Genomic DNA, 56,998 nt, shown 5'->3' with positions numbered 1-56,998 from the left:
GCACGAGGGCTACTGGAAGCCGTATAAAAACGGGGCCGGCCAGTACGACTTCTTCTCGGCCCGGGGCTACATCACTTACGCCGCCACCAAGCACATCAACGTGCAGCTGGGGCACGACCGTAACTTCATCGGCAACGGTTACCGCTCGCTGATTTTGTCGGACTACAGCACGCCGTATTTTTTCCTGAAGTTTAATACCCGTATCTGGAAGCTGAACTATCAGAACCTGTTTGCCGAGCTTACGGGCCGGCGCACCTACAACTCGGCCGGTAGCCCCGTTGATGGCGTGTACCCCAAGAAATACATGGCCCTGCACCACCTCAGCCTCGATGTGACGCCGAACCTGAACATTGGCGTATTTGAGTCGGAGATTGCCGGTGGCCCCGGCCGGGGGCTGGAGCTGCAATACCTGAACCCGATTATTTTCTACCGCGCCGTGGAGCAGCAGGTGGGCTCGGCCGACAACGCCACGCTGGGCCTCGATTTTAAGTGGAACATTTTCCACACGGCCCAGCTCTACGGGCAGGTGGTGCTCGATGAGTTCAAAATCAGCGAGGTGCGGGCCCGCAATGGCTGGTGGGGCAACAAGCAGGCACTGCAAGCCGGCTTCAAGTACATTGACGTGGCAGGCATCCGCAACCTCGACCTGCAGGGCGAAATCAACTACATCCGCCCCTTCACCTACCAGCACGAAGACTACTACACGGCCTACACCCACTATATGCAGCCGCTGGCCCACCCCATGGGCGCCAACCTCACCGAGGTGCTCGGCGTGCTCAGCTACCAGCCCCTGCCTCGCCTGATGCTGGTGGGCAAGGCCATCTACACCGAGCAGGGCCTCGACCTGACCAACGCCGACGCTAACGGCCAGAACTACGGCGGCAACGTGCTTAAGTCCTACAACACCCGCGTGAGCGAGTACGGCAACCGCACCGGCCAGGGCAACAAAAGCCGCCTGCTGCACACCGATTTCACGGCCACTTACCAGCCGCGCCTGAATCTGTTTGTGGATGCCAAGCTCATTGCCCGGCACCAGACCTACTCCCTCACCCCGGCAGCCAACGTGAACGAGGTTTACGCTTCGCTGGCCGTGCGCTGGAACATTGCCCAACGCCTGCACGAGTTTTAAGCCCTGACCTAGGCCGTAATGCGCAAAATGTTACCGGTCTGCGTCACGGTGTAAGCGCGGAGCGGGGCCGCCGCCGGGCCGTTGAGAACAGCACCACTGGTGTTGAACTGCGAGCCGTGGTTGGGGCACAGGAAGTTGTCGGCACTGGGCTGAAATTGCACCGAAGTGCCTTGGTGCGTGCACGCCGCGGCCAAGGCTATGTAGGTGCCGGCAGTGGTTTTGGCCACAATAACCTGGCCGGCAGCCCCGTACACGTAGCCAAAAGCCGGGTTGGTGAGCCGGGCATTGGCTGGGTCGGCCAGGTCCAGGGTAAAGTCGATGGGCTGGGCCGGGCCCGACGAAGAACCCGGGCCGGAAGCGGGTTGCGGGTTCTCGTTTTTGCTGGCGCAGCTGCCCAGGCAACCGGTGAGCAGCATGGTGGCTCCAAACCCAAACAGGTGCAAAAATTCGTCGCGTTTCATATTGAGTAAGTCAGACGTTTGAAAACAGGTGCCGGGTATTAACGAAGCACTCGACGCTTTGGACCTACCCGTTGCCTCGCCGCGCAAAAACATGAGCGTATTTTTGAGATTCGTATGAAAACTTACCTCCGCATATTGCAGTACGCGCGGCCGTTGATGGCCTTTTTGCCGCAGTACTTGCTGTACACGGTGCTGACCATCTTTTTCAGCATTGGCAACTTCACGCTGATTATTCCGCTGCTGAGCGTGCTGTTCGACAAAACGGACAAGGTGCCCATGCGGGCGCCCGACCACCTGCCGGGCTTCAAGCCCACCATTCAGTGGGTAACGGACACGTTTAACTACTTCTTTGCCGATGTGCTCACGGCGCACGGCAAAATGGGCGCGCTGGCCTTCGTGTGCGGCGTGGTAGTGGTGTCGGTGCTGCTGAGCAATGTGTTTCGCTACATGAGCCTACGCCTGCTGGCCAAGGTGCGGGCGCGCGTCATTCAGAACCTGCGGCGCGACTTGTACCACCGCATCATCAGCCTGCAGTTGGGCTTTTTCGCGGGCGAGCGTAAGGGGGATTTGATGTCGCGCTTCACGGCCGATGTGCAGGAAGTGGAAACCTCGGTGGTAAACACCTTCACGGCCGTTATCAAGGAGCCGCTTACCATCATTGCGTATTTCCTGGTGCTGTTCCACATGTCGGTGCCACTCACGCTGTTCACGCTGATTCTGCTGCCATTATCAGGCGGTGCCATTTCCTTTATTGCCAAGCGGCTGCGCACCCAGGCCAAGCTCAGCCAGAAAACACTGGGCTCGATGCTTTCGGTGATTGATGAAACGCTGGGCGGCATCCGCGTTATCAAGGCGTTTAATGCGCAGGAGTACATCAAGGGCAAGTTTGAGGAGCAAAACAACCAGTACGCCCGAACCTCGCGCACCATCGACAACACCCGGGATTTAGCTTCTCCGTTTTCCGAGTTTGCAGGGGTTTCGGTGGTGGCCGGGCTGCTGTATTTCGGCGGCACGCTCATTCTGGGCGGGAAGTCGGCGCTCGATGGCGAGACGTTCATCGGCTACGTGATTCTGTTTTCGCAGGTCCTCACGCCGGCCAAAGCCCTGTCGAGTTCCTTTGGCAACATCCAGCGCGGGTTGGTGGCCGGCGAGCGGGTACTCAGCATCATCGACACCGAGCCCGCCATCCGCGACCGGCCCGACGCCACCGTGCTACCGCCCTTTGAGCGTGAGATTGAGTTCAACAACCTGAGCTTCAGCTACAGCGAAACGCCGGTGCTCTACGACATCAACCTGACCATAAAAAAAGGCCAGACCGTGGCACTGGTGGGCGGCAGCGGTGGTGGCAAAAGCACGTTGGCCGACTTACTGCCCCGTTTTTACGACCCCAGCGCCGGCCAGATTCTCATCGACGGCCACGACCTGCGCGCCTGCTCCCTGCACTCGGTACGCGACCAAATGGGCATTGTGACCCAGGAAAGCATCCTGTTCAACGACACCATTTTCAACAACATCCGCTTCAACACCGCCGCCACCGAAGCCGAGGTGATGGAAGCGGCCCGCATCGCCAACGCCCACGAGTTCATCGTGGCCAGCCCCGACGGCTACCAGACGGTAATTGGCGACCGCGGCAGCCGGCTGTCGGGCGGACAGCGGCAGCGCCTGAGCATCGCCCGCGCCATCCTGCGCAACCCGCCCATTCTCATTCTCGACGAAGCCACTTCGGCCCTCGACACCGAAAGCGAAAAGCTGGTGCAGGAAGCCCTGCAGCGCCTGATGCAGAACCGCACCTCGCTCGTTATCGCCCACCGCCTGAGCACCGTGCAGCACGCCGACGAAATTGTGGTGCTCCAGCACGGCCGCATCGTGGAGCGCGGCACGCACGACGACCTGCTGCGCCGCGAAGGTGGTGTGTACCAACGCCTGAGCTCGATGCAGACCAATGCCGCATTGGTGTAGCCTTTCCTTACCCTTCTTCCTTTCCTTGATGTTTGGCAAAAACAACACCCGCTGGTTTCTAATTCTCGCGCTCCTTATGCTGGGGCTGCGCGTCGGCTACAAATACTACCGCAGCCAGCAAAAACTGGATTATGAAACCCAGATGGCAAATGCGACGGCGCGCCAGCAGTCGCTCATCGAGCGCATTCAAGCGGACCAGGATGCCCAGCGGGCACGCGGGGCGGTGGTAGTGGTAGCCGATTCCGCCGTTATCGCGGCCGACACTACCCTTTCGGCCAAGTAGCCTATTGGAGTAGTTGCGTTACGAAAGAAGTATTTTGCGGCTGTTTTTCCGCAGCCTTCGTTTCCAACAGCTAATACCAGCCTCACTTTCACACTCATTCCGCTATGCTCGCTCTCAAACGCATTGTCACCGTCGCCGTCATGATTTACCTGCTGCTGGCGCTGCTGTTCATCCTTGTTCCCGCGGTGCGCACCTCGGTTATGGGCATGGGGTCAGGCTTGTCGGCCATTGAACAGGAACGGCAGTTTTTCTACACCATGTTCGTGATTGGCGCCGTGCTTATGGCCCTGCACCTGCTCACCGAAAACCTCGATAGCGTGATGCTGCGCCGCACGGTAAATCAGCACGAAGGCAAAATCAACGAGTTGAAAGCCAAGCTTTACGACCAGCAGCAGCGCACCACCATTTCGGCTCCGCCCACGGGCCCGCGCACCATCGACGGCCGCATTCTCGACGCTCCCGTGGTGCGCGAGCAGCCGACCCAAAGCCAGGTAGCCGGCACCATAAGCACCACCGAAAACCGCACGGCTGACCACCTGCCCCAGCCGACTTTCCCGCAGAACGACCCCAGCTTGTCGAACACCGCGCCCGCCGACCGGCCACCGCTCGCCTAACTTCGAATCTATCATCATGAACAGAGCGAAGGGCCTTATTACTTCTTAACAATTAGCAGTAAATCAGTTGGCTTAACCGTGATAAGGTCCTTCGCAAGCTCAGGATGACAAACAAAAAACTATACCCGACGCGAAGTGATTTGCGAGAACGGAGTAGAGGCACGACCAATCGCGTCTTCGGGACCGCGCCATTCCAGCATCGTTCAACGCCGAGACGCGATGGGTCGCGTCTCTACATCCGCCGCCCGATTTTCGCAGTTCTCTTCGACACAAGTATAAGTGCCTGACGCCACCCTCCCCGACCTCATCCGCGCCGAGCTGACCGAAGCACGCGCCGTGCTCGACCGCTTTCTGGCCGACCCAGCCCAAATAGCCAGTATCGCCGCCGCTGCCGAGCTCATCGCGGCCAGCTTACAGGCTGGCGGCAAGGTTCTCACCTGCGGCAACGGCGGCAGCCTCTGCGACGCCCAGCATTTTGCCGAAGAGCTCAGCGGCCGGTACCGGGAAAACCGCCGCGCCCTGGCCGCCATTGCTCTCACCGAAGCCTCGCACATGACCTGCGTAGCCAACGACTTTGGCTTCGAGTTCGTCTTCAGCCGCTTTGTGGAGGCACTGGGCCGGCCCGGCGATGTACTGCTGGCCATCAGCACCAGCGGCAACTCGCCCAACATCCTGCGTGCTGCCGAAGCTGCCCGCGAGTTGGGCATGACTGTGGTTGGCCTTAGCGGTAAGGATGGCGGCCAGCTTGCGGCCCTCAGCGATGTGGAGATTCGTGCGCCGCACTTCGGCTACGCCGATAGGATTCAGGAAATCCACATCAAAGCCATTCACATCATGATTCAGCTGATTGAGAAGCTGGTGCTGTAACTTTCCGTTGGCGTAGGGTGCGGGGCTTGCCCCCGCCCGGCCGTCCGCACAAACTCAACAACTCTGTTTCAACGACCGGGCGGGGGCAAGCCCCGCACCCTACCTCTCTACCATGCTCACCAAAACCTTCGGCTCGGCCGTGCAGGGCGTCAATGCCTACACCATCATCATCGAAGTGGTGGTTTCGGCGGGCACTGGGTTTAATGTGGTAGGCTTGCCGGACAACGCTATTAAGGAAAGCCAGCAGCGGATTGAGGCGGCGCTGAAGTTTCGGGGGTACCGCATGCCGCGCACCAAAACGGTGGTGAACATGGCCCCGGCCGACATCCGCAAGGAAGGCGCGGCCTATGACTTGCCCATCGCGCTGGGCATTCTGCACGCCTCGCAGCAGCTGACGACCGAGCGCCTTCCCGAGTACGTGATTATGGGCGAAATGGCCCTCGATGGCGAGTTGCGGCCCATTAAAGGGGTACTGCCCATTGCGATTCAGGCCCGTAAGGAAGGATTTAAGGGCATCGTGCTGCCCAAAGAGAATGCCGAGGAAGCGGCCATCGTGAACAACCTCGACGTGATTGCCGTGGGCAGTATGCAGGAGGCCATCGACTTCTTCGAGGGCCGGCTGGAAATCACACCGACTACCGTTGATACCCGCGACCTGTTTCAGCAGGCCGTGAACAAGTACACGGCCGATTTTGCCGACGTGCAGGGCCAGGAAAACATCAAGCGGGCGCTGGAAATTGCGGCCGCCGGCGGCCATAACGTCATCATGATTGGGCCACCCGGCGCGGGCAAAACCATGCTGGCCAAGCGCCTGCCCAGCATTCTGCCGCCCCTGAGCATGCAGGAGGCCCTGGAAACCACCAAAATCCACTCCGTGGCCGGCAAGCTGGCCGGGGGCGGCTTGCTGAGCATGCGGCCTTTCCGGGCACCGCACCACACCATTTCGGACGTGGCGCTGGTGGGCGGGGGCAGCAACCCGCAGCCCGGCGAAATCTCGCTCTCGCACAACGGCGTGCTGTTTCTGGACGAGTTGCCCGAGTTCAAGCGCACTGTGTTGGAAGTGATGCGCCAGCCGCTGGAGGAACGCCGCGTAACCATTTCGCGGGCCAAAATCAGCATCGAGTTTCCGGCTAACTTCATGCTCATTGCCAGCATGAACCCCTGCCCGTGTGGCTATTACAACCACCCCGAAAAGGAATGCGTGTGCGGCCCCGGCGTGGTGCAGAAATACCTCAACAAGGTTTCGGGTCCACTGCTCGACCGCATCGACCTGCACGTGGAGGTGACGCCCGTGACGTTTGACCAGATGACGGAGAGCCGGAAATCAGAAACCAGCGCCGACATTCAGGCACGGGTTGATAAGGCCCGTCAGGTGCAGGAAATACGGTTTACGGAGTACGTTGACATTCACTCCAACGCCATGATGCCGCCCCAGATGGTGAAGGACATCTGCCAAATCAGCGAAGAGGGCCGCCAACTCCTGAAAACGGCCATGGAGCGCCTCGGCCTAAGCGCCCGCGCCTACGACCGCATCCTGAAGGTGGCCCGCACCATCGCCGACCTGGCCGGCACCGACGATATTCAGATTAACCACTTGGCCGAAGCCATTCAGTACCGCAGCCTCGACCGCGAAGGCTGGGCCGGGTAAACAATCCATGTATAAAGCTCTCGTCAAACCCCTGCTGTTCAACCTTGACGCCGAGCGCGCCCACCACCTCGTTTTCGATAACCTGCGCCGGGCGGCGCGCGTGCCGGGAACCCCGGCGCTGTTGCGGGCGCTCTACGATTTCCAGGACCCCAGCCTAGCCCGGGAGGTATTCGGGCTGAAATTCCCCAACCCGGTGGGCCTGGCGGCGGGCTTCGACAAGAATGCGGCCCTGACCGATGAGCTGGCTACGCTGGGCTTTGGCTTCGTAGAAATCGGAACGGTGACGCCCCGGCCGCAGCCCGGCAACCCCACGCCGCGTCTGTTCCGGCTGCCGCAGGACGAGGCCCTGGTGAACCGCATGGGCTTCAACAACGACGGAGCAGCTGTGGTAGCGGCCCGGCTGGCCCGGCGGGCGAACCGGCAGCTCATCATCGGCGGCAACATCGGCAAGAACAAGGACACGCCCAACGAGCAAGCCGCCGAGGACTACGTGGCCAGCTTCGATGCGCTGGCCGAAGTGGTCGATTACTTCGTGGTGAACGTGAGCTCGCCCAACACGCCCAACCTGCGCCAGCTGCAGGAGAAAAAGCCGCTGATTGAACTGTTGCAGCAGGTGCAGCAACGCAACCAGACCCGCACCTTGCCGCGCCCGCTGCTGCTCAAAATTGCGCCCGACCTCACCGATTCGCAGCTCGACGACATTCTGGAAATTGCCCGCGAAACGCACCTGAGCGGATTGGTGGCCACCAATACCACCATCAGCCGCGATAACCTGCAGAGCGAGCCCGGCTACGTGGCCAGCCTGGGCGCGGGTGGCCTGAGCGGCAAACCGCTACGGGCGCGGGCCACCGAAGTCATTCGCTACCTGCACCGGAAATCCGACGGCGGCCTGCCGATTATTGGCTCCGGCGGCATCCACTCGGCCGCCGATGCGCAGGAGAAGCTGGCTGCTGGTGCTTCGCTTATTCAGCTCTACACCGGCTTTATTTACGAAGGGCCAGCACTGGTGAGCCGGATAAACCGGAGCCTGGTGCAACAGCTACCCGTTGCCCACGCACCCGCCGGTGCCACCACATAATAAGGGGCACACCGATAAGGGTAGGCCAGAGAAAGTTGACTGGGAACGGAATAAAGTGCAGACTGGTGGCCGAAAATGCCGACACGGCCCCAATGTAGGAAGCCAGGAAACCTGAAATGTGATTGAGCAGCCACTGGTTTTTGGTCCAGTGCCCGGCCTTGGCGTAGCCGCGGAGCTGGCGGAAAGCGGTGAACGTGCCCAGCGCACCGAACACGCCGACCGGGATAGTACGGGTGAAAAACGCGTAGGCCACCGTGCTCAGAAACACTGCCACACCCACGCCTGCCACCGCCCAGTCGAAGGCTTCGACCCGGGCATCCCAGGCCAGCTGTTTCAGGAACAGGGAGCGGTAGCCGAAACCGGCCATGTAGAGGCTGAACACGGCCGTGAGCAGCAGAAACGTGCTGTGAATGTGCTGCGAGCCCACGATGGCCGTGCAGCCAGCTACCACCATGGCCCAGAAAAACACCAGCCCCCAGCGGCGGTGAGCCCTGCCGCCTTTATGCACGGCCAGCGCCACAGGTGCCACGAAAAAGCCCGTGAAGCCGGCAGCAATGTGCAGATAGCGGTTGAGGGCGAAAAAGGTTTCCATGGCGGCTGGTGCGGCTATTATTAAACCGCTGCCGAAAGATGAGAACCGGGGCAGCCTGCGCCAACTTAACCTTGCCGAAACGCTGCTCGAAGCGGCCGAAGCGTCGGGGGTGACCGAAGAAGCGTGGCCCTTGCGTTGGCGCTACAGCCTAGCTCCAATTTTGAATTCAATCACGTCAGCCGCGCCGCGATGAATTTTCAGGTCTACTGCCCCGAAAAGCAGGTTGGTGAAGTGGTATTTCAGGCCCAGGCGCTCGTAGTAGGGTGTGCTCGATTTGTAGGGTGCGTACAGGTAGAAACCCAGGTGCGAATCGAAGACCAACCGCCCAAACAACAGCTCGTGGCCCACAAAAATGCCGGCTTTCTTCACGTCGGGCTGCGCGAGGCCGGCGCGGGTAGTGTCGTTCAGGGTAGCTTTCAGGCTGCGGTCGTTGAAGCCTTCGAGGCCCAGCAGCAGGTTCGATTTGCGGTTCATGCGCCGGCCCACGGCCACGGTCAGCGAGTTCACGAGGTACTTCTGCTTGTCGCCCTCGGTGCGCTGCTTGAAGCCCACGCTGGTGCTCACGTTGAAAAACGTGTGGCCAATCTCGGCCGGCAGGGGTGCGTTGGCGTTGGTGCGCGGGGCGGGGCGCTGCTGGTGGTAGTTCAGGCCGAGCACCACCGAGGGCAGGTTCACGCCGAAGTTAGGCTTGGTGGTGGCCCCGTTGGAGTAATGGTTGAGGCCGGCTCCCACCAGCAGGCCCAGGTGCGGCGTGAGGGCGTAGTCGTACTCGAACCGGAACTGCAGCGTGGCGTTGAGGGCCGAGCTGGCGATGGTGTTTTTGTGGTTGGTTTCCTGGTTGTAGGGGTTGGTGAGGAAGGCCAACCCCGCTCCGAGCCGGAAGCTCAAATCGTGCTTCGCGTTGCGCGAAATCGACTTACTGATGTAGGGGCTGGCCGAAAACGCGTAGCCCAGCGCGGGGTTGTGAAAATCGTAGTAGGTGAGTGCCAGGCCAATTTTCGGGAACTTGTACCAGCCGTGCCAGGGCGCGGCACCGGTAGTCTGCTGCTGCAGGTTTACTTCGAAGCCCGTGGGGTGCGAGGCCACCAGGTGCCGGATGGCGTAGGTGTGCGCCATGATAATGCTGCCCTGGGCATAGGCACCCACCACGAAGGGCGCGCGCGGCGCCAGCTGGGCCGAAGTACTATCGGCGACCTGGCCTTGGGCTTCGGCTCCTGAAAGAAAAAATATTACGCTCCCTAATATCCACCTATTTGAATAAGTTCTCATAATAACCCTCTGAGCAACTGTGCGTGCCGGCCCGACCTCAAAAATACGACCGCCCAGCGGCTATGCTGCAAGCGAAAACCTTAATCTGTTTTTCGCAACCCAAATGCCTAACTGGCCGGTATAAGCCCCGACTCTGAGTTTATCCCCAGAATTCCTTCAGAATTCACTTTATCCTTTTTTTCTTATCTGTGATGAAAAAAACAATCCTTTCGCTGGCGCTGCTTGCGGGCCTTACCACTGCTGCTAATGCGCAAACCACCCGTTTCGGCGTGAAAGCCGGCGCGAACTATACTACTTTTTCCGGCGATAACGTAGACAATGCCAAGTACAAGTTTGGTGCAGTAGGCGGCCTTGCTGCCAATATCGGTCTGTCGGAATCCCTTTCCATTCAGCCCGAACTCCTGTATTCGCAGAAGGGCGCTGAGATAAAGGGTACCGACTTCAAATTCAAGCTGAATTACATCGAGGTGCCCATCATGTTCCGCTACACGCTGTCCGATGGCAAAGGACCGTTCCTGCAAGCCGGCCCACAGGTTGGCTACTTGGCCAAAGTGAAGCTCTCGGACGGTGACGGCAACGAAATCAAACTCGACAACGATGCCTACCAGAAGCTTGAGCTCGGCTACGTAGCTGCAGTTGGCTATCAGCTGGAGTCCGGCCTTAGCATTGAAGGCCGTTTTAACGGCGGTATCAACAGCGTAGGAAAAGACGACGGTGCAAACGACCAGAACCGCAACCGCGTGTTTTCGGTACAACTGGGGTACATGTTCGGCGGCAAGTAAATAACGATTGTTTTTGCAAAAGCCCGGTTTCTATCGAGACCGGGCTTTTTCGCATACAATTATATATTATAATACAACTTTACATATACTATGTTCTATTGAATTAATATTTCCTGTTAGCTTTGCGCGGCATTTAACCCCTCCACTTCTTATTTTCATGAAAAAAGTCATTCTATCCCTCGCAATCCTCGCCGGCGTAACCGGCGCTGCTCAAGCACAAAGCACCCGTTTCGGTGTGAAGGCCGGCGCTAACCTGGCGAACATTTCGGGCAAAGGCACGGAAGACGCTAAGAACCTGGTGGGCCTCTCAGCAGGCGTAATGGCCGATTTTGGCTTCAGCGACCTTATCTCCTTCCACCCCGAGCTGCTATACTCACAAAAAGGCGCTAAGTTCGAAGAAAGCGGTGCCACTGGCCAAGTCCGTACCAGCTACCTCGACATCCCCCTGTTGCTCCGCGTAAACGCTGACGGCCTGTTCTTCGAAGCCGGCCCGCAGGTAGGTTTCCTACTTGGCCAAAAGTCGGAAGCAAGCTTTGGTGGTCAGACGTTTAGCTCAACCAGCACTGAAGGCACGCGCAAAATCGACGCTGGCTACATCGCCGGTGTAGGCTACCAGTTGTCTTCGGGCCTGGAGGTTGGTGTGCGCTACAACGGCGGCATCTCCGACCTGAACGACCCATCGGGTTCTGACAAGCAGCGCAACTCGGTATTCCAATTCCAGGTAGGTTACCTGTTCGGCGGCAAATAAGCTTTTCTGCTGCTTCTTTAAAAGCCTGGCTTCTTGTAGAGAAGCCAGGCTTTTTTATGTCCGTGTGCCAGAGCGGACAACTTAATAACCAAGGCCACAACATACGCCCCGTCGCTGCGCATCCACTATTTAGCGTTGATTATCAGTACCTTCACCAATTATTCATCGTGAAAAAGACTTTCCTTACGCTGACTCTGGTGGCTGCGGCTGCCGGAGCAGCTCAGGCCCAAACGCCGGCTATCAACGTGGGCATTTCGCTGGCCTATGGCCGCAGCCGCTTGCTCGACAACAACTCAAAAGCGACGCAGCTACGGTGTTGGGCTCGGGCAAGTACAAGACCAGCAACATCTGGGTGGTGCTGGCTTAATCGTTCGGCAGCAAATAAGCTTAGCTAACAAGCACAAAAGCCCGGTTTCCAGTGCGGGAATCGGGCTTTTTCGTGTCGGCTGTAGCTTTGCCGGGTACCTTATTGCTGAGTCGGATGAAAAAGATGTTTTATACGCTGGCCCTGGCGGCCGGTCTGAGCAGCGCCGCGCGGGCGCAGAGCGACGTATCGCTGGGCCTGAAAGCAGGGGCTTCCTACGCCTCGTTTGTGGGGGCACAGTCGGGCAACGTTACGGGCTTATTCGGCTTCCAGGCCGGAGCTTTTGCCAATATTGGCCTCAGCCGCATGGTCGCCATTCAGCCCGAAGTGCTGTATTCGCAAAAAGGCGCGAAAGCCAAAGATGTGGTGGGCGACTATTCCACCCGCCTGCAGTACATCGATGTGCCGCTGGCCCTGCACGTAAATGCCGACGGCCTGTTTTTCGAAGCCGGCCCGCAGGTGGGCTTCCTGCTGGCCGCCGATAACAGGGCCGGGGCGGTATCAACCGATGTAAAAAGCGCGACGAACAGCGTCGACTTCGGCTACTTGGCGGGCTTGGGCTACCAGCGCAAAACCGGGCCGGGCATTGGCCTGCGCTACAACGGCGGGTTCAGCAACGTGCCCAAGGCCGTTACGAGCGGCAATACCACGGTGCAGGGCAACATCCGCAACAGCGTGTTTCAGCTGTACCTCACGTATTCGTTTGGCGGGTAGCTGAATTCCGCTCAAAGCAGAAAAGCCCGGCTTCCGCGATTGAAGCCGGGCTTTTTTGCTTTGAGCTGGCCGCAAGGAGGCGGGAAGGCAATAGTTACCGTTTGTTGGTAGTTTCGAATCTTATTACCACCACATCTATTTCTTCCCATGCATAAAATTTTTCTCCTGTTCGGCGCGCTGGCTGGGCTGGCTGGTTCGGCGCAAGGCCAAACCATTCGCTACGGCCTGAAAGCGGGCGTGAGCCTCGCACGCCTGACCAACTACGATGTTACGGGCGTGCGCAACCAGGTAGGGGCTACGGCCGGGCTAATGGCCGATGCGGCGCTAAGTGAGAAGCTCTCGCTGCATCCGGAGCTCCTGTTTTCGCAAAAGGGGATGCGCGTAGAGGGGTCCGGCCCGGGCGGGTACACCAGCAGCCTCCAGTCTCGCTCGAACTACCTCGACCTGCCGGTGCTGCTGCGCCTGAAATTCGGCAGCTTCTTCGCCGAAGCCGGCCCGCAGGTGGGCTACCTGCTCACCTTGAAAAGCACCTCCACCGTCAGCTCCAGTACCATGCCGTCCCTCACCTATACCTCGCGCAATACCAACGGCTTGCGGCGGCTCGACCTGGGCTACGTGGTGGGCGTGGGCTACCAACTGCTGGAGCGCTGGGAACTGGGTGCGCGCTACAACGGTGGCATACTGAGCTTATTTAGCGAAAGCAACGACTCTGGTCTGCCCCGCAACTCGGTCTTTCAGTTTCAGGCTGGCTACTTGTTCGGCAGCAAATAGCATTGTCTTCTGAACCGTAAAAAGGCCCGGCTTCTGCGCAGAAGCCGGGCCTTTTTAATCGAAGCAAGGACCTCCTACTTAGCCGCCGCGTAGTTGCGGTAGAAGTGCGGAATGGTTTCGATGCCTTTCAGGAAGTTGAAGACGCCGAAATGCTCGTTGGGCGAGTGGATGGCGTCGGAATCGAGGCCGAAGCCGAGCAGCACGGTATCTAAACCGAGCTCCGACTTGAACATGGCCACAATCGGAATAGAGCCGCCGCCGCGCGTGGGCACCGGGCGCTTGCCGAAAGTGGCTTCCATGGCATCGGCCGCCGCTTTGTAGGCCACCGAGTTGGTTGGCGTAACTACGGGTTCGCCTCCGTGGTGGGGGCGCACTTCGACGGTAACGCCGGCCGGGGCGATGCTGGCGAAGTGCTTCTGGAACAGCGCCGTGATTTCGGCTGAGGTCTGGTGGGGCACCAGGCGCATGGAAATTTTGGCGTGGGCCTGCGAGGCAATGACGGTTTTGGCGCCCTCGCCGGTGTAGCCGCCCCAAATGCCGTTCACGTCGAGCGTGGGGCGGATGCTGGTGCGTTCCATGCTGCTGTAGCCTTTTTCGCCGTAGCTGTCGGGCAAGCCAATGCTCTTCTTGAACTCCTCTTCCGAGAACGGGGCTTTGGCCATTTCGGCGCGCTCCTCGGCGCTCAGCTCGTCCACGTTGTCGTAGAAACCGGGGATGGTGATGTGGCCGTTTTCGTCGTGCAGGCTGGCAATCATCTCGCACAGGGCGTTGATGGGGTTTTGCACCGCGCCGCCGTATAGGCCGGAATGCAGGTCGCGGTTGGGGCCGGTCACGGTTACTTCGTGGTAGCTCAGGCCGCGCAGGCCCACTTCGATGCTGGGCACGTCGTTGGCCAGCATGCCGGTGTCGGAAATGAGGATGACGTCGGCTTTCAGCTTCTCCTTGTTGGCCTTCACGAAGATTTCGAGGTTGTTGGAGCCAATCTCCTCCTCGCCTTCGAACATAAACTTGATGTTGCAGGGCACACCGCTCTGGCCGTCGCGCATCATCATTTCAAACGCCTTGACGTGCATGTACACCTGGCCTTTGTCGTCGCAGGCGCCGCGGGCGTAGATTTTTTCGTCCTTAATCACCGGCTCGAAGGGCGGCGAGGTCCACAGCTCGTAGGGGTCGGCGGGCTGCACGTCGTAGTGGCCGTACACGAGCACGGTTTTGGCCTCGGGACCCGCGATGTACTCGCCGTACACGATGGGGTTGCCGGCGGTGGGGCAGATTTCGACGTTTTGCGCACCAGCTTCTTCAAGGCGGGCCTTGAGGTAGTCGGCGGCCTTCAGCACGTCGGCGTGAAACTTGGGGTCGGCCGACACGGACGGGATGCGGAGCCAGTCCATGAGCTCGTTCAGGAAGCGGGTTTGGTTGTCGGCGAGGTAATTGGCCATGCGGAGCGGGGGGTTAGCGGGGTTGGGAATGCGGGGGTAAAAGTAGCAGCCCGCCGCCTCAAAACTCTTTTTGGTAGAAATGCTCTTTGTCGAGGATGGCGGCGAAGCGCTGCAGGTCGCGGCGCAGGTCGGCCAGCGAGGTAACGGTGCGCTGGTCGTAGCCACTCAGCACCCCCTTGCCCTGCACAGGCGAGGCCAGCATCACCATAAAGTCACCGGGAGCAGCATTGTTGGCACAGCCGCCGAATTTCCGGTTCTCCTCGTACGCGGCGAAATCCACGTAGTTCAGGTGCAGAATAACGTCCTCCCCGACCTGAATGCGCGGTGCTCCGGAATACGTAATGCCGAGGCTTTCGCCTATGGGCCCGGTTACCAGCCGCACCGTTACGGTGTCAGCGGGCCGGCCCTGCCAGGTTTCGGTTACCCGTATCTGGTAGCGGGAGTGGTAGCACACGCCGCGGCTCGAATCGGTGACCAGACTGAGCACCGTACCACGCACCACCAGGTCGGCAAACAAGGAAGACTCCTCATAGGGGGCCGCCCCGTCGATGCGAAGGGACCGTTCCATCGCCCGCAAATCGATTCCAACGCGCCGCAAGGCCGCTTCTTTGGTCACGTCGATGCGGTTTTTGTAATAGTATCCATCGGCGGGCCGTTTGAAACCAGCCTTGTTCACCACCGCCACGAAAGCAGCCTTGTGCCGGGCAGCCGCTTCGTCGGAGGCAAAGGCAGCACGTGGAGCAAGTTGGGCGCTAGCAGGCCCAACGGCAAGCAAAGTGCCCAGCAGTAGGACGGGCAGTGGTCGGTTCTTCATCGAATGGGTTACTGTTTTGCGCCAGGCACTTGATTTCAACGCTGCACTTCGACGCCGCACACGATGGGGCCAGCACCTGAGCAGACTTCGGTGTGCTGCGCGCTGACTATTTCGAGCCGGGTTCGGGGTAGTCGGTAGGGAAGTGGAACCAGCCAATACGGGCAGGACGCTGAGCCAATCCGTGAGGCCATTCCCAAAAGGTTCGCACGGATTGGGAGTGCAGAAGTAAATGTAGGGGCCCGAACAACGGAGACCAGCCATTGCCTAGCGTTAAGCGGAAATGAGCAAACATTTAAAATATCTAATATTTATTCGCGTCGTTACTATGCAATGCAAGGTACCGTGCATATGTTTGTACCGAACACCGCAAACGGCTGGTTCCTGCCCTTCTTTTCCACCTCCTTTTTTCTGAAAATATGCATTCCCCCCATCCCATCCGTTCTGCAAAACGCCACCGGCTGCCCCGCCTCGTGTGGCTGTTTCTGCTACTGGCCTGCACCTGCCTGCAACGCGCTGAAGCGCAAGCGCCGGCCGATAGCGTGGACCTGTTCATTGCCGCGAAAATGCGGCAGCTTCGCATTCCGGGCCTGCAACTGGCCGTCGTCCGACACGGCCAGGTAGTGAAGCTGGGGCACTACGGGCTGGCCAATATCCAGGACTCCATTCCCGTGAGCCGCAAATCGCGCTTCACCATCAACTCCATTACGAAAGCCTTTGTGGGTGTGGCAGTGGTGCAACTGGCAGAAGCTGGCAAGCTGGACGTGGCCGCGCCCATCTCGCGGTACCTGCCCGGGCTGCCGGCCGCGTGGCAGCCCGTTACGGTTCGGCAGCTGCTCACGCATACCTCGGGCCTACCCGAGATAATGGGCGACGATGACATAGTGACGGAGGCCAACGAAAACGCCGCCTGGGCCAACGTGCAGAAGAAACCAATGGAGTTTGCCCTGGCGAAAAGTTCAGCTACAACCAGACCAACTACCTGGTGGTCGGCAAACTCATCGACCAGCTCAGCGGGCAGCCATTCGCCTCGTTCATTCAGGAACGGCAGCTGAACGTGGTAGGCATGCCGCGCACGGCGCTGGGCGACTCGCACGACGTGCTGCCCAATGCTACCCGGGGCTACACCTATTCCAAGGTCGTGAACGGGGAATGGCAGCGGACCAGCCAGCCGTACAACCTGTTCGAAGCGTACGGGCCCTCCGTGCGCACGGCGTCGGGCATGACCTCGACAGCGGAAGAAATGGCCCACTGGCTGATTGCCTTGCAGCAGGGCAAGCTTTTGAATACAACCAGCCTGCCGCTGCTCTGGACGCCGGGCCTGCTCAACAATGGCCAGGCGCGGGGGTTCAACCGCTTGCAAAACGGCTACGCGCTGGGTTGGCCCACGGTGTTGCGTCCCGAACACCGGGCCGTGGCCCCCACGGGCGGCGGCCGTTCGGCCCTGTTTGTGTACCCCGAGGATGACCTGGCCATTGTGGTGCTCACCAACCTGATGGGAGCTAACCCCGACATGTTCATCGATGAAATTGCCGGGTTCTACATCCCCGACATGCGGCCGGCTACAGGCTTTGGCCTGCCGCCCACCATCCGGGCCTTGCACACCGAGCTTGGCACTCGCGGCTTTGGCCAGGCCGAAGCGCTGGTGAAGCAGAAGCAAAAAAAGAACCCGACCTACCAGCTGCCCGAAAATGAGGTAAACGCCTGGGGCTACGCCCTGCTCAAGCAAGGCCAGGCCCAAAATGCCCTGTCGGTATTCAAGCTGAATGTGTACCTGTACCCCCAAAGCGGCAATGCCTACGATAGCCTGGCCGAGCTGTACGCATCCATGAGCAACCGGGAACTGGCGCGCAAGAACTACCAACGCGCGCTGGCCCTGAACCCGCAGAATGCGGGAGCCGCTGACTACCTGAAGAAGTCGCTCTAAACTTTTATAGCCAGCGTGGGCACCAGGCCACACCAGATGCCCGTGCTGGCTACGAGCAGGCAGCTGAAAATCCAATTGCCGTGCCCTGTGTGGTGGCGGCTATCTTCGGGCCATGAAAACCCTACTCGCGGCGCTGTTGCTGGTTGGCGGGCTGGCGCAGCTTGCTCCGGCCGCTGCCCAGACCAGGCCACGCTCAGCTAAGCGACCCGCCGCTGCCAAAGCACCCGAAAAAGTGTATTCGGCCGACGAGGTTACGCCCTGCTCCTTCGACGTGCTCACCGCCACCGAGCTCATCCAGAGCCGAGCCGTGTACCCCGCCGATTTCCTCAAAACGGACCCGCACGGCGAAGTGCACGTCGAATTTGTGGTTGATGCCAGTGGCAAGGCCCGCGAGGCGGGCGTGCGCCAGCAGCTCGGCTACGCCCCCGCCCCGGCCGCCGCTACGGCAGCTGTGCTGGCGGCCATTCAAGGCCTCCCACGCTTGCAGCCGGCCCTGCGCGAAGGCAAGCCGGTGGCAGTGCGTATGGGCCTCACCATTCGCTACCCCAACCCGCCCCCGTCCAAGATGTACACCGCCGGCCTCGGCCGCGTGTACGCCTACGCCGAGCAAATGCCTCAACTCCTGACCGGCGGCGGCGGCACGGCCATTGTCATGGCCATTCAGCAGCACCTAGAATACCCGGCGGCGGCGCGGGCGGCCGGCATAGCAGGCCGGGTATACGTGCGGTTTGTGGTAGGCGCCGATGGCAAGGTGCGCGATGCCCAGGTGATGCAAGGCATCGGCCACGGCTGCGACGAAGCAGCCCTGGCGGCCGTGCGGCAGCTTCCTGAGTTCCGTCCCGGCCGGCAGAACGGCTGTCCGGTGGCCGTGGCCTACACCGCGCCGCTGGTGTTTGGGATGTAATTGGCCAAACGCACTTTTTAAAATGAGATACGGCTTGCTTTCCTTGGCTTTGCTCTTTGTCAAACCAGGCACGGCCAGGGCGCAGTTTGTGAATGGAGTTTATAAAACGAGGCATCACGTAGCTTTCGAAGGCGAGATATTCCGTTTCACCGGCAATCAGTTCGTGTACTTGTGGTGGACCGATGTCGGCAGCTTAAGCGGCCGAGGCACTTACCAACTGGTGGCCGATACGTTGAGGCTATATTTTAAAACACCGGCCCCGCCGCGCTACGGGATGCTGATTGACAGCGGGAAAATATACCGGTATCGAATTGCTAAAATCCGGAAAAACAGCTTTTCACTGCAAAGCCTGCAGCCTTACTCGCTTCATTACTGGAGAAAATACCACCAGCAAAAAGATAAAACCCGGCTTGAGGTAGAGAAGTAGGTACGCACTTATTGATGTCATCCGGCCTGGCACTGTCTATATACCCGCAGAGGCACTGAGGGATTGCTCATCACGCCATTTGAAGGCAATCAAGAACGGCTATACCGTCGCGCAACCACGCGTGAGTTGAAAAAGGAGCCTTGGTAAGCCACATATACAGCCTCTACAGCCGCGAATCCAGCACTAGCTCGCGCACCATTACGTTGCCCAGCTGCCAGGCTTCGGCCCACTCCTTCTCGGGGCTTTCGAAGGTGAGCAGGTAGAGCGTATCGGTCCTGGCATTGGCCAGCGCCAGTTGATAAACAATGCGGGGTTCGGCGTCGGGCGTGGTTTCGCGGTAGCGCACGGCCCACTTATGCCACGGGCCGACTACCGCGGCTGTATCGGCTAGCCGCTGCCGGCCCGGGCCGAAACCGGTGCGCAACATCAGCAATTCGGCGTATTCGGGGGCGGCGTGCCGGGTGTGCGCCCGGGCCTTGCGCACTACTTGCAGCGACAGGCCCGTGGCAAACTCGCCGCTTTCGCCCACGGGCTCCAGGGTGAGGTAATAAGTGGGAGCAGCTTTGGTGCCTTCGGCCCGGTAGTGCCAGCCGGCAGGCAGCAGCACGGCGGCTTTGGCCTCGGGCAGTGGCTGCCAGGCAAAACCTGCCACTGGGGTACCAAGCCGAACATCGTAGCGCTGAGCGGCAGCGGGCAGGGCCAATAAAAACAGGAAGAGCGTGCGCAGTATCATTCGACAAGGATAAGCAGCCTACCGGGATTGCTGCAGCTAGCTGTTGGCCAAACTGTTGTAGAGGACTAATCACCGGCTGCGCTCAGTTCAAATAAAACAACCAGCTCGAAAACAACCTTCCCGGCCGATTCCGCTTTTCACTCAATCAATTCCCACCACTATTTTAGCTGTCTTCGGGGCCACCATAGCGGGACAACCGTTTTTCAACCTCGTTTACTTTTCCTGTATGAGTCTTACCGTTACTGCAATTCTGGAGCGCAGCAACGTTACCATTTCCGGAGCCAGCGGCCCGGGCACACCCGCCATGGTTTTCCTACACGGCCTGGGAGCGGACCAGGCTAGCTGGCGCCTGCTGGTGCCGCACTTCGAGCCCGACTACCAGTTAGTACAGCTCGATTTGGTGGGAGCCGGCGGCTCGCAGCTGAGCGAGTACAGCCGCGAGCGCCACGGCGAGCTAACCGGCCACGCCGACGACCTGCTCGACGTGCTGCGTACCCTGGCCCTTTACGATGTGGTATTTGTGGGCCACTCGGTGGGCGCCATGATTGGCGTGATTGCCGCCGTGCGCGAACCCCAGCGCTTCAAAAAAATGGTACTGATTTCGCCCTCCCCTCGTTTCATCAACGAGCAAGGCTACGCCGGCGGCTTCGAGCAGAAGGACATTAACGAGCTGCTGGCAGCTATGGAGGCCGACTACCACGGCTGGGCGCAGGGCATTTCGCCGGTGATGATGGGCGCCGACGAGTCGCCCGAGCTGGTGATGGAGCTCACCAATAGCTTCGTGCGCACCAATCCCGAAATCGCCCGGCACTTCGCGCGCGTTACGTTCCTCTCCGATACCCGCGCCGAGTTGGCCTTCCTCACCACGCCCACACTGGTGGTGCAGTCGTCGCACGACGTGATTGCCCCGCTGGCGGTGGGCCACTACATCAACGAGCAGCTGGCTGATAGCCGCATCACAGTAATCCAAACCGGTGGGCACTGCCCTCACCTCAGTGCTCCGCAACAAACCCTGGCCGTCATCGATGGCTTCCTGAAGCAGGATTTGCTGCCGGGCTAAGCGCAGTCTGTCCTTCCGGCGAAGGAGCAAGCAGGACAATCAGGCCAAGTTCCATTCTCCAATTCCTCTGGGCTGGCTCTTACTCTGTGCCCCGTTTTTCGGTCACCCGTTTCCTGCGGGCCTGGCCGGAGAGCGGGGCGCAGCTGCGTTTGGGCCACTGCAGTAGTCGGGCTTTGGAAGAGTTTTTGATTCTCAGATTGGCATGGCTAACTTATGAAATCCAGTGTGCAATTGATGCGTTGCCTTATTGACACTATTAGTTATCAAACAGCGCGTTAGCAATCTAATTCAAGAGCTAAAATGTAGTAGATGTATTTCCCAATCGGGGAATAATTTGCCACTTCCAGACACTGCTCAATGGGCCGGGGCAGTTGCTGGCGCGGCCGACCCCTTCTTTCTCCTTCTATCCGCTACTTCAAATGGGCAACGCGCCATCTTCTTCTGTTCTATCGCGCAGCCACGTGCACATATCAGGCCGGGGCCGGCAGGCCCTGGTGCTGCTCCATGGCTTGGGTTGCAACCAAACCATCTGGCAACCGCTACTGCCCGCATTCGAAGCCCATTACCGCGTGGTGCGTCTCGACCTAGTGGGCACCGGCGGCTCGCAATTGGGCGAGTACAGCCGCGAGCGCCACGGCAGCCTCGCTGGCCACGCCGACGACCTGCTCGACGTATTGCGCGTGCTCGACCTCACCGGCGTGGTGTTCGTGGGGCATTCCATTGGGGCGATGATTGGCGTGTTGGCTGCCGTGCGCGAGCCCGCCCGGTTTGCCAACCTGGTGCTTTTGGCCCCGTCGCCCCGCTTCCTGAACGGACGCGACTACGCCGGTGGGTTCGAGACCGCCGACGTCGAAGAGCTACTTGTCAGTCTCGAGAACAAATAGGACGAATGGGCGCAGGCATTTGCCCCGGTGGCAGTGGGCGACGCGGGCCGGCCCGACCTGATTATGGCCCTATCAAGCAGCTTTGCCAGCACCAATCCCGGGGTGCTGCGCCATCTGGCCCGGGTAGCTTTCTTCAACGACAGCCGCATGGCGCTGCCCCTGCTAAGCACGCCTGTCCTCATTGTGCAGCCGGCCCGCGATGTGATGGTGCCGCTGGGCGTGGGCTACTACCTGAACGAGCAGTTTCCCCACAGCCAGCTGGTTATCATCGACACCAGCGGCCACTTCCCGCACCTTACTGCGCCCGAGGCTACGCTGGCCGCCATTGGCAAATTCCTGGGCCAGCCGCTGGCCTTGCCGGCGGGCACGGTGGTGAGCTGGGCCGTGCCCGGATGCACCTCGGTGCCAGGCAGCCGAATAGCAGTGCTTCCAAGGCCCCAGCCGCAGTTCAGAGCCGCAGGCTGAAGGCCAGGGGTTCAATCAGCCACTTTCCCACCGCGCCCCGGTACGTTATGCGCACGCCGCCTTCGAGTGGTGTGCGCAGGCGCAGCACGTTGAAGAGCGCCAGCACATCGACGCCGGCGTTGCGATAGGTGTAGCTGGTAGCCGCGCCCCGAAAACCGTTGCCGCGGGCCAGGTCGCCAAATACAGTGGCCCGCAGGCGCTGCACGTAGAGCACCCGCCCCAGCTCCCAATGCGTGAAAGCCAGCGGCAGGTTGTAGTCGAGCCCGAGCACAGCCAGTTGGTCGAAACTGGTGTAGCCCTCTCCGCGCGCAATGTTGATGGTAGGAGCAAACTGGTACTGCAACTGGTTTTGCCACTGGTAGCCGGCCCGCACCCGCACCGCGTCGTGGGCCCGCAAGCCGGGCAGAAACAGGCTCGCCTGCCCGCCCCACTGCCGCGCCTCCAGGCCACTGCCGAAGGGGGTGATACGCGAGGTACCCAGCACTGCGAAGCCAGCGCGCGGGGCCACGTCTCGGGCACTGCGTTTAAGCTGGGAAGCGTAGCTGAAAGAAGTTTGCAGCGCGTTGAGCGGCCGATTGGGCGATACTTCAGTGGCTTTGCGTACGGGCAGGTCGTAACCAAACACCTGCTCGTGTAGCAAATAGGCGCCCACGTTCAACCCTTGGAAGTATTTGGAATGGGTGAGATTGAGCGGCAGCCGCACCCCCGCTGTGAGGCGGGCATACTGCCATTGGTCGCGCAGCAGCTGGCCCTGGTAAGCCACGGCCACGTCGCGCCCCCCGTAAGTAAAATCGGCGTCGAACACCGGGTAGCGGCCCTGGTAGCTCACGGCCGCCGTACCGCTGAAGGTGCGCTCGGTGGGGTCGTAACCCAGGCCAGCAAACAGCTGCGTGGTGTTCAGCACATCCTGCGAGCGCAGGCCCACGGCCACGCCAGTACCCGTCGGGCTCTGCACCACCCCATAGCTGAACAGGTTGAAGGCATGGGCCAGCGGCACGTAGCGCCGCACCCCGTAGCGCGCCGCGGAGTCGGGCCGAGCAAGCAGGCGGGCTATTTCGCGGCCGGCGGGTTCCTGAGCGGCCAGCTTGGTGGCGTAAGGCCCGGGCGTGTCGGCAGCTGAACGGCCGTAAACGGCTTCCCACTGCGAAGGGTTCAGCGGCATTTCCATCACCCGGGCTCCGGTGGCGCGGTAGTCGTGGAACGCCAACGAGCGCCCATCGGGCGACACGGCTGCGTGGTATGCGCCAAACGGTCGGGTCGTGACCTGATATGTGCGTCCATTGGCTAGCGCAACGGCGTAAATATTGTCTACCCCCGCCTTGGAAGGATGGCTAAAGACTTCTTCTCCGCTACCGCTGGGCGGAACCTCACTTATCTGCGACGAATTGTAGAGCACGTACTCGCCCCAGGGCTGCGGGTTGGTCAAGTTCACGCTGGCCCAGGTCAGCAGGTTTTGGGTAGTACCGGCAGCCGGGTCGAGTAGCTGAATGGTTTTGCCGGCCTTGCTGAGCGCCACGGCTACCACTCGGCGGCCGTCGGGCATCCAGCGCGGTTGCTGGTAGAAGTCGTTGGCCGGGTTGGGCAGGGTTTGGATTTCGGCCCCGGTCTGTGCATCCAGAATAACCAGGGCGTGGTGGTAGCTGGCGTCGGTGCGGGCAGCCACCAGGCGACGGCCATCGGGCGAGAGCGCGGCAGCCGAGTAGCGCTTGCCCTTTCCGATGCGCGTGAGCCGACCGGTAGCCAGGTCCAGCACCTTCAGCTCGGAGGCTACCTGCTGGCCCCAGCGGGCATTTTGCTGGTATTCGGGCCACACCGCCTTGCCGCCATTCACTGAGAGCATTTCGGGGATGTTGAGCTGGCCCGGCACGAACACCGTGCGCTCGGGCCCGGCCGGACCCGAGGCGTACCGGTTCAGCAGCACAAACTGCGCGATGTGGCCGAGGCCCGTTTTCAGAGCCAGCACCGTGCCAGCGTCCACGTACTGTGGGTATTGGTATTGCGTAAAAACCTTTTCCGATTCCTGCACCGCCAGCGCGTGCGCCCGTGTATCGGGCTGCTGGGCGGCCTGCTGCGCGCGCCAGGTCGAGTCGATTTCGGCCATGGTGCGGTCGTACACCTGCTCAACGGTGAGGCCCGTGGTGCGCTTGATGGCGTTGGAAAACGAGAACGGGTAGAAGGGAAAACGGTAGTAGTGGTCGAGCACGCGGCTCCACACGTCGGGGCCGTGGTGGGTTTTCAGGTAGGACGTCATGAAGTAGCCCAGCACGTACCAGTTGGGCACATTGTCGCGCAACGAGCCATTCACGGCCTTCTGATACGAATACCGGCGGCCACTCAACAGGTTGGCCCGCATATCCACGCTGAAATACGGAATGCGCCCGCGGCCGCTGCGCGTGAGGGCCGTTTCGGTGCCCACCGCGTCGCCCTCGAAAAACCACTGCGGCACGCCCACGGCGGCTACGCCCAAGGCGCCATCGCCCAGCAGCGGGCCCAACACCCGGCCCACCCCCTGCCGGGCCTTCTCGAACTGCCCCACGTGCCGGAATTCGTGCACCACCAACCCATCGAGCCAATCCACGGTACCCAATCCCATGCCCTGCTCGGGGGTGATGAAAAACTCGGCGTGCCGGGGCAGAAAGGTTACAAAGCCGTTGCTGACCGTAGTCTGGCTTTGCAGCACCACCGTAATTGGCCGGGGGCGCACGCCCAGTGTGGCCACGCCCGGCCCGTGCAGCTGCTCGAGCCGCAGGGCCGTGCGCTGCGCTGCCGAATCGAGCGCGCCGGTGTAAAGCACCCGGAAATTGGGGGTGTGAACCTCCTGCCAGCGCAGGGCAGGCGGGTTTTGCGAAAGCACGGGCAGGCTTTGGGCGTGGGCGAAGTCCGCTGAGAGCAAGCTCAGCAGGGCCGGAAGCAAGAAACGGCGCATGAAGATGAGGGAGGCGAACTATGGAGGCTTAAAGAACGGCACTCTCCTTCTTTGCACAGCCTCCGCATGGACCAGGAAACTGGCCTGCCGAAAAAATTAATTCGTGTATAAACATTTTATGTACATACATCGATTACCTTTGCACAGCACTTCACCCTCAACCAGAACCCAAAGCCATGTCTGATACCATCACCGCCACCAAGTGGGTACTCGACCCCACGCACTCCGAAGTTCAATTCAAAATCAAGCACCTGGTTATTTCCACCGTTACGGGCGCGTTCAACACCTTCGCCGGCACGTTGCAATCGGCCACCGACGACAACTATGACAATGCCAAAGTGGAGTTCACCCTTGATGTGGACAGCATCAACACTAACCAGGAGCAGCGCGATGCGCACCTGCGCGGCGAGGAGTTCTTCGATGCAGCCAAGTACCCGCACATCAAGTTCGAGTCGACTTCGTTTGTGAAAACGGGCGGCAACGAGTACAAAGTGACTGGCCATCTCACGGTGAAGGACATAACCAAGCCCGTAACCCTGGAGGCCGAATACGGCGGCTCGGCCGTCGATTTCTACGGCAACCACAAGGCCGGTTTCGAAGTAACCGGCAAAATCAACCGCAAGGAATTCGGCCTCACCTGGGGTGCCGTGACGGAAGCCGGCTCCATTGTGGTGGGCGACGACGTAAAGCTGAGCTTCAACGTGCAGTTTGCCAAGCAGGCCTAATTCCACCGAATCAGCGAAAGAAAACGGCGGCCCCATTTAGGGCCGCCGTTTTCTTTGGTGGCCACGCAACGCGGGCAGCGGCAGGGCGGTCAGGGCAGGCAGCAGGCATTCGGGTCCTTCCTTTCCACTTTTTTTCCTTTCCGCCATGTTTCGAAAGCTCCTCTACTGCGGCTTGTTGGCAGTCATGCTCCTGCCTCTGCTCAGCTGCGAAAAATACGCCGGAGGCACCTGCTACACGGGCCAGATAGTGGCCGTTACCTGCGTAAACGGCGTGCTGATTGACGTAGACCCTCGCTTCCCGATTGGCAAGCCGACTTCGAGAAATGGGGGGAACGGCCCGGTGTTCCTGGGCAGAAACGTAATTGCCGTGAGCAACTCGCGCGACATCACCAGCAGCGTCAGTACCGCCACCGTTCCAGGCACGCTCAATAATATCATTGGCCAACGCCTGTATTTCAGTGCCGAGCCCGATTCTCTGGTGTACGGCCTGGGCTGCTACGTGGCCGATGGCGTACGGGAGCCGGTGCCCGGCATGCGGCTGAGTGATATTTCGACCACAGCCTGCGTACCAACCTGGCAATAGCTGTCGGGGTCATGCAACGCGAGGAGCTAGGTGCCGGTCAGCGCTACAGCTGGGAGTTCCAGCGCTACAATCTCCCCTCCTATGCCACGTTTTTTCTTCCTCCTGGGCCTGTCTATGCTGGCCATCGGCAGCTTATCAAGCTGCGATAAGAGCAACGACTCCGATACGGCCCCTACTCCCATCATTTGCTTTCCCGGCATACCGCCCACCACCTGCTTCTCGGGCGTGGTGCTGAGCGACCGGTGCTGGGACGGCATCCTGATTCAGGTGGATAGCCAGTTTCCCATCGGCAAATCCATCCAGCCGTACACCTCACCCGACACTCTGGGCAACACCAACGTTATTGCGGCCACGAATTTCGCCGACTTTGGCCCACTCAATAAGCGGGGCCAGCGCGTCTACTTCACCTACAACACCGACCCGAACCACGGGGCCACGCCGCGCTTCTGCACCGCCGACCAAGCCCCTTTTCCCATTCCGCACCTGGTGCTCGGCAGCGTTTCGGCCTCGCCCTGCGGCGTTCGCAACCAATAAGCGGGCGGCCTTCCGGCCAATTTTGACAACAAAAAGGCGACCTCAGAGGTCGCCTTTTTTATTATTGAAACCACGCGGCACCCTACGCCGACAGCAGTTCTTTATCGGGCACGCTCTGGTCTTTGAGGGTGGCGGTGCCCCGGTCCTTGCGCATAATGCGCGAGTAGAGGCTGATTTCCTGGTCGAAGAGAAACTTGAAGAACAGCTTGGTGTAGCTGCGGTGGGCCAGCAGCGGCTCGTAGAACTCGGGCGCGACCGTTTTGAGCTTGGGCAGGTTGTTCCACGGAATGCTGGGCATGTCGTGGTGCTCGTTGTGAAAGCCCACGTTGAGGTTGATGCCGTTGAGGCGGCCGTAGTAGGAATAGGTTTCCTGCGAGTCACTCAGGGTGAGGTAGTGCTCCTGAATCCAGCGGGCCCCGAGCGGGTGCAGGCCCACGGAAAACCAGAAGCTCAGGAACAGGTACAGCAGCGCTGTCCAGCCGAAGAAATAAACAATGGCCGCATCGAAGGCTACCTGGGCCACGATGTTAGCCGCCACGTAGCGGTCGATGGTGGCCACTTCGCGGCAGCGCGCCGTGCGAATGACCTGAAACAGCGGGAAGAAAAAGAGCCAGATGGCCTTGCCGATGCTGTAGTTGTGAATCAGCTTGGCCTCGTACCAGTCGGGTAGGTCGGCATCGAGCTCGTGCACGCCCTGGAACACGTGGTGCTTGATGTGGAAATTCTTGAAGCTGATGGCCGTGGGGAAAATCGACGGAAAGTTGGCCAGAATGCCGGTGGCCACGTTCTGCCACAGCTTGCGGAACACCAAGTTGTGGGCCGCTTCGTGAATAACCACAAACAGCGTGTGCGAGAAAAACGCCCCCACCAGGTAAGCTACCGGAATGGTCCAGTACCAAGCTTGGTTACGCAGGAAATACGCAAGGGCTACCTGCGCCACCACGCAGCCCAGGCCGATGAGAAAGGTGGCAGGGTTGCGCGTCATCAGCTGCTTCACCTCGGGGTGGGCCTTGATGATTTGGCGGGTGCGCACGCGGTGCGGCTCGGGAGCCGTGGCCACAATGAAAGCAGTAGGTGCTGAAGCCATAAGAAATGGAGCAACGGCGAAAGCCGGAGTGGCGTGCGCAGGCGTTCCTACAAAACTACGGTAAAGTGGGGTGCTAACCCGCGCAGCAAGCTAGCGAACCAGCAGGTTGCCACTGCCCACGGCAGGCTGCCCGGCCGCTGATATGCCTTCGGCGCTCAGCCGAAACTGGCCGACGGCATCGGCCGTGAAGAAAGTTACGTCGGCCTGGCCGGCGGCGTTGGTGCTCACCCGCGGGTTCCAGTAAAGCGTGCTGCGGCGAGGGTCTGGCAGGTTGCGCCGGGCAGTGGCTACGTCGTAGCGCGGCGCATAAAACTCGCGGGCGCAAGCGTAGCCCGGCACCCGCAGGGCAAGTACCCCCGGTGCCTTCTCGACGCTGGGGCTATAGTTGGGGCTGCCGCGCCGCGTGTAGACCGCAATGACGCCTGCCGACCCTCGGCTCCCAAAAATGGCTGCTTGCCCGCCCTTCAAAATCTCAATTGTTTCTACATCAGCCGCCGGAAAATAGGCCAGGGCATCGGCGGTTATGGGCACACCATCCAGCAGGTACAGTGGCTCGGAAGAGCCCGACAGCGAATTTATTCCCCGAATCTGCACGTGAATATTGGGGTCGACGCCGGTAACGGATACGCCGGGCACGCGGCCCTGTAGCATCTGCAAAGCCGTGGACGACCCATTGCGGGCCGTTGGATAATCATCCATGCGCAGCACCGTAGCCGAGCCCAGCGGGTAAATTCGGCGGGAGTCGGTGGGCACGGCCCGGCGGGCATTTACTTGCACGTTGCTCAGCATCACATTGTGCGTGGTGTCGAATTGCAGCTTGATTTCGGCGGCGTGCTGGGCTTGGCTGCGTTGCACGGCATCGGCCAGGGCAGCCGGGGTTTGCAGCGGCAGCACGGGCAGCCGGCCCGCCGGCACCGGAGGCCCGGGGTCGAGGCTCAGCAGCAGGTTGCGCTTGCCGCGGTCGGTGCGGGCCTGCAACGTGAGGCGGGTGGTGTCGTTGCACTGGTCCAGGCCGGTGAAGAGAAACCGTCCTTCGGGGTTGGTGCGCGTGCTGAGGTATATTTTTTCGGGCCGGGTTTGCAGGTACGTAACAGTGCCGCCAGCAACGGGCTTGCCGCTGGGCTGCGTCACCTGCCCCCGAATCCCGATTGCCCGCTCGACGCCGAATTCGGGCGCAGCCAATGGGCCCGCCAGCAGCTGCTTCCACACAAACCGCCGCCAGCCCTGGGTCAGCAGCAGGGCGTCGAGGTGCTGCGCAGTTTCCGGGGTAGGGTTTTGAAAATAATAGCCGGGGTTCTCGATGTAGCCGGCTAGGTCAGAGGTCAGCAGCAAATTTGCGGCAATGGTTTCAGCACTTGCATCCACGGCCCCGGCATCGGCAACGGCCAGCGAGAGGGGCATGGCCACGGGCTGGCCGGCAGCATCGGCTACGGCAACGTGCACCCGCACGGGCTGGCGCGGACCGTAACTGGCGCGGTCGGGCGTGAGCGTCACGCGCAGGTTGGGGTTCAGTGCGGCAAAGGCCAGGCGCTCGGCCAGGGGCTGGCCCTGCGCATCAACCAAGGTGAACTGCACAATACCGGCCGGAAACTGACTGGTGGGAATGCGCGTCGTGTACGTTTCGTGGCCAGCAGTTAGCTCGCCATGGGCCATATAAGCTACCTGTCCCCGCACCTGCCCCAGCAACGACACGGTGCTGCTAGAGCCACCGTGGCGCTGTATGGTTACCAGAAACGCACTGGCCAGCGTGACTACGTGCAAGGTGTAGCCCTCCTGCTGCACGGCGGGCAGGGGCACTTGTAGCGCTACGCCACCGGGCGCTACCACGGCATGGTAGCGCTGCCCGGCGACCGGCGCGAAAGAAAAAGACCCCATCCCTAAATGGCTGCTGCGAAATGTAGCCACTGGCTTATCCTGAGCATCCAGCACCTGTCCCTGAACATCGAGTCCATTCCCCGCATAGTCCGTAGCCTTAAAGGCGACCACGTTGGTGAGCCCCGCCACCAGCGAACCACCCTCGGCAAAAAACTGCACATCGGGGGCACGGGATAGCGTGGTGCTGAGCCGGCGCGCAGCGACAGCGTTGGCGCGTAGCTGTGCCGGGCTGCTATCGCCAACCAGCGAAGCGGCCGGCCATATTTGAATGCGGCGGCTAAAGAAGAATTCCGGGCCGGCGTTGCGCATCCAGCCGGTGTAGGCCCGCAGCTGGTAGGTATCGGGCGCAAGTGTATCGGGCAGCGTTATGGCCCCGTGGCTGCGGCCGCCATCGAGGCGCAGCTCGCGCCGGCTCACTACCCGGCCGTTGCCGGCCAGTAGTTCAACATGCAGTACCCGGCTGAGGGTATCGGGCCGATGGGTATCGGCGGCGACCACACTGGCGCTGAACCACATGGTTTCGCCTACGGTATAAACGGATTTATCGAGGTGCAGGTAGGCTTTCTCGGGCCGGCTGAGCCGGTAAAACCCCTGCATTTTTTGCACCAGCTGCTGCACGGCTGGGGGAGCAGGTGGATGCCACGCCAAGCCAAGCAGCACCGTGAGAGCGACAAGGCTGTTACCCAGCCGTCGGCTCGTAATCGAAAAGGAAGATGCTGGCATTGGTAGGCGACAGCAAGGGGGTAGAATCCCCTGCCTGCGCTTCCAAATATAGCTTCCCTTCGTGCGCAGCCCGAAGGCCCACACCTGTTTTCCTTATACCTGTGCCAGCCAGGCACGGGCGGTGTCTACGTCGTCGAAGGTGGCGATGACGGCATTGCCGTGCGTGAACTGCAGCGTGAGGTCGGTGGAGAGGCGGCTGTACACGTTGGGCGAGTATACCCAGGCGAAGTAGCGCAGGCCGGCTTCCATCATGGCGGGGAACCAGTCTTTGCCGGCCCACTCGGCCGCATCGCTCCACATACTGGTCACGTTGCGGTTATCGTTCAGCACCTTGTGGCAGCGCTGCTGGCCAAGCAGGCGCAACATCTCATGCCCGCCCTGCTGCACGCTGTTCAGGTCTTGGTCGCCCTGCCAGTCGGCATACAGCCACTCATGCAGGTGGTCGTAGGAAATGGCAATTTGGGGTTCGTCCAGTAAAAGTTGTATCGACATCGGGGCATCATAACAGGTCGGGCCAATACGCGAAATACGTACACGCAGCTACTTTTTTGCAGAAAATAATGCTTGATTACCTGAAAGGGGAGTTTTCACGCCATTTTCCCGGTATTAATACGTAGGCAGTCAATCGAGAAATTTCGCACTGGACCTGGCACGCCGTTGGTGTGGCTAGCCCTAACAGACCGTTAAGGCCAGATAGAGATGGGTTGCGTATATCGGGCAAATGCTGGTGTAAGGAATGGCACCACCTGCCGTCTACCGCTGCAACGCCCCCCCAGCGGGCCTCAATTCTTTGATTAAAGCCGTTTTATGAGAACCCGACTGAAGTCCCTGGCCAGCCTGAGTGTGCTGGCGCTTTTGTTTGCCTGCGGGACGCAACCCGTGGCCGAAGCCCAGAACCCATCCCGCTCCACGGCGGGCTTTGCGCCGGCCAACCTCAACGGCCTGGCGATGGCCACGTTCGCCGGCGGTTGCTTCTGGGCGCAGGAAGAAGCGTTTGAGCAGATTAAGGGCGTGAAACAGGTGGTGAGCGGCTACGCCGGTGGCACCAAGGCCAACCCCACTTACGAGGAAGTAGCGGCCCAGAACACCGGTCACACCGAAACCGTCCAGGTTTACTACGACCCCAAAGTGGTGAGCTACCAGAAGCTGGCCGACATTTTCTTCACAGCCTCGCACGACCCTACCCAGCTCAACCGCCAGGGCAACGACGTGGGCCCCGAGTACCGCTCGGCAGCTTTCTACCGCACGCCGGAGGAACAGAAAATCCTGGAAAGCACCATTGCCCGCGTCAACGCCTCGAAGGAGTACAGTGGTAAAATCGTGACCCAGGTGCTGCCCATGCAGAAATTCTGGGCCGCCGAGGGCTACCACCAGGGCTACTACCGCCTGCACCCCGAAAACCCCTACATCACCAACGTATCGGCCCGCAAAGTCGAGCACGTGCAGCGCGTATTCGCCAAAGACCTGAAGAACCCGCTGTAACCGCGGCAAACGGCTCGTTCGCCGGCACCTGCGCAGTCCCGGCCGATTTTCGGCCGGGACTGTTTGCGTTGGACCTGTTTCGGGCGGCCGGGCTTCTATCTTTGAAGACCCAAGCGGCCCGCGCCCTATTTACCCTTGCCTCGCGGGCTGGCCTTTCCACCGCGTATGCCTGCTCTTTTTGCTCCCGACCTAGACTTTCAGCTGCTGTTCGGCGCCTTGCCTACGCCGCATGTGGTGCTGGGCCCCACGGGCACCGTGCTAGGGCTGAACGCAGCGGCTTGTACTTTGTTGGGCAACGATGCGCGACCTGAAACGATAACGAACCAGCCCCTGCGCGCCCTGCACGCAGCCTTAACGGCTGCCGGCCACGTGCTGGCCCCGGCCGAAAGCTGGACGACGGCCCTGTACGCGGCACAGTCGGGCAGCGCGCAGGTACTGGGCCCCACGTGGCAGTCGCAAGCCGCCACCCAACCCGCTCCGCGCTATTGGGAAGCCACCCTTCAGCCCGTGGCGGCGGGCGGCATGGGCACGGCGGGGGCCATTCGCTACCATTTGTTGCGGCTGGCCGATGTGAGTGCCAGCGTGAACACGGCGGCTCCCAGCGCCGAGCGGTTGCAACAGATTCTGACCGATGCCCCGGTCATTATTGCCACCACCGAAGGCCCCGACCACCGTTTCGCCTTCACCAACCTTGCCCACGACGCCCTGACCCAAAACCGGGCCCAGCTTGGAGTGCCCGTGCTCGAGTGCTTTCCGGAGCTGCTCGACCAGAGCACCATTGCGCTGCTCGACCACGTGTACCGCACCGGCCTTACCGTAAAGGACCAGGCCGCGGCGCTACACTTGCGCAACCAGGCCACCGGCCAGCTGCGCACCTACTACCTCGACTTCTCTTACCAAGCCTTGCGCGATGCCACCGGCGTGGTGACGGGCGTGATGAGTTTTGCCACCGACGTGACGCCCCAGGTGCAGGCCCGCCAGCAGTCCGAAGCCCTGAACGTGCGCGCCAGCGTGGCCGACCTGCGCCTGCGCCGCCAGGCCGAGGTACTGCCTTTCATCACCTTTGTGACGGATGCCCTGGGCCGCACCACCTACATGAGCCCCCAGTGGTACCAGTACACGGGCCTGCCCGCCGACACGGGCTGGGCCGAGGTAGACATACAGTGGCCCCACATTCTGCACCCCGACGACCACGAACGTGCCCAGAGCGAAATTGCCGACAGCATTGAGTCGCCGCGCCTGGGGCGGGTAGAAGTACGCCTGCGGGGCGCCGACGGGCAGTACCGCTGGTTTATCACCGAGGCCGTGCCAGAGTTCGGGACCGACGGCCGGCTGCTGCGCCGCAACGGCTACATGCTCGACGTGCACGAGCTGCGCGAAACCCAGCGCCACCTCGAAGCCAAAGACCGCCTGCTGAGCCAGATACTGTCGCAGGCCCCGGCTTACATTGCGGCCTTTGAAGGCCCCGACCACCGCTATACCTTTTTCAATAGTGGCTACGCCCGCGCCACAGGCCAACGCCCCCGCCTGGGCCAGCCCCTGGCCCAGCTGCAGCCCGGTTTGGTAACTCAGGGCTACCTGGCCATCCTCGACAACGTGTACCGCACCGGCGAGTCCTTCGTTGGTCAGGAGATGCCGGCCCTGCTGAACCCCAACGACGCGCCCGGCACGGAGAAGTACTTCAACTTTTCATTCGTGCCCATGCACGACGCGGCCGGCAGCATCAGCGGCATTCTCACGTTTGCCACTGATGTGAGCGAGCGAGTGTTGGCCCGTCGGCAGGCAGTGGAGCTGTCGCTCGAGGTGAATCAGCGCGACGAGCAGCTGCGGGCCATTACGCGGGCCATGCCGGTGTTCATTGCCAACTTCGACCAAACCGGCCAGCTCACCTACCTCAACCCCTATTTTTACGAGTACACGGGGCGCGACCCCGCCGAGCCCGTGGAAAATGGCTGGGCCAGCCTGCCGGCCGAAGATCAGGCCGCCGTGCGGGCCGTAGCACAGGCGGCCATGCAGGCCGGCGAGCCCTGGGAGGTCACGTTCCGCTGCCGCCGCCACGACGGCGAAAATCGCTGGGTGCAAACCCGCGCCCAACCTTACCGGGGCCCCGATGGCCAGCTAGCCGGGTTCAGCGCAGCCACCACCGAAGTACACGAACTGCACGAGCGCACCGAGGAACTGGCCCGCAGCCGCGAGAATTTTGCGGCCCTGGCCGACAATATTTCCCAACTGGCCTGGATGGCCGAAGCCAACGGCAAAATTTTCTGGTACAACCAGCGCTGGTACGACTACACCGGCCTCACACCCGAGCAAATGCACGGCAACGGCTGGCAGCAGGTGCACGACCCAACCCTGCGCGATGCGGTGAATGCCCGCTACCTCGCCGCCCTGCGCTCCGACCAGCCTTGGGAGGACACTTTCCCGCTGCGCCGGCACGATGGCCAGTTCCGCTGGTTTCTGAGCCGGGCGCGGCCCATTCGCGATGCCAACGGCAAAGTGGTGCGCTGGTTCGGCACCAACACCGACGTAACGGCCCTGCGCCAATTGCAGCAGCAGCTGGGCGAGAGCGAAGAAGAGCAGCGCATTCAGGCCGAAAGCATTCCGCAGCAGGTGTGGACGGCCCAGCCCGATGGCACCGTGGACTACTACAACCACCGCACCGCCGCCTATCTGGGCGTAGGTATGGAGCAGAACGGCGCCGAGCACTGGCTCAGCTACGTGCACCCCGACGACCACCCCCACATGCAGGACCGTTGGCAGGCTGCTCTGAGCACGCAACGCTACTACGAGGCGGAGTTTCGCCTGCGCCGGTACGACGGCGAGTACCGCTGGTTTTTGGGCCAGGCCCAGGCCCGCCGCGACGCCAGCGGCCACTTGGTGAAGTGGTACGGCACCAACACCGACATCCACCAGCTGCGCGTGCTGCAGGAGCAGGTGCTGCACAGCCAGGCCCGCTTCAAGCAACTGCTCGAAACCCTGCCCCAGCTGGCCTGGACGGCCCGCCCCGACGGCCGCCTCAACTACTGCAACCAGCGCTGGTACGATTACACCGGCCTGCGCTTCGAGGACCTGAAAGACTGGGGCTGGGAGCAGGTGGTGCACCCCGACGACCTGCCCGAAGCCCTGCGCCACTGGCAGCAGAGCCTGGCCAGCGGCAACATGCTGGAGCGCGAAATGCGCTGGCGCCGCCACGACGGCGAGTACCGCTGGTTTCTGGTGCGGGCCGAGTCGCTGCGCGATGCCCAGGGCGACATTAGCACCTGGGTTGGGGCCAATACCGACGTGCACGATTTCCGGCAGGTGCGCCAGGAGCTGGAGGCCAACAACGCCCGCCTGCTCCGGACCAATGAGGACCTCGACAACTTCGTGTACACCGCCTCGCACGACCTTAAACAGCCCATCAACAACATGGCGGGCATTTTCGCCGAGCTCACGCGCACGGCCAAGTTCACCGACCCTGAGTCGATGAAGCTGGTTGACTACTTTGAGCGGGCCCTGGCCCGGATTTTTGGGACTATCGACGACCTGGGGGCCATTGTGCAGGTGCAGCGCCTCGAGCAGCAAGTGCCGCCCGGCCCCGTCGACCTGGCCCCGCTTGTGGAGGAAGTGCTCGATGGCCTGCACGACCAGCTGACGCAGAGCGCGGCCCTGGTCGATTGCGACTTTGCTACCTACCCCGTGGTAAATTTTGTGCGGCCCAACCTGCACAGCATTCTCCAGAACCTGCTCAGCAACTCGTTGCGCTACGCCTCGCCGGCCCGCCCGCCGCGCATTCGCCTCAGCAGCGCACCCGACCTCACCACCGGCCGCCCCATCCTCACGGTGGAGGACAACGGCCTGGGCATTGACATGGCGCGCTACGGGCCGCAGCTGTTTCAGCTGTTCCGCCGCTTCCACTCGCACGTCGATGGCACGGGCATGGGCCTGTTCCTCGTCAACCGCATTGTGCAGAACCACGGCGGTCGCATCGAGGTCAGCAGCGCCGTAGATGAGGGTACCACGTTCCGGCTTTATTTATGATTCTGAGGTGATGGGGTCGGGAAGTGATGAGGTCATGAGGTGATGGAGTAAGTAATCGTTTCGAATTTTCACTTCATCACCTCATTACCCTCACCACCCCAGCAACTATTCACTTCATCACCTCCTACCCTTCCCTCCCGTGCTCCAATCGAAGCTGCCCGATGTGGGCGTTAGCATTTTCACCCAAATGACCCAGCTGGCCCAGGAAACCGGTGCCATCAATCTCGCCCAGGGCTTTCCCGACTACGACCCGCCACAGGCGCTGCTGGCGGCGCTGGCCCGGCACGCCCTCACGCCCGGCCACCACCAGTACGCCCCCATGCCGGGCCTGCCGCGGCTGCGCGAAGCCATTGCCGCCCAGGTTGCGCGCCTGCATTCCGATGCTCCCGCCCCTGACCCAGCCACCGAAGTCACCCTAGCAGCTGGTGCCACCGAGGCCCTATATAGTGTGCTGGCCGCCGTGGTGCGGCCCGGTGATGAGGTGCTGGTGTTTGAGCCGGCTTACGATTTATACGGCCCCGCCATCCGGCTGCAGGGCGGCGTGCCGCGCTACGTGCGCCTGCCCGCCCCGCACTTCCGGCCCGACTGGGATGCGGTGCGCCGGGTGGTGTCGCCCCGCACCCGGCTGGTGCTCATGAACACGCCCCACAACCCCAGCGGCGCCGTTTTCACAGCCGACGACTGGCACGAGCTGGCCCGCCTGCTCGACGGCACCGATGCGCTGGTGCTCAGCGATGAAGTGTATGAGCACTTCGTGTTCGATGGGGCGCCTCGCATGAGTGCCCGCCAGCACCCGGCCCTGCGCGAGCGCAGCTTCGTGCTGTCGTCGTTCGGCAAAACCTACCACGCCACTGGCTGGAAGGTGGGCTACTGCGTGGCCCCGCCGGCCCTCACCGCCGAGCTGCGCCGCGTGCACCAGTTTGTTACCTTCGCCGTGAATACGCCCACCCAGCACGCCCTCGCCGATGCGCTCGAACAGGACCCCACCGATGCCCACGCCCGGGGCCTGGCATCCTTTTACCAAGCCAAGCGCGACGAATTCCGAGCCCTGCTCGATGGCGCGGGCTACGAGCTGCTGCCTGTGCCCGGCGGCTATTTCCAGCTGGCCCGCTACAACGCGCTGTCATCGGCCAGCGACCTCGAATTTGCCCAGTACCTGGCCCGCGAGAAAGGCGTGGCGGTGGTGCCAGTGTCGGCCTTTTACCACGACGGCTTTGATGAGGGCCTGGTCCGCTTTTGCTTCGCCAAGGAAAGCGCCACGCTGCAAGCGGCAGCAACCCGACTGCGCGGGTAGGGAAGTTCGGGATGTTAAGAGAGCCCGTCATGCCGAGCGCAGCCGAGGCATCTCGCGTGCCACCACTAACTTCTATTGATTGGTTTATTAAAGCATGCGAGATGCCTCGGCTGCGCTCGGCATGACGTTCTTTGAACTGCTATCCTTCACCGCGACCATTCATGTCCGACCTCACCGTTTCCTTCGTCCAGACCGCCCTGCATTGGCACGACCCGGCCGCTAACCGCGCCAACTTCGACCAGCTGCTGGCTGGCCTCACGCGGCCCACCGATTTGATTGTGCTGCCCGAGATGTTTACCACCGGCTTCAGCATGGAAGCTGCCGGACAGGCCGAGACCATGCAGGGCGACACCGTGGCCTGGCTGCGCGCCACCGCGGCCCACCGTCAGGCAGTAGTTACGGGTAGCGTTATCATCGAGGAGGAAGGCGGCTACTACAATCGCCTGCTCTGGGTGCGGCCCGACGGCTCGTTGAGCTACTACGACAAGCGCCACCTCTTCACCCTGGCCGGCGAGCAGCACACCTACACGCCTGGCGGCGCCCGACTGGTAGAAGAATGGCGCGGCTGGCGCATCTGCCCATTGGTGTGCTACGATTTGCGCTTTCCCGTCTGGAGCCGCAACCAGGCCGTTGAGCCGTATGACCTCGTGCTCTACGTGGCCAACTGGCCCGCCGTGCGCCGCACCGCCTGGACTACCCTGCTCCGGGCCCGCGCCATCGAAAACGTGGCCTGTGCCCTGGGTGTAAACCGCGTGGGCCGCGACGGCTCCGGCCACGAATACAGCGGCGACTCAGCCCTGCTCGACGCCCAGGGCAACTACTTGGTTGCGGCAGAATCGCAGGACGGCGTATTCACCCACACCCTCAGTCGGTCCGATTTAGATGCTTTCCGTGCCCGCTTCGCCGCGCTGAATGATGGCGACGTGTTCGAGCTGCTGGGGTAACTGGTGTGGTCCGTCATTGCGAGGAGGCACGACGAAGCAAGCCTTCCTCTTAATTCAGCAAGCCCTGAGATGTGACAAGCTTTTTTACGATGCCTTTTTGAAACAGAAAGCTCCGAGGCTTCAATGGTGGCATAGGTTGAAAGTTTGGTCCGAAAATTAAATGGGCGACCGCACTGCCTGTTTAAATCACCGTTTTTGCGAACGTTCCGGTTGCACTCGCCAATAAACGCCTCTTATGTGGTTCTTTCCCCGCGCCTGGAATACCATTGCCCCCCATCGGCTCTTCCTCGTCGACGGCCTGGGGGCCGTGCTCTCGGCCGTCGGCTTGGGCCTGGTGCTGCCGGCCCTGGAACCCGCCGTGGGAGTGCCGGCGCGGGTGCTGCACCTGCTCGCGGTGCTGGCCAGCGGATTAGCCGCGTACTCCTTGCGGTGTTACTGGCGCCCGCCCGCCACGTGGCCGCCTTGGCTAAAGGGCATCGCCTGGGCGAACCTGCTGTACGGCGGCCTGACTGTGGCCCTGCTGCTCGGCCGCGCCCCGAACCTAACGGCCTGGGGCGGGGCGTACTTCGGGCTGGAACTGACGGTGGTTGTGCTCCTGGCGTGCTGGGAGCTGCGCATGGCCGCCCGGCTGGGCAGGTCACGGAACTAACCAGCAGTGGTGGGATAGAATTGCGCCATTCACTCCGCCGTTGAATGGGGTTCCACCCGCTTCGACGAATTACACGCTTAAATGGGATGTCCCCGGCCGGCCAAGCAAGACAAGCCTTGAATAAGATAGTTATAACATCGCCTCTGTTTTCTGGATGGATTCATTGACACAGAGTAAGGCTTAATGGGCAGAATGCTTCACTCACCATAACAGATGCCCCTACTCCACCGCCAAACGCGCCACAGCGGCCGCTCCATCGGCTCCTGCGGCACGCACCAGGTATACGCCGGCGGCCAACCCGCCCAGGTCCAGTTCGTGCCGGCGCTGCAGGGTGCCGCCCGCCCGCACTACACGGCCGGCCAGGTCGAGCACGCTAATGCGGGTGGGCGCGGCAGTTTCGACGGTGGCGCGGGCGCTGGCGGGGTTGGGGTAGATGTTCAGCGCCAAGGCGCGGGCAGCCTCGGCTTTGGTGGCCGTGACGGTGCGGTTGCGCGTGCCGTAGCTGATAACCCCACCGGCCTGGGTGCCCACAAACAACTCGGGGGCGCCGTCGCCATTTACGTCGGCCGCGGCCAGGGCACAATGCGAGTAGAAATCGAGGCCGAGGCGGGTTTCCTCGTACTGGCCGGTAGCCGGGTTATAGAGCACGTCGGTTCGCTCCGAGAACTGGCTGCCCTGGGCGCGGTAGTCGAGAAAAAAGCGCAGCAGGCCGCTGGCATCCACGGTAAGCAGGTCGGGGCGGCCGTCGCCGTCGAAGTCGGCCACGCTAGGGCTCAGGTTGAGCGGTGCGGCCCCGCTGGCATCGCGAATCCGCCCGAAGTCGTTGTTCACCAACACAAAAGCGCTGTCGAGTGGACCGCGCGCGCGGTTGCGGAAGTAGCGCAGGCTTTTGCCAGGCTCGCGGGTTTCGTTGGTGCCAATGAGCAAGTCGACGTAGCCGTCGTTGTCCACATCGGTGAAGCAGGGCATGTCGCCGCTGGCGTAGGGCAAAATGCCCGTGCCCGTAGCGCCCTGCGGCTTAAAATAGCCCATGTTGGCGGCGTTGAACGCCACTGGCTGGCCCGCCGGAGCGGTGTTCAGAATGTAGTGCAGCAGGTTGGTGCCCCGGTCCTGGGCCCCGTAGGCGAGGTCGAGCGCGCCGTCGCGGTTTAAATCAACCAGCACCGGCTTCAGCCCCAGCAAGTTTTGGCTCGACAAGCTCAGGTAGTCGCTGCTCAGCAGTTTGAAGACGGGCCGGGCGCGGGTTCCTACGTTGCGGTAGTAGGCCAGCGTGGCACGGTAAGCAGTGCCCACGCGGTCGGCAAAATTGCCCACCAGCATGTCGGCCAGGCCGTCGCCGTCGATGTCGCCGAAGGTGGGCGCGGCTCCTTCGCTCACGTCAATCATGTCGTTTTGCAGGAAGCCGCCGGCGCTGAGGCTGTAAGTGGGCGCGCCGCTGGCGGCCGAGTTGGTGAAAAGCTGAATCTGGTGGCTCAGGCTCACTTGGTCGGCCGAGTTGTTCACCATGTTGGGCGCTACTACCAGGTCGGGGCGGCCATCGAAATTGGCGTCGAAGGAGTAGCCCACCGGAAACACCGGTACCCGCACCGGTGCGGCCGCCGACGGAAAGCTGGCGCTAATACCCGCCTGCGTAATTACCGGGGCCGTAGTGGTGCCCTGGTTGAGCAGGCGCACCAGCTCGGGGCAGTTGTCGCGGCCGTCGAGCAGGTCCTGGTCGCCGTCGCCGTCGAGGTCGACCAGCAGCAGGCCATGGCCGCCGGTGTGCAGCGGCCGCGACGCCGTGAAGCAGGTTTGCCCGTTGAACGTGTAGCTGGCGCAGTTGCCGCAAGATTGAATGCCCCCCCAGTTATCGGTGGTGAGGGTGAAGGCAAGGGCGCTGCCGCAGGTTCCCGGGCTGTTGTTGATGTACTGCTCGATGAAGCTGGCGCTGATGAAGTCGTACGTCATGATGTCAAGCTTGCCGTCGCCGTTCACATCCTGAATGGCGGGCAGGTTGTAGCCGCCAATAGTCAGGTTGGCCGAGCCCGTAAAGCTGCCGGTGAAGCGAATCTGGTTGGTGGTGAGCTGGAAGCTGGGCCGATTGCCACTCAGCACGTTGCGAAACACCCGGATGTCGCCGCCACTGGTGAAGGTGAACAGGTCGGCTCGGCCGTCGCAGTCGTAGTCGCGCAGCAGCACCCAGTTGCGCAGGTCGCTTGGGAACAGGTTTTCGTACTGCGGAGCATATTGCCAGCGGCGACCATTAGTAGCGTTAGACGCGGCCACGCTCAGGAAAGTGTAGCAGCGGCTGCTTTCGTGGTCGAAGGCGAACAGGTCCTGCTGGCCATCGTTGTTCAGGTCGATGGTGCTGAACTGGGGTGTATTCAGGCCGCCCATCCAGGCGTTGCGTAGCGTATCGGTGCCCTGCACTACCGCTCCAGCGGGGCGGTATTCAAAGCCGAAGGCGGCGCCCGACTGGGCCCGGGCCTGGCCCGTAAACGCCAGCAGCACCAGCAGGAAGAATAGCGAACGAATCATCGACAAGGAACCTGGAAAGGAATGGCAGCAGCAGAACGGTGCGCGGAACAAAAATCACGCCCACCTTTGCAGCAAATTACACCCGGTTTGCCGTTCCAGTTCATGCCCACGCCGCTATACACCCAATACCTGGCCGCCGGTGGCCAGGTCAGCACCGATTCGCGCCAGCCCCAGCCCGGCACCCTGTTCTTCGCCCTGAACGGCCCGAGCTTTCGCGGAGCCGATTTCGCGCCGCAGGCACTGGGCGCCGGAGCCCGCCACGCCGTGGTGGATGACGCGGTGCTGGCCGCCTCCAACCCCATTGCCTACACCTACGCGCCCGACCCACTGGCGGCCCTGCAGGCGCTGGCCCGCGAGCACCGCCGGCAGTTCCACATTCCGGTGCTGGCTGTTACGGGCTCGAATGGCAAAACCACCACCAAAGAGTTACTCATGGCGGTGCTGGCCACGCAGTTTCGGGTGCTGGCGACTATTGGCAACCTCAACAACCACATTGGCGTGCCGCTTACGCTGCTGCGCCTGCGCCAGGGCGAACACGACTTTGCCGTGATTGAGATGGGGGCCAACCACCGGCGCGAAATCGCGGCCTACTGCGAGTGGGCCGAACCCACCCACGGCCTCATCACCAACATCGGCAAGGCGCACCTCGAAGGTTTTGGCGGGGCCGAGGGCGTGGCATTGGGCAAGGGCGAGCTGTTCGATTACCTCACCCGCACCGGCGGCACGGCCTTCGTGAACACCCTGGATGCGCGCCTGCCGTCGCTGGCCGCGCAAGTGCCCACAACCGTCAGCTACCCGCGCCTGATGGATACCTACCCGGCCACGCTGCTCTCGGCCGACCCGGCCGTGGCCCTGCGTCTCGGCGACAACACCGAAGTGGTGGCCCAGCTTACGGGTGACTATAACTTCCCCAACCTGGCCGCCGCTGCGGCTGTGGGCCAGTTTTTCGGTATTTCTACGGCTAATATTGCCGCTGCCCTGGCTGGCTACAACCCCCAGAACAACCGCTCGCAGCTGGTGCGCACCGCTGCTGGCAACGAGCTGGTGCTCGATGCCTACAATGCCAACCCCAGCAGCATGGCCGCCGCGCTGCGCAGCTTTGCGGGCCGCCCCACCGCCGCCGGCCAAACCAAGCTGGTGCTGCTGGGCGACATGTTCGAGCTAGGCCCTGAAAGCGCCGCCGAACACCGCGCCCTGGGCCAGCTGCTCGCGTCGCTGCCGCTGCTGCAGGTATTACTCATCGGCCCTGAAATGGCTGGCGCAGCTGCTCTGGCTCCGGCGTCCCAGCACTTTACCTCTAAAGCCGACACCGCGGAGTGGCTCCGCGCCAACCCCGTGCGCGGCCGGCAGGTATTGGTGAAGGGCAGCCGCGGCATGGCCTTGGAAACGCTGGTTGAGTTGCTGTAGCCAATGGGCGAATGACTTTTGTGGTATTCACCCATTCGCTCATTCACCCATTGATTTTAAAACGGGCTCACGAAACCGCGGAAATTCGGCAGCTCATTGTCCTTGCCCGATACCAGGGGCTGCACCTCGGTGCCCCAGTTGATGTTCAGGTCGGCATCGTCCCAGCGCAGGCCGCCTTCGGTGGCGGGGGCGTAGTAGTCCGAGCATTTGTAGAGGAACACGGTGTTGTCTTCGAGGGCCATGAAGCCGTGGGCAAAGCCGGCCGGGATGTAGAGCATGTTGGCGCTGGCAGCCGTGAGCTCCACCAGTTGGTGCTGGCCGTAGGTAGGCGAAGCTGGCCGCAAATCCACGGCTACGTCGAGGGCGCGGCCCTGGCCTACGCGCACCAGTTTGGCCTGGGCGTGGGGTGGGCATTGGAAATGCAGACCGCGCAATACTCCCTTTTTCGAGTTCGACTGGTTGTCCTGTACCCATTCAATTTCGGCTCCGGCCTGGGCCATGAGGCGGGCGCTGAAAGTTTCGAAGAATACCCCCCGGTCGTCGGCAAATACGCGGGGAACAAACTCAATCAGGCCGGCGATGGGGAATTTCTTTACTTCCATTGGGGCAAAGGTAGAAGGTTGGGTAGGATGGTTTGGCGAGGCTAGGCAGGAATTGGACGGAAAAATTAGGAAGTCACCGTCTGTCATCCTGAGCGAAGCGAAGGACCTTACCAAGCCTGAACGAATTACTGCTAATCGTTCGGCGGTGATAAGGTCCTTCGCTGCGCTCAGGATGACGGAGATGCCCCTACTTCCGCTGCACCGCTGCTACGGCGGCCAGATACTTATTCAGCACCAACTGTTCATCGAATTTGGTTTCGGCCAGGTAGCGGCTGTTCTGGCCCATGCCGCGCAGGTCGGCATCGGAGAGGCGCAGCACTTGCAGCATTTTGGCGGCCAGGTCTTCGCCGCTGCGCACCTGGCAGAGGAAGCCGTTGCGGCCGTCGACCACGGTTTCGCGGCAGCCGGGCACGTCGGTGGTCACCAGAGGCTTGCCCACGGCGGCCGCTTCGAGCAGGGTTTTGGGGGTGCCTTCGCGGTAGCTGGGCAGCACCACGCAGTCGGCGCGATGCAGGTGGGCGGCCACATCGTCGGAGCGGCCCAGGTATTCAATGTCGCCACTTTTCAGCCACTCTTCGAAAGTGGCGCGGGGCACGCCCACGCCGCCGGCCTCGTCGAGTCCGCCCAGCAGCTGGATGCGGGTGCCGGGCACAGCCTGGCGGATGAGTTTGGCGGCTTCGAAGTATTCGACCACGCCTTTTTCGTAGAGCACCCGCGCCACCATCAGGAAGACAAACGGGGTTTGGCGCGCAAACTCGGCGGCCGGCCGAAACCGCTGGGTATCGACGCCGGAGCCGGGCAGCAGGTCGGTGATTTTACGTTTCACCAGGCCGTTGTCGAGAAAGAGCTGCCGGTCGTCGCCGTTCTGGAAAAACACTTTGGCCGGGAAGCGGAAAGCGAAGCGGTAGAGGCCCAGCGCCACCTTGCTCACGAAATTTTTGATGATGAACACCGTGCCCAGCCCGCTCACGTTGTTGATGCTGGGAATGCCCGCGAGGCGGGCCGCAATGCTGCCGTAGATGTTGGGCTTGATGGTGTAGTGGAGCACTACATCGGGCATTTCGCGCTTGTAAATATGATAAAAGCGGCGCGTGAGGGCAGCATCCTTGATGGGATTGGTGCCCTTGTTTTCCATTATAATGGGTACAAAGCGGCAGCCCAACTCCGTTTCGAGGCGTGCAGAATAGTCGTCGGGCGGGGCAATGGCCAGTACTTCGTGGCCGGCAGCCTGCAAGGCCCGCACAAGGCTGGCACGGAAATTCCAGATGTTCCAGCTGGTGTTGATGACAATGGCAACGCGCAAAACGGGAGGCGGTAAAGGGTGAAGCGGTGAGTTCCGGGGCAAAGGTCGGCCTTACGGATTTTAGCAGCATCTGTTTATTCCGACACTCCCTATTTCATCAACTCGCCATTTCAGCAATTACGCCGGTACTTTGTGGGCTCTTTGTGTGTTGTGCTGGCTATGACTCTTCGACTTCCTGCTGTTTTACTGTTCCTATTTTTGCTGCCGCTGTTGGCTCCGGCCACGCCGCCGGAGCTACCGGGCCAGGCTATTTTTCAGAAAAACTGCGTGCGCTGCCACGGGGCCAACGGCAAGCGTGGCCTCAACGGCGCACACGACCTCACCAAGAGCAACCTCAACGAGTTCGGGCGCACGTATCTTGTTACCAACGGCATGGGCAAGATGCCGGCGTTTGGCAAAAAACTCACCCCGGCGCAGGTGCAGCAGGTGGTGGCCTATTCACTTACTTTGAAATAGTTGTCAGTTGTTTGTTGTCGGTTGCTAGAAACTGCGGCAAATAATGGCTGAAAAAATGCGCGGGTCGTTCAGGCAAGAGAACTTACCTGCGCCGCGCCAAGTATCTGATAACTGACAACGAACAACTGACAACAATATTCCCATGGCAAATACCCAATCCGGTGGCCGCAAGCCCGGCAACAGCACCCGCCACGTCGGCGCCGTTGATGGCGTGAAAGGCCGGGCCGGCCGCATTCTACTGAAAGCCACCGACAACGGCACCTATGAAACCGCCAAAGAGCAGGAAACTGCCGTGCTCATCTCGGTGCCCCCGCGTCGGCAGTCCGAAGCCCAAACCACTGAGTACCTCGACGAGCTGGCGTTTCTGATTGAAACCGCCGGCGCCACTGCTACCAAGCGCTTCGTGCAGCGCCTCGAAAAACCCGATATCCGCACTTATGTGGGCGAGGGCAAGCTGGCCGAAATCAAGGCCTATGTGCAGCACGAAGGCACCAGCATGGTTGTATTCGACGACGACCTGTCGCCGTCGCAGCTGCGCAACCTGGAAGCCGAGCTGCTGGTGAAAATCGTCGACCGCTCGCTGCTGATTCTGGACATTTTCGCGTTGCGGGCCAAGTCGGCTACCTCGCGCACGCAGGTCGAACTGGCCCAGTACCAGTACCTCCTTCCCCGCCTCACCGGCCTCTGGACTCACCTGGACAAGCAGCGCGGTGGTGTGGGCATGAAGGGCCCGGGTGAAACGGAAATCGAAACCGACCGACGCATTGTGCGCGACCGCATTGCCTTTCTCAAAGAGAAGCTCGAAGACCTCGACAAGCAGAGCCACACCCAGCGCAAGGCCCGGGGCGGCACCATTCGGGTGGCGCTGGTGGGCTACACCAACGTGGGCAAAAGCACCCTGATGAACGTGCTGGGCAAGGCCGACGTGTTCGCCGAGAACAAGCTGTTTGCTACCGTAGACGCGACCACGCGTAAAGTGGTGCTCGAAAACACGCCGTTTCTGCTCTCCGACACGGTTGGGTTTATTCGGAAGCTGCCCACCAAGCTCATCGAGAGCTTCAAGAGCACGCTCGACGAAATCAGGGAAGCCGACTTGCTGCTGCACGTGGTGGACATTTCGCACCCCAACTTCGAAGAGCAGATTCAGGTGGTGAACGATACGCTGGTCGACATTGGCGCGGCCGACAAGCCCACGCTGCTGGTGTTCAACAAAATTGACCAGTACAAGCAGGACGACGCCGAAATGGACCCATTTGGCGAAGTGTTGGATGCCGAAGACGACGGCACCGCGCCGCGCCCGCCGCTGGCGCAGCTGCAGGCCACCTACATGGCCAAGCTGCACGACCCGGTGGTGTTCGTGTCGGCCCAGGACCGTACCAACCTGGAGGAGCTGCGCGAATTAATTGGCAAACGCGTAGTCGCCCTCAACCAGCAGCGCTACCCCTACCAAACCAACAGCTGGGCCAGCGAGTAAGCTGAGCATTACCGGAGTGTTATCACTTCAGTATTTCCTCGCGAAAAATCCCTCGGAAACAGCTTCCGAGGGATTTTTCGCGTATGGAGCCCAAACAAAGTCTTAATATTCAGGTATGCGGCATCAGGCTATTCTTTTCCGGCTGGTAATCACAACGCTAAGCGTAGCGGGCCTGAGTGCTCCCGCGTGGGCTCAGGTGTATCCGGCGGCTGCGCCTACGGCCCGCGACACGGCCACCAACGGCTCGAACCTGAGCGACAAGCAGCAGTTTGCGAATCCCTCGGTGCTGGGCATGGGGCCAAGCAAGGGCTTGATTGTGCGCTACGAGCGCATGCCCAAGTTCGGCGTGTCGTCGACGGCGCAGGTACAGGGCCTGAGCGACTTCAACACCGATGCCACCAAAAATGCGCGCCTGTCTATCAAGGGGTACATTCCGGCCTGGAACCACCCGCACCTGAAGGTAATAGTGGGGCTGAGCTATGAACGCGAGGAGTTTCAGTTTGCCAAGCTGCCCACCAATTACGAGCTGTTCGATAACATCGAAAACAAAGGTCTGAAAAGCACGGCCGCCCAAATTGCCATCATCCGGCCCGTGGATGCGGTGCACTGGTACCTGGCCCGCGTGAAGGGTGAGCTCAGCGGCGACTACACGTCGAGCCAACTCACGAAGTCGGACTACAGCCGCTTTTCGGCCGAGGCAATTTATGGCTGGAAGCGCAGCCCGAATTTTTCGTGGGGTGTCGGCTTTCAGTATGGCTATACGTTTGGGCGGCTCAGCATTTACCCGGCGGTAGTGTACAACCGCACATTTAACGCGCGCTGGGGCATAGAAGCGCTGGCTCCAGCCCGCGTAACGCTGCGCTACAACGCCAGCCAGAACTCGCTGTTCTATGCCGGCTACACCGTCGACGGCTACAACTATATTGTGAACCTGAGCCGCGCGCCGCTCACCCGCAAGAATGCGGACGGTTCGCCCGACCTCAGCAAAGCCACTCTCAGCACTCTGGAGCTGCGCGAAACCGAAGTCAAATTTCGCCTCCGCTGGGAGCGCGAGCTGCTGAGCTTCCTGTGGATGGGCGCCGAGGCCGGCTACCGCTACAACTACGCCTTCGATGCCTTCGACCGCACGAATAACGACCGCGAAAAAATCATCGACTCACAGTTCAACGGGGCACCGTATGCGAGCCTGGAGCTGTTCATCACCCCGCCACGCAAGCTGCTGGAGAAAGCGGGGGTGCGGCGGTAGGCGCACCGGGCATCAACGCAAAAAGCCCCGGAGAAGCGGCCCGTTCGTGTTATCGAACTGAGCCGCCTCTGCGGGGCTTTTTGCGTTGTAGGGGCGGGTTGCTCCGCCCCTACTCGCGGTTAGAGGCCGAAGTTATACACCGCCTTCAGGTACATAAAAGCACCATTGAAACCCATTTGCACGGGGGCGTAAGCGTACACGTCGCGGTTGGTGGGGAAGGGCGATGGAAAGCCGTAGCGGTTTTGGAAGAACTTCTCGAACTCGCTACGGCTGGCAAAACCGCCGGGGGCCACGCCATTAGAAGCTGCTTCGTCGATGGTGTTGGGCTTCACGTTGAACAGGTTTTGCGCGCCCACGGTCAGCGTCAGGGCTTTGGCAGGCTGGTAGCTCACGAGCAAGTCGGTGACGGCGCGGGGCTTAAACACCAGCAGGTAGCCGCCGAAGTCGTACACGGCCGGGTCGGGGGCCACGTCGTAGTAGCTCACTTCGCCGAAGTACGTGTTGCGCAGTCCCACGCCGAACTTACCGATGTTGTAGTTCACGCCAAGCAGGATTTTGCTGGCCGGGTTGCCGGTTTCGATAAGCGAAAGCTGGCGCGGGTCGATGTAGTTGGTGGTGGGGTTGTCGTCGGTTTGCAGGCTGCTGAAGTTGGCCGGCACGTTCTGGGCAAGGGTACGGGTGCGGTTGAAGTTGCCCGCCGCCGTTACCAGCAGTTGGCCCTTGCCGAGGGCGTGGCGGTAGTTGGCCACCACGTCGATGCCCTGCGTGCGAGTGTCCAGGTCATTGGTGAAGAACTGCGCCTGGCTTACGCGGTTGTTGGCCAGCACCTGCGTGAACTGGGGACTGATACCGAACCCTGGGCGCAACAGGCCCGACAGCGTGATTCGGTTGTCGATGTCAATCATATACGCATCGGCCGTAAGCGAGAAAGCTGGCGTGGGCGTAAGCACTAGGCCCGCGCTGAAGCTGCGCGACCTTTCAGGCGTCAGGGTGGGCACCTGGGCCTTTTGCGTTAGCTCGTCCTGGTTGTTGAAAATGCCGGCGTACACTACCCCATTCACGCCCGGTCGCTGCGTAATCTGGCGATACAGCACCTGCTGCAGCGACGGGGCCCGGAAACCGGTGTTAAAAGCCCCTCGCACGGCCAGGAAATCCGTCACCCTCACCCGCGTGGTGGCCTTATAAATAAATGCCGAGCCGAACGTGGAGTAGTTCTCGTAGCGTAGCGCGCCGCTCACGCTCCAGCGCTTGGTTACGTCCGCTTCCACGTCGAGAAAGGCGCCCACGTTGGTGCGGCTGCCCACTACGGCCGAGGCCTCCCCAAAACCGCTGAAGCCCTGCGCGCCCTGCTGGGCCAGCGAGTTGTTGTCGTACTCGGCTTCGGCGCGCTCGTCGCCGCGCATAATTTCGTAGCGGTCGGCCCGGAACTCGCCGCCGAAGGCCACGTTGGTGCCGGCCAGCACCTTATCGAAAAAGCGGTTGGCGGTGGCATTGGTCACGTTTTGCAGGAACTGGAAACCACCGGCGTTATCAAATACCGTGGGCGACTCTGCCCCCAGCGAGGCGTTCACCGTGTTGGCCAGGTCGTAGTTCATCCGGTTGTAGCCAGTGGTATTGCTTAGGTCCAGCGTCCAATGGTTGGGGCCGCTGCGGCCCAGCACCACGCCCACCGTTCCGGCGCCGTCGTGGATGCGGGTGTTTACCTGCGGCTGGTAGCCGTACGGGAACAGTTCTTTCACCACCTCGTTGGGCTGCGTGGAGGGCAGCACCCACGGCGTATTGGCTTGCCCCCGGCGGAAGTTGTAGCTGCCAAAAGCGTATAACGCCAGCGCGTCGGACGCTTCCACGCGGCCATTGAACAAGCCGCGTACGTTGCGCACCCGGGCATCGCCGTTGTTCTGCTCGAAGTCGCTATAGGTTCGGCCAGCGGCAGTCAGGGCAGCTTGCTCGGCGGCGGGGTTGTGGGCCACAAACACGGGGCTCACCTGGGGGTCGCGCGAGTAGGCCCGGGTGGTATGGTCGCGGTAGTCGGCATCGGCGGTCAGGTTCAGGAAACCCTTCGCGCCCAGCCGAAAGCCTTTATTCACCCCTAGCAGGGTGGCCAGGCCGTCACCTTCCGACGTCAGACCCGAGCTGAGGAGTACGCTGCCGCCGTGGTTGTCACTTTTCAGGTTGATGTTCATTACGCCGGCAATGGCGTCGGAACCGTACTGGGCCGCGGCCCCATCGCGCAGCACTTCCACCCGCTCCACTCCCAGGCTCGACAAGGTGTTCAGGTCGGTACCAACACTGCCCACGCCGCGGTTGCTTAGCAGGTTTACCAGAGCGGTGGTGTGCCGACGCTTGCCGTTCACGAGCACCAGCATTTGGTCGGTACCCAAGCCACGCAGGCTGGCGGGGTCCACGTGGTCGGAGCCACCGGCGCCCGTCTGACGCGTCGAGTTGAAGGCCGGCACGGTGTATTGCAGCAGCTGCGTCAGGTCGGTTTGAGGCACTGTTTTCACCAGCTCGCTCATTTCCACCACGTCAACCGGCACTGCCGATTGCAGGGCGGTACGGTCGTCGCGGCGGGTACCTACGGCCACCGTTTCAGGGTTCAGCTTCAGGGTAAGAACTGTGGCCTCGCCAGCCTTCAGAAACACGTTGGTGATGTTCTGCACCCGGAACCCGGGCTGCTGCACTTGCACAACGTACGGCCCGCCCGGGGCCAGACCGGCCAGGTCAAATGCGCCAGACTGGTTAGCAGTCACTGAGCGCCGCAGGCTGGTAGAAAGCGAGATAATGGATATCACCGTGTTTGGCTGTACCTCGCCCTGAACAGAGGTTACCACCCCGGTCAGACTGGATGCAGCAGCTGGTAGTGCATTATCGGTGGTAGTAGTAAGCGCCTGGGACCGGGCAGTTGTGGGCAGCAGCGCTGAACTCAAAAAAAGGCCCAACACAGAGCAGCGCGTAGTAAAAGTATTCATGTAAATGGAAGAGAGGGGAGAAAATATAAGAGGCAAAAAAAATTAAGAGAATTCAGGTTTGGACTAGGCAATTTGCTAAACAAGGATTTTCAGGAAGCTTGAATAATCTAATTGCTACCTAAAAAACAACATCTTATCGGATAGTTACTGTTCAGACAAACGGTGTTTTAAGTTCCACAATACAGCGTGTTTTTGTCCCAAATTGGGATTAGTGGGTATTTTATTGTCCAGCTTTTGGAAAATAATTGCTGCATTCTGAGCTCAAACGGCAAACCTTTTCCTTTTGTTTAAGTTAAAGGCACAATAAATTAAACAAGGTTTCCATTTTAGTTTTTTTCCAAATCATGAAAAAGTCCTACATCATTCTTCTAGCATCTGCCCTTGCCCTTTCCACGGCTGCCTGCAGCAAAAAAGACGACCCCAGCACTACTACCTCGGCTGAAAGCACTAACCTTTCCGCGACCATTACTGGCACTCAGCAGGTGCCCGCCAACAGCTCGACTGCTACCGGCACTTTTGTGGGGGTATACACTGCCAGCACGAAACAGCTTAACTATTCGGTTGCCTTTCAGGGCCTAACACCGACCCTGGCCCACATTCACGTTGGCGCGCCGGGCACAAAGGGGGCCGTAGCCATTCCATTTTCGTCGTTGGCCTCGCCCATCATGGGCACCGTAACGCTCACGGCTGAACAAGCCGACAAGCTGCTCACCAATAACATGTATGTGAACATCCACTCGTCGGCCTACCCGGACGGTGAGGTTCGCGGCGACATTAAGAAGCAATAGTTCTTGTTGGCCCGTACTGGCCACCAAAAAAGGCCCGCTACAACTGTAGCGGGCCTTTTTTTTGTGCTTAAACTTCCTTGACCAGCCTACTTCTTGGCTAGGCGGCGCTTCAGGCCTTTTAGCCACGCGTAGGTTGCTTCCTGCGCCTGCAAGCGCTTCTCCCCTTCCGCGGCGGGGATGAAGGCGTTTTCGAAATCGCGGGCTTTCACATTGTCGTGGCGCTGGAAGTCGAGGAGCTGGCGGACTTCGGCGCGCAGGGTTTCGTCGAGGATGGGGAAGGCGACTTCGACGCGGCGGTCGAGGTTGCGGGTCATCCAGTCGGCGGAGGAGACGTAAACTTTTTCCGCGCCGCCGTGGGCGAAGACGTAGACGCGGCTGTGTTCGAGGAAACGGTCGACGAGGCCGCGCTGCTGGATGTTCTCGCTGAGGCCGGCCTGGCCGGGCACGAGGCGGCCGATGCCGCGCACGATGAGCTCGACGCGCACGCCAGCGTGGCTGGCTTCGTAGAGTTTGGCAATCATGGCCTCGTCTTCGACGGCGTTTACTTTGAGGATGATGTAGGCGTCGTGGCCTTTTTTGGCCTGCTTGATTTCGTAGTCGATGAGGGCGTTGAGGCCGGGGCGCAGGCCGAAGGGGGCGACGAGCAGCTGGTGCAGCTCGGGCGCAGTGGACTGGTCGCGCAGGTAGTCGAATACCAGGGTGGCTTCGCGGGTCAGGCGCTCATCGGCGGTGAAGAGGCCGTGGTCGGTGTAAAGGTCGGCGGTGCTTTCGTTGAAGTTGCCGGTGCTGAAGTAGGCGTAGCGGCGGGTGGTTTCGTCGGGCTCGCGGCGGGTGATGAGCAGGAGCTTGCTGTGGACTTTGAGCTCGGGCGGGGTGAGGACGACGTTGGCGCCGGCGCGCTTCAGCTTATCGGCCCAGAAGAGGTTGGACTCCTCATCGAAGCGGGCTTTGAGCTCGACCACGGCGGTGACCTGCTTGCCGTTTTTGGCGGCTTTGAGCAGGGCTTTCACCACTTCGCTTTTGTTGGCCACGCGGTAGAGGGTGATGCTGATGGCGGACACGCGCGGGTCGGTGGCGGCTTCGCGCAGGAGGCGCGTGACGTAGTCGAACGACTGGTAGGGCGGGTGCAGCAGGTGGTCGCGCTGGCCAATGGCAGCGAGCAGGCTGCCGGTGCGCGGCAGGCTGGGGTGCGGCAGGGCGGGCCGGGGCGGGTAGTGGAAATCGGCCTCGCCGAAGTCGGGGAAGCCGAAGAAGTCGCGGAAGTTGTGGTAGCGACTGCCTTCAACTAAGGCCTCGTCGGTGATGCCGGTTTTCTGTTTGAGGGCGCGCAGGGACTCGGCTGGCATGGTGGGGTCGTAGAGCAGGCGGGCGGGGAAGCCGGTGGCGCGCTTGGCGAGGCTGCTGCGGATTTTCTCCATCAGGTCGCCTGACACTTCTTCTTCGATGTCCAATTCGGCATCGCGGGAGAGCTTCACGGCACTCACGGCGATGTGCTGGTAGGTGGGGAAAAGCTCGGCCGCGCCCACGCGGATGACGTCGTCGAGGAAGAGGACGTAGCGTTCGTCGCCGTGGTCGGGCAGGCGCACGAAGCGGCCGCCGTGGCGCTTGGTGGGCAGCTCCATGATGAGCACGCGCTCGGCTTCGGCCTTCTTGCTCTTGGCCACGGGCTGGCTGAGGAAGAAGGTGAGGTAAACGGTCTGGTCCTTGAGGAAGAGGTGGTGCAGGGTATCGTCGAGCACGACGGGCGAGAGCAGGTCGCGCACGTGGTCGCGGAAGTATTTGGCGGTCCACTCGCGCTGCTGGTCGGTGAGCTCGGACTCGCTGAGCAGGTGGATGTGGCGCTCGTTGAGGGCGGGCAGGAGCTGCTCGCGGAAAGTGGCGCCGAATTCCTGCTGCTGGCGGCCCACTTCGGCTAGTACTTCCTTGAGCACGTGCTTGGGGCTTTCGCTGAGCTTGGCGCGGGTTTTCTTTTTCAGCTTGGCGAGGCGGCGCAGGGTGGCCACGCGCACCTTGAAAAACTCGTCGAGGTTGCTGCTGAAGATGGCCAGGAACTTGAGCCGCTCGAGCAGCGGCACGGCGGGGCTTTGGGCTTCCTGCAGCACGCGGGCGTTGAAGCGGAGCCAGCTCAGGTCTCGGGAAAGGGTTTTCAAATTGGGGGCAGGGTTGAGTTTCGGCGTTTTACGCTGAATGGGAAACGCGGGCTGATTGCGGAGGTTATTTTTTGGTGAGGGCTTTCGCAGTCGAACGATGTAGGGGCGGGGCTTGCCCCCGCCCGTCGTTGAACGGAATCGTTAAAACGGTGCGAACGACCGGGCGGGGGCAAGCCCCGCCCCTACTTCGTGGTGAAATTTACTTCGACGTCTTTCAGCGGGTGGCCGTCGAGGGAGCGGAAGCCACCACCACGCACGGTGAAGCTGTAGTGATGGTTGGGTTTCAGGCTGACTTTGTAGGTGTAGGACAGCTTGTCGGCGGCCCAGCCGACGCGGCCGACGAGAGGAAACTCGTCCTGGCCGCCGGGGCCGTAGTTGGTGTAGATGGGCGTGTCCATGGGGGTGGAAAAGGTGATGCGCAGCTCGGTGGTGGCGGGGTCGACGAGAGCATTGGGAGAAGGCACAATGCTGGTGACGTGGGGCTGGTTGGCTTCGTAGGTGCGCAGGAGCTGGGCTTTGTCGAGCGGCTCGGGGTAGTAGCGGGTTTTGGCGAGGAAGGCTTCGACGGCGGCTTCGTTGGTGAAATCCACCTCAATCATTTCCTTGATGGCCTGGGCCTTGTTTTTGGCTTGGCGGTAGTAAGTTTTGCAGATGGTGTGCCCATGTAGTAGCCCAGGTCGGGTACGTGCCAGGGGTCGGGCGACTGCTGGTCGTAGAGCCAGACGGCGTAGTCGGGGTAGAACATTTCGACCTTGAATTTGGCTTTGAGCGCGGGCTCATGCCGGGGGCCGTAGGCCATGTAGGGGAAGGACGGGCGCTGGCCGGTAACGAGCTCGGCCACGAAGTCGGCCACGCCTTCGTAGAGGGCCTGGGCCAGGAGGGTTTCGCCGGGGCCCTTTTCTTGGGTGTGCACGTACTCGTGTACGTTGAGGAGCACGCTGTGCTCGGCGGAGTTCCGGCTGTAGGCGCGGGCCAGAAAAGATTTTTCGGCGGGCGTGAACTCCGAAATATCGGTTTCGGGGCCGCCGGTGGCTATTTCGGCTCCGATGAGCACGAGGCTGTCCTGGGTGGTGCCACCCGAGCGCAGGGCCCCGATGGTGAAGTAGATGGCGGCCGGGCGCAGGGCAGGGTACAGCTTTTTGAACTTGCGGAGGTAGGGTTCGAGGCCGCGCGCGCCGGTTTTGGCGAGCTGGGTGCTGGGCCGGATGGACTGCCAGAACCGGGGGTGCCGCCGGATGCTGCTCACCCACTCCCCTGCCGTGTAGCCTTTCACGGCCATGAAGGCGCGGAGGCCGGACGTGCCCTTGCCGATGTAGAGGCGGTTGAGGTACTGCAGCTGCTTCAGGCTGTCGGGGGTGGTGCGGATGCTGTCGTAGGCCACCCAGAAGTTGTCGATGTCGGAGAAGTAGACCCGGGGTTTGGTGCTTTGCGCCCGGGCGGTGGCAAGGTTAAATAAGCACAGCAGAAGCAGGCAGGCGCTTTTTTTGCAGGACATGGCAGGCAGTAGGGATGGAAAGGGAAAAGGTTGGTTAAAAGTAGGTAGCGCGCCGTCGATGAAGGATTGGCCCGGTTCCTACGGCAGCAAGGGCGGTGACCGGGGCTGGGGAAGCGGGGGCTAATAGGTGTTTGGGCCGGCGGAATCGGGTTTAAAGGCCGACGAATGCGGTTTTGCGGCAGCGCAATGCTGTTTTAGGGAATCGCAATGCCGTTTTGGCTAATAGCAATGCGGTTTTAGTGAGGTCGAATGCCGTTTTGGGGCATCGCAATGGCGTTTTGGTGGGTAGCAATGCGGTTTTGGCTTGCTCGAATGCCGTTTTGAGAGGGTGGAATCGGGTTTTGCCTTGCTCGAAGGGTGTTTTGGGTTGCTCGAATGCGGTTTCAGGTTGCGCAATACGGTTTTGGCTTGCTCGAATGCGGTTTCGGCTGGCGCAGTGTTGTTTCAGGTTGCGTAATAGCGTTTCAGCGGGAGGAATGGCGTATTGGCCTGCGAAGCTATATAGCTGCGCTAACCTGGAAAATGGTCTACATTAGCTGCCGGAAGCCCAAGGGCTTACGACGCCGGATGGAGCGTCTCCATTCTCTACTTATCTACCCTATTTAGATGAATCAGTTCAAAGAAGACCAGTTGGTGATGTGCGGGCGCGTAGTGCCCTTCCTCGCCGAAAACGAGGCCGCCGTAGCGGCCAGCCCCATGGCCGCCGAGCAGGCCGCCGACGTGACGACCCTCTACGAGCAGGTAGCCGGGGCGCGGGGCGGCACTGCCACCCGCACCAAAAAGCTGACCGAGGCCGCCAAAATCGCCCAGAAGCAGCTGCTCGACCTGCTGCCGGCCCTGCTCGGTCCGCTGAGCCGCGTGGCCACCCGCCTGGGCGATACGGACCTGCAAGCGGCCGTGACGCTGGGCGGCCGGCAGCTGCGGAAGCTGCGGCCGCTGGCCTTCATCGGGGTGGTGGGCGCGGTGTTTCAACGCGCGGCCCGCGCCGACGTGGCGGCGGAGCTGGCCAAGCAGGGCCTCACGCCCAAGGCGCTGGCCCCGCTGGCGCAGGCGCTGGACGATTTCCGCTCGGCCCAGCCGGCCACCCGCAAAAGCATCGATGAGAAGGTGCTCTCGGGTGCGGCCCTGGAAGACCTGCTGGACGACCTGATGGACGAGGTGCGCACCCTCGACGAGGACATGAAAGCCTTCAAGCTGCTAGACAGGCCGCTGTACGACGGCTACCAGCAGATGCGCAAGATTATCAGCTCGGGCGGCGGGAGCAGCGCGGGGAAGGCGGGGAAACAGCCTGTAGCACCAGAGGCTTAAGATTCGCTTAGTTTTGCCGCCCGCTTCCGGTTGGGAGCGGGCGGCTTTTTGTTTGCGGGGCTTACTATTTAGCAGCTGAGCTATGGATAAAATTTTATCAGAATGGGTTGGGCCCTTTTATTCAGGAATACTGCACACTAACTATGTCAGGTTGTTGCAAGGTGATGCAAGAGAGGAATTCAATCGAAGCGTTTTGCAAGCATTAGTGACAATCGACGAAAGGATTGTTCAACAGCTATTCGCTCCATTGAATTTGCAGGAGGACCCGCATAAATCATTGGGGTGGAAAATGAAAATAACGGGTAGTTGGTTCAGTGGTTTAAAAGGATGGCAGCAGTTTGGCACAACCATCGGCGAACTGCTGATAGCAAGTGAAACTTGGTATGCTGGTCAGGGGCACTGCTTTGCACTAGCATGTTTCGCTACGGAAGAAAGTGCGGCTTATTTAACTGATGTTACGCAGCCAGTTTGGTCAAAGTGTAGTGCATGGCTTTGAGTCCGCGCAAATAAAG

General features: G+C 61.2%; 49 protein-coding genes and 1 pseudogene (1 of these 50 cut by a window edge). 32 read left to right on the top strand and 18 right to left on the bottom strand.

Annotated elements, in window-relative coordinates:
• Positions 1-1,129, top strand: the 3' portion of a protein-coding gene (locus ABD837_RS08870) for a capsule assembly Wzi family protein (protein WP_345053064.1). The gene continues 839 nt to the left of window position 1, outside the view; only the last 1,129 of its 1,968 coding nucleotides appear in the window; its start codon lies beyond the left edge, outside the window; its stop codon occupies positions 1,127-1,129.
• A gap of 8 nt (positions 1,130-1,137) precedes the next feature.
• Here ABD837_RS08870 and ABD837_RS08865 read toward each other — a convergent pair whose 3' ends face one another.
• The gene (locus tag ABD837_RS08865; RefSeq protein ID WP_345053061.1) at positions 1,138-1,590 is read right to left on the bottom strand and encodes a QcrA and Rieske domain-containing protein; all 453 of its coding nucleotides are present in this window, start codon (positions 1,588-1,590) and stop codon (positions 1,138-1,140) included.
• A 114-nt stretch (positions 1,591-1,704) separates the two neighbouring features.
• Between ABD837_RS08865 and ABD837_RS08860 the strand changes: the two genes are divergently transcribed.
• From ABD837_RS08860 to ABD837_RS08840, 5 genes are all read left to right on the top strand, one after another.
• A complete protein-coding gene (locus ABD837_RS08860; protein WP_345053059.1) occupies positions 1,705-3,549 on the top strand; it encodes an ABC transporter ATP-binding protein in 1,845 nt (614 codons plus the stop codon).
• 28 nt (positions 3,550-3,577) lie between these two features.
• Entirely contained in the window at positions 3,578-3,832 is a 255-nt protein-coding gene (locus tag ABD837_RS08855) for a hypothetical protein (protein ID WP_345053057.1), read from the top strand.
• Positions 3,833-3,936: 104 nt separating this feature from the next.
• Positions 3,937-4,446: a hypothetical protein gene (locus ABD837_RS08850; RefSeq protein ID WP_345053056.1), complete on the top strand. Its 510-nt coding sequence runs from the start codon at positions 3,937-3,939 to the stop codon at positions 4,444-4,446.
• A 279-nt stretch (positions 4,447-4,725) separates the two neighbouring features.
• Entirely contained in the window at positions 4,726-5,313 is a 588-nt protein-coding gene (lpcA, locus tag ABD837_RS08845) for a D-sedoheptulose 7-phosphate isomerase (protein ID WP_345053054.1), read from the top strand.
• A 112-nt stretch (positions 5,314-5,425) separates the two neighbouring features.
• Positions 5,426-6,961: a YifB family Mg chelatase-like AAA ATPase gene (locus ABD837_RS08840; protein WP_345053051.1), complete on the top strand. Its 1,536-nt coding sequence runs from the start codon at positions 5,426-5,428 to the stop codon at positions 6,959-6,961.
• Here the strand turns inward: ABD837_RS08840 and ABD837_RS24970 are convergent.
• The gene (locus ABD837_RS24970; RefSeq protein ID WP_425554321.1) at positions 6,900-7,028 is read right to left on the bottom strand and encodes a GNAT family protein; all 129 of its coding nucleotides are present in this window, start codon (positions 7,026-7,028) and stop codon (positions 6,900-6,902) included. The two genes, ABD837_RS08840 and ABD837_RS24970, sit on opposite strands and share 62 nt — an antisense overlap.
• On the opposite strand from ABD837_RS24970, the gene ABD837_RS08835 reads away from it, so the two are divergent.
• Positions 6,969-8,039, top strand: a complete 1,071-nt coding sequence (locus ABD837_RS08835; protein WP_345053049.1) for a quinone-dependent dihydroorotate dehydrogenase — start codon at positions 6,969-6,971, stop codon at positions 8,037-8,039. The two genes, ABD837_RS24970 and ABD837_RS08835, sit on opposite strands and share 60 nt — an antisense overlap.
• Here ABD837_RS08835 and ABD837_RS08830 read toward each other — a convergent pair.
• Complete coding sequence (locus ABD837_RS08830; protein WP_345053047.1) at positions 7,945-8,631, bottom strand: hypothetical protein; 687 nt, start codon at positions 8,629-8,631, stop codon at positions 7,945-7,947. The genes ABD837_RS08835 and ABD837_RS08830 overlap by 95 nt on opposite strands.
• Before the next feature lie 141 nt (positions 8,632-8,772).
• Entirely contained in the window at positions 8,773-9,900 is a 1,128-nt protein-coding gene (locus tag ABD837_RS08825; RefSeq protein ID WP_345053045.1) for an acyloxyacyl hydrolase, read from the bottom strand.
• A gap of 191 nt (positions 9,901-10,091) precedes the next feature.
• Here ABD837_RS08825 and ABD837_RS08820 point away from each other — a divergent pair, with 191 nt between their 5' ends.
• The 4 genes from ABD837_RS08820 (at position 10,092) to ABD837_RS08805 (ending at position 13,279) form a co-directional block, all read left to right on the top strand.
• Entirely contained in the window at positions 10,092-10,682 is a 591-nt protein-coding gene (locus tag ABD837_RS08820) for a porin family protein (protein ID WP_345053042.1), read from the top strand.
• 157 nt (positions 10,683-10,839) lie between these two features.
• Entirely contained in the window at positions 10,840-11,430 is a 591-nt protein-coding gene (locus ABD837_RS08815) for a porin family protein (protein ID WP_345053040.1), read from the top strand.
• Positions 11,431-11,911: 481 nt separating this feature from the next.
• On the top strand, positions 11,912-12,508 hold the full coding sequence (locus ABD837_RS08810; RefSeq protein ID WP_345053037.1) for a porin family protein: 597 nt from the start codon (positions 11,912-11,914) through the stop codon (positions 12,506-12,508).
• Positions 12,509-12,655: 147 nt separating this feature from the next.
• Complete coding sequence (locus tag ABD837_RS08805) at positions 12,656-13,279, top strand: porin family protein (RefSeq protein WP_345053034.1); 624 nt, start codon at positions 12,656-12,658, stop codon at positions 13,277-13,279.
• A 74-nt stretch (positions 13,280-13,353) separates the two neighbouring features.
• Here the strand turns inward: ABD837_RS08805 and ABD837_RS08800 are convergent, their stop codons facing one another.
• Both ABD837_RS08800 and ABD837_RS08795 read right to left on the bottom strand, forming a co-directional pair.
• Positions 13,354-14,718, bottom strand: coding sequence for a dipeptidase (locus tag ABD837_RS08800; protein ID WP_345053032.1), 1,365 nt, complete (start codon positions 14,716-14,718; stop codon positions 13,354-13,356).
• A 58-nt stretch (positions 14,719-14,776) separates the two neighbouring features.
• Positions 14,777-15,532: a hypothetical protein gene (locus ABD837_RS08795; RefSeq protein ID WP_345053029.1), complete on the bottom strand. Its 756-nt coding sequence runs from the start codon at positions 15,530-15,532 to the stop codon at positions 14,777-14,779.
• A gap of 416 nt (positions 15,533-15,948) precedes the next feature.
• Between ABD837_RS08795 and ABD837_RS08790 the strand changes: the two are divergent.
• The 3 genes and pseudogenes from ABD837_RS08790 to ABD837_RS08780 all read left to right on the top strand — a co-directional run bounded on the left by ABD837_RS08790 (position 15,949) and on the right by ABD837_RS08780 (position 18,787).
• Positions 15,949-17,456 (top strand): annotated as a pseudogene (locus tag ABD837_RS08790) (serine hydrolase).
• Between the two features lie 112 nt (positions 17,457-17,568).
• Positions 17,569-18,360 (top strand): TonB family protein, encoded by a 792-nt coding sequence (locus ABD837_RS08785; protein WP_345053026.1) that lies wholly within the window; start codon positions 17,569-17,571, stop codon positions 18,358-18,360.
• A 22-nt stretch (positions 18,361-18,382) separates the two neighbouring features.
• A complete protein-coding gene (locus ABD837_RS08780; RefSeq protein WP_345053024.1) occupies positions 18,383-18,787 on the top strand; it encodes a hypothetical protein in 405 nt (134 codons plus the stop codon).
• Between the two features lie 163 nt (positions 18,788-18,950).
• On the opposite strand, the gene ABD837_RS08775 is transcribed toward ABD837_RS08780, so the two are convergent.
• Positions 18,951-19,520 (bottom strand): hypothetical protein, encoded by a 570-nt coding sequence (locus ABD837_RS08775; RefSeq protein ID WP_345053021.1) that lies wholly within the window; start codon positions 19,518-19,520, stop codon positions 18,951-18,953.
• A gap of 226 nt (positions 19,521-19,746) precedes the next feature.
• On the opposite strand from ABD837_RS08775, the gene ABD837_RS08770 reads away from it, so the two are divergent.
• The 3 genes from ABD837_RS08770 to ABD837_RS08760 all read left to right on the top strand — a co-directional run bounded on the left by ABD837_RS08770 (position 19,747) and on the right by ABD837_RS08760 (position 21,929).
• Positions 19,747-20,580: an alpha/beta fold hydrolase gene (locus ABD837_RS08770; RefSeq protein WP_345053018.1), complete on the top strand. Its 834-nt coding sequence runs from the start codon at positions 19,747-19,749 to the stop codon at positions 20,578-20,580.
• Between the two features lie 419 nt (positions 20,581-20,999).
• Positions 21,000-21,464 (top strand): alpha/beta fold hydrolase, encoded by a 465-nt coding sequence (locus tag ABD837_RS08765; protein WP_345053016.1) that lies wholly within the window; start codon positions 21,000-21,002, stop codon positions 21,462-21,464.
• Between the two features lie 27 nt (positions 21,465-21,491).
• A complete protein-coding gene (locus ABD837_RS08760; protein WP_345053014.1) occupies positions 21,492-21,929 on the top strand; it encodes an alpha/beta fold hydrolase in 438 nt (145 codons plus the stop codon).
• Here the strand turns inward: ABD837_RS08760 and ABD837_RS08755 are convergent.
• Positions 21,913-24,855, bottom strand: coding sequence for a hypothetical protein (locus ABD837_RS08755; protein WP_345053012.1), 2,943 nt, complete (start codon positions 24,853-24,855; stop codon positions 21,913-21,915). The genes ABD837_RS08760 and ABD837_RS08755 overlap by 17 nt on opposite strands.
• A gap of 176 nt (positions 24,856-25,031) precedes the next feature.
• Here ABD837_RS08755 and ABD837_RS08750 point away from each other — a divergent pair, with 176 nt between their 5' ends.
• The 3 genes from ABD837_RS08750 (at position 25,032) to ABD837_RS08740 (ending at position 26,697) form a co-directional block, all read left to right on the top strand.
• Entirely contained in the window at positions 25,032-25,580 is a 549-nt protein-coding gene (locus ABD837_RS08750) for a YceI family protein (RefSeq protein ID WP_345053010.1), read from the top strand.
• Positions 25,581-25,725: 145 nt separating this feature from the next.
• Positions 25,726-26,163, top strand: coding sequence for a hypothetical protein (locus ABD837_RS08745; RefSeq protein ID WP_345053008.1), 438 nt, complete (start codon positions 25,726-25,728; stop codon positions 26,161-26,163).
• 81 nt (positions 26,164-26,244) lie between these two features.
• A complete protein-coding gene (locus ABD837_RS08740) occupies positions 26,245-26,697 on the top strand; it encodes a hypothetical protein (RefSeq protein ID WP_345053005.1) in 453 nt (150 codons plus the stop codon).
• A gap of 82 nt (positions 26,698-26,779) precedes the next feature.
• Here the strand turns inward: ABD837_RS08740 and ABD837_RS08735 are convergent, their stop codons facing one another.
• The 3 genes from ABD837_RS08735 to ABD837_RS08725 all read right to left on the bottom strand — a co-directional run bounded on the left by ABD837_RS08735 (position 26,780) and on the right by ABD837_RS08725 (position 30,874).
• Positions 26,780-27,784, bottom strand: coding sequence for a fatty acid desaturase (locus ABD837_RS08735; protein ID WP_345053003.1), 1,005 nt, complete (start codon positions 27,782-27,784; stop codon positions 26,780-26,782).
• A gap of 90 nt (positions 27,785-27,874) precedes the next feature.
• On the bottom strand, positions 27,875-30,382 hold the full coding sequence (locus tag ABD837_RS08730; RefSeq protein ID WP_345053000.1) for a carboxypeptidase-like regulatory domain-containing protein: 2,508 nt from the start codon (positions 30,380-30,382) through the stop codon (positions 27,875-27,877).
• A 93-nt stretch (positions 30,383-30,475) separates the two neighbouring features.
• Positions 30,476-30,874 carry a hypothetical protein gene (locus ABD837_RS08725; RefSeq protein WP_345052997.1) on the bottom strand — a complete coding sequence of 133 codons (399 nt, stop codon included), beginning with the start codon at positions 30,872-30,874 and terminating at the stop codon, positions 30,476-30,478.
• A gap of 315 nt (positions 30,875-31,189) precedes the next feature.
• On the opposite strand from ABD837_RS08725, the gene msrA reads away from it, so the two are divergent.
• From msrA to ABD837_RS08700, 5 genes are all read left to right on the top strand, one after another.
• Positions 31,190-31,864, top strand: coding sequence for a peptide-methionine (S)-S-oxide reductase MsrA (msrA, locus tag ABD837_RS08720; protein ID WP_345052995.1), 675 nt, complete (start codon positions 31,190-31,192; stop codon positions 31,862-31,864).
• Between the two features lie 165 nt (positions 31,865-32,029).
• Positions 32,030-35,884: a PAS domain-containing sensor histidine kinase gene (locus ABD837_RS08715; RefSeq protein WP_345052992.1), complete on the top strand. Its 3,855-nt coding sequence runs from the start codon at positions 32,030-32,032 to the stop codon at positions 35,882-35,884.
• A 139-nt stretch (positions 35,885-36,023) separates the two neighbouring features.
• Entirely contained in the window at positions 36,024-37,178 is a 1,155-nt protein-coding gene (locus ABD837_RS08710) for a methionine aminotransferase (RefSeq protein ID WP_345052989.1), read from the top strand.
• A gap of 161 nt (positions 37,179-37,339) precedes the next feature.
• Positions 37,340-38,122, top strand: coding sequence for an amidohydrolase (locus ABD837_RS08705; protein ID WP_345052987.1), 783 nt, complete (start codon positions 37,340-37,342; stop codon positions 38,120-38,122).
• Positions 38,123-38,357: 235 nt separating this feature from the next.
• On the top strand, positions 38,358-38,771 hold the full coding sequence (locus ABD837_RS08700; protein WP_345052984.1) for a hypothetical protein: 414 nt from the start codon (positions 38,358-38,360) through the stop codon (positions 38,769-38,771).
• A gap of 219 nt (positions 38,772-38,990) precedes the next feature.
• On the opposite strand, the gene ABD837_RS08695 is transcribed toward ABD837_RS08700, so the two are convergent.
• Positions 38,991-41,288, bottom strand: a complete 2,298-nt coding sequence (locus ABD837_RS08695) for an FG-GAP-like repeat-containing protein (RefSeq protein WP_345052982.1) — start codon at positions 41,286-41,288, stop codon at positions 38,991-38,993.
• Between the two features lie 102 nt (positions 41,289-41,390).
• On the opposite strand from ABD837_RS08695, the gene ABD837_RS08690 reads away from it, so the two are divergent.
• Complete coding sequence (locus ABD837_RS08690; RefSeq protein ID WP_345052979.1) at positions 41,391-42,695, top strand: UDP-N-acetylmuramoyl-tripeptide--D-alanyl-D-alanine ligase; 1,305 nt, start codon at positions 41,391-41,393, stop codon at positions 42,693-42,695.
• Between the two features lie 56 nt (positions 42,696-42,751).
• Here ABD837_RS08690 and rfbC read toward each other — a convergent pair whose 3' ends face one another.
• A complete protein-coding gene (rfbC, locus tag ABD837_RS08685; RefSeq protein ID WP_345052977.1) occupies positions 42,752-43,297 on the bottom strand; it encodes a dTDP-4-dehydrorhamnose 3,5-epimerase in 546 nt (181 codons plus the stop codon).
• A gap of 187 nt (positions 43,298-43,484) precedes the next feature.
• Positions 43,485-44,600 carry a glycosyltransferase family 4 protein gene (locus ABD837_RS08680; protein ID WP_345052974.1) on the bottom strand — a complete coding sequence of 372 codons (1,116 nt, stop codon included), beginning with the start codon at positions 44,598-44,600 and terminating at the stop codon, positions 43,485-43,487.
• Positions 44,601-44,759: 159 nt separating this feature from the next.
• On the opposite strand from ABD837_RS08680, the gene ABD837_RS08675 reads away from it, so the two are divergent.
• The 3 genes from ABD837_RS08675 (at position 44,760) to ABD837_RS08665 (ending at position 47,776) form a co-directional block, all read left to right on the top strand.
• Positions 44,760-45,056, top strand: a complete 297-nt coding sequence (locus tag ABD837_RS08675; protein ID WP_345052972.1) for a c-type cytochrome — start codon at positions 44,760-44,762, stop codon at positions 45,054-45,056.
• Positions 45,057-45,198: 142 nt separating this feature from the next.
• The gene (gene hflX, locus ABD837_RS08670) at positions 45,199-46,530 is read left to right on the top strand and encodes a GTPase HflX (protein WP_345052970.1); all 1,332 of its coding nucleotides are present in this window, start codon (positions 45,199-45,201) and stop codon (positions 46,528-46,530) included.
• A 115-nt stretch (positions 46,531-46,645) separates the two neighbouring features.
• The gene (locus ABD837_RS08665; RefSeq protein WP_345052967.1) at positions 46,646-47,776 is read left to right on the top strand and encodes a DUF6268 family outer membrane beta-barrel protein; all 1,131 of its coding nucleotides are present in this window, start codon (positions 46,646-46,648) and stop codon (positions 47,774-47,776) included.
• Positions 47,777-47,895: 119 nt separating this feature from the next.
• Here the strand turns inward: ABD837_RS08665 and ABD837_RS08660 are convergent, their stop codons facing one another.
• Positions 47,896-50,745 carry a TonB-dependent receptor gene (locus tag ABD837_RS08660; RefSeq protein WP_345052965.1) on the bottom strand — a complete coding sequence of 950 codons (2,850 nt, stop codon included), beginning with the start codon at positions 50,743-50,745 and terminating at the stop codon, positions 47,896-47,898.
• A 344-nt stretch (positions 50,746-51,089) separates the two neighbouring features.
• Between ABD837_RS08660 and ABD837_RS08655 the strand changes: the two genes are divergently transcribed.
• Complete coding sequence (locus ABD837_RS08655; RefSeq protein WP_345052963.1) at positions 51,090-51,533, top strand: CHRD domain-containing protein; 444 nt, start codon at positions 51,090-51,092, stop codon at positions 51,531-51,533.
• 86 nt (positions 51,534-51,619) lie between these two features.
• Here the strand turns inward: ABD837_RS08655 and ppk1 are convergent, their stop codons facing one another.
• From ppk1 to ABD837_RS08640, 3 genes are all read right to left on the bottom strand, one after another.
• Positions 51,620-53,683 (bottom strand): polyphosphate kinase 1, encoded by a 2,064-nt coding sequence (ppk1, locus tag ABD837_RS08650; protein WP_345052960.1) that lies wholly within the window; start codon positions 53,681-53,683, stop codon positions 51,620-51,622.
• A 182-nt stretch (positions 53,684-53,865) separates the two neighbouring features.
• The gene (locus ABD837_RS08645; protein WP_345052958.1) at positions 53,866-54,282 is read right to left on the bottom strand and encodes an Ig-like domain-containing domain; all 417 of its coding nucleotides are present in this window, start codon (positions 54,280-54,282) and stop codon (positions 53,866-53,868) included.
• The gene (locus tag ABD837_RS08640; protein ID WP_345052955.1) at positions 54,279-55,178 is read right to left on the bottom strand and encodes a hypothetical protein; all 900 of its coding nucleotides are present in this window, start codon (positions 55,176-55,178) and stop codon (positions 54,279-54,281) included. The genes ABD837_RS08645 and ABD837_RS08640 overlap by 4 nt, the downstream gene beginning before the upstream one ends.
• A 606-nt stretch (positions 55,179-55,784) precedes the next feature.
• On the opposite strand from ABD837_RS08640, the gene ABD837_RS08635 reads away from it, so the two are divergent.
• Together ABD837_RS08635 and ABD837_RS08630 are read left to right on the top strand one after the other, a co-directional pair.
• The gene (locus ABD837_RS08635) at positions 55,785-56,486 is read left to right on the top strand and encodes a hypothetical protein (protein WP_345052953.1); all 702 of its coding nucleotides are present in this window, start codon (positions 55,785-55,787) and stop codon (positions 56,484-56,486) included.
• Between the two features lie 82 nt (positions 56,487-56,568).
• A complete protein-coding gene (locus tag ABD837_RS08630) occupies positions 56,569-56,982 on the top strand; it encodes a DUF6000 family protein (protein WP_345052950.1) in 414 nt (137 codons plus the stop codon).
• Positions 56,983-56,998: the final 16 nt, after the last annotated feature.

Origin of the sequence: Hymenobacter glaciei (assembly GCF_039539585.1) — a bacterium.
Classification (GTDB): domain Bacteria; phylum Bacteroidota; class Bacteroidia; order Cytophagales; family Hymenobacteraceae; genus Hymenobacter; species Hymenobacter glaciei.
This window is presented reverse-complemented; position numbering and strand designations above follow the sequence as displayed.

What these genes read in the sequence shown, in the direction of transcription:
- ABD837_RS08865 (WP_345053061.1), bottom strand. Translation starts at nt 1,590, where the DNA reads ATGAAACGCGACGAATTTTTGCACCTGTTTGGGTTTGGAGCCACCATG.
- ABD837_RS08860 (WP_345053059.1), top strand. Translation starts at nt 1,705, where the DNA reads ATGAAAACTTACCTCCGCATATTGCAGTACGCGCGGCCGTTGATGGCC.
- ABD837_RS08855 (WP_345053057.1), top strand. Translation starts at nt 3,578, where the DNA reads ATGTTTGGCAAAAACAACACCCGCTGGTTTCTAATTCTCGCGCTCCTT.
- ABD837_RS08850 (WP_345053056.1), top strand. Translation starts at nt 3,937, where the DNA reads ATGCTCGCTCTCAAACGCATTGTCACCGTCGCCGTCATGATTTACCTG.
- ABD837_RS08840 (WP_345053051.1), top strand. Translation starts at nt 5,426, where the DNA reads ATGCTCACCAAAACCTTCGGCTCGGCCGTGCAGGGCGTCAATGCCTAC.
- ABD837_RS08835 (WP_345053049.1), top strand. Translation starts at nt 6,969, where the DNA reads ATGTATAAAGCTCTCGTCAAACCCCTGCTGTTCAACCTTGACGCCGAG.
- ABD837_RS08830 (WP_345053047.1), bottom strand. Translation starts at nt 8,631, where the DNA reads ATGGAAACCTTTTTCGCCCTCAACCGCTATCTGCACATTGCTGCCGGC.
- ABD837_RS08825 (WP_345053045.1), bottom strand. Translation starts at nt 9,900, where the DNA reads ATGAGAACTTATTCAAATAGGTGGATATTAGGGAGCGTAATATTTTTT.
- ABD837_RS08820 (WP_345053042.1), top strand. Translation starts at nt 10,092, where the DNA reads ATGAAAAAAACAATCCTTTCGCTGGCGCTGCTTGCGGGCCTTACCACT.
- ABD837_RS08815 (WP_345053040.1), top strand. Translation starts at nt 10,840, where the DNA reads ATGAAAAAAGTCATTCTATCCCTCGCAATCCTCGCCGGCGTAACCGGC.
- ABD837_RS08810 (WP_345053037.1), top strand. Translation starts at nt 11,912, where the DNA reads ATGAAAAAGATGTTTTATACGCTGGCCCTGGCGGCCGGTCTGAGCAGC.
- ABD837_RS08805 (WP_345053034.1), top strand. Translation starts at nt 12,656, where the DNA reads ATGCATAAAATTTTTCTCCTGTTCGGCGCGCTGGCTGGGCTGGCTGGT.
- ABD837_RS08800 (WP_345053032.1), bottom strand. Translation starts at nt 14,718, where the DNA reads ATGGCCAATTACCTCGCCGACAACCAAACCCGCTTCCTGAACGAGCTC.
- ABD837_RS08795 (WP_345053029.1), bottom strand. Translation starts at nt 15,532, where the DNA reads ATGAAGAACCGACCACTGCCCGTCCTACTGCTGGGCACTTTGCTTGCC.
- ABD837_RS08785 (WP_345053026.1), top strand. Translation starts at nt 17,569, where the DNA reads ATGAAAACCCTACTCGCGGCGCTGTTGCTGGTTGGCGGGCTGGCGCAG.
- ABD837_RS08780 (WP_345053024.1), top strand. Translation starts at nt 18,383, where the DNA reads ATGAGATACGGCTTGCTTTCCTTGGCTTTGCTCTTTGTCAAACCAGGC.
- ABD837_RS08775 (WP_345053021.1), bottom strand. Translation starts at nt 19,520, where the DNA reads ATGATACTGCGCACGCTCTTCCTGTTTTTATTGGCCCTGCCCGCTGCC.
- ABD837_RS08770 (WP_345053018.1), top strand. Translation starts at nt 19,747, where the DNA reads ATGAGTCTTACCGTTACTGCAATTCTGGAGCGCAGCAACGTTACCATT.
- ABD837_RS08765 (WP_345053016.1), top strand. Translation starts at nt 21,000, where the DNA reads ATGGGCAACGCGCCATCTTCTTCTGTTCTATCGCGCAGCCACGTGCAC.
- ABD837_RS08755 (WP_345053012.1), bottom strand. Translation starts at nt 24,855, where the DNA reads ATGCGCCGTTTCTTGCTTCCGGCCCTGCTGAGCTTGCTCTCAGCGGAC.
- ABD837_RS08750 (WP_345053010.1), top strand. Translation starts at nt 25,032, where the DNA reads ATGTCTGATACCATCACCGCCACCAAGTGGGTACTCGACCCCACGCAC.
- ABD837_RS08745 (WP_345053008.1), top strand. Translation starts at nt 25,726, where the DNA reads ATGTTTCGAAAGCTCCTCTACTGCGGCTTGTTGGCAGTCATGCTCCTG.
- ABD837_RS08740 (WP_345053005.1), top strand. Translation starts at nt 26,245, where the DNA reads ATGCCACGTTTTTTCTTCCTCCTGGGCCTGTCTATGCTGGCCATCGGC.
- ABD837_RS08735 (WP_345053003.1), bottom strand. Translation starts at nt 27,784, where the DNA reads ATGGCTTCAGCACCTACTGCTTTCATTGTGGCCACGGCTCCCGAGCCG.
- ABD837_RS08730 (WP_345053000.1), bottom strand. Translation starts at nt 30,382, where the DNA reads ATGCCAGCATCTTCCTTTTCGATTACGAGCCGACGGCTGGGTAACAGC.
- ABD837_RS08725 (WP_345052997.1), bottom strand. Translation starts at nt 30,874, where the DNA reads ATGTCGATACAACTTTTACTGGACGAACCCCAAATTGCCATTTCCTAC.
- msrA (WP_345052995.1), top strand. Translation starts at nt 31,190, where the DNA reads ATGAGAACCCGACTGAAGTCCCTGGCCAGCCTGAGTGTGCTGGCGCTT.
- ABD837_RS08715 (WP_345052992.1), top strand. Translation starts at nt 32,030, where the DNA reads ATGCCTGCTCTTTTTGCTCCCGACCTAGACTTTCAGCTGCTGTTCGGC.
- ABD837_RS08705 (WP_345052987.1), top strand. Translation starts at nt 37,340, where the DNA reads ATGTCCGACCTCACCGTTTCCTTCGTCCAGACCGCCCTGCATTGGCAC.
- ABD837_RS08700 (WP_345052984.1), top strand. Translation starts at nt 38,358, where the DNA reads ATGTGGTTCTTTCCCCGCGCCTGGAATACCATTGCCCCCCATCGGCTC.
- ABD837_RS08695 (WP_345052982.1), bottom strand. Translation starts at nt 41,288, where the DNA reads ATGATTCGTTCGCTATTCTTCCTGCTGGTGCTGCTGGCGTTTACGGGC.
- ABD837_RS08690 (WP_345052979.1), top strand. Translation starts at nt 41,391, where the DNA reads ATGCCCACGCCGCTATACACCCAATACCTGGCCGCCGGTGGCCAGGTC.
- rfbC (WP_345052977.1), bottom strand. Translation starts at nt 43,297, where the DNA reads ATGGAAGTAAAGAAATTCCCCATCGCCGGCCTGATTGAGTTTGTTCCC.
- ABD837_RS08675 (WP_345052972.1), top strand. Translation starts at nt 44,760, where the DNA reads ATGACTCTTCGACTTCCTGCTGTTTTACTGTTCCTATTTTTGCTGCCG.
- hflX (WP_345052970.1), top strand. Translation starts at nt 45,199, where the DNA reads ATGGCAAATACCCAATCCGGTGGCCGCAAGCCCGGCAACAGCACCCGC.
- ABD837_RS08665 (WP_345052967.1), top strand. Translation starts at nt 46,646, where the DNA reads ATGCGGCATCAGGCTATTCTTTTCCGGCTGGTAATCACAACGCTAAGC.
- ABD837_RS08660 (WP_345052965.1), bottom strand. Translation starts at nt 50,745, where the DNA reads ATGAATACTTTTACTACGCGCTGCTCTGTGTTGGGCCTTTTTTTGAGT.
- ABD837_RS08655 (WP_345052963.1), top strand. Translation starts at nt 51,090, where the DNA reads ATGAAAAAGTCCTACATCATTCTTCTAGCATCTGCCCTTGCCCTTTCC.
- ABD837_RS08645 (WP_345052958.1), bottom strand. Translation starts at nt 54,282, where the DNA reads ATGATTGAGGTGGATTTCACCAACGAAGCCGCCGTCGAAGCCTTCCTC.
- ABD837_RS08640 (WP_345052955.1), bottom strand. Translation starts at nt 55,178, where the DNA reads ATGTCCTGCAAAAAAAGCGCCTGCCTGCTTCTGCTGTGCTTATTTAAC.
- ABD837_RS08635 (WP_345052953.1), top strand. Translation starts at nt 55,785, where the DNA reads ATGAATCAGTTCAAAGAAGACCAGTTGGTGATGTGCGGGCGCGTAGTG.
- ABD837_RS08630 (WP_345052950.1), top strand. Translation starts at nt 56,569, where the DNA reads ATGGATAAAATTTTATCAGAATGGGTTGGGCCCTTTTATTCAGGAATA.